Here is a 57671-nt window from a genome sequence, read left to right as displayed (position 1 = left end):
TTCGGGCGCTTCCTCTACAGGCTGTGCTTCTTCGTCGGCGTCGATTTGGTCCATCAACGATGTATCGACCGAAACGACTGGTGCGGTCGCCTCGGGCACAGAACGGCTGGCCGTCTTGAACTTCTCCATCGAAAAGTCGGGACTGACGAGGTGAATGTCGCCCTCGATCCGGACCGACAGACCGTAACGTGCCTCGATCTGAGCGATATGCTCGCGTTTCTGGTTCATCAGGTAATTTGCGATGGTCACGGGGCAGCGGATCAGCACCTCGCGGGACCGGCGGCGTGTGCCCTCCTCCTCGATCTGGCGCAAGATCGACAGGGCCATGTTGTCGTCGGAACGGATAAGGCCGGTTCCGTGACAGGATGGGCATGGCTGCGTCGTCGCCTCGATCATGCCGGGGCGCAGCCTCTGACGGCTCATTTCCATGAGGCCAAAGCCCGAGATTCGCCCGACCTGAATACGTGCCCGATCCGTCTTGAGCCGTTCCTTGACGCGCTTTTCGACGGCGGCATTGTTCTTGCGCTCATCCATGTCGATGAAATCGATCACGATAAGACCCGCAAGATCGCGCAGACGCAGTTGCCGTGCAATTTCGTCGGCGGCTTCGAGGTTCGTCTTGAGCGCCGTTTCCTCGATGGAGCCTTCCTTGGTGGCACGGCCCGAGTTCACGTCGATTGCCACCAGTGCCTCGGTCACGCCGATCACGATGTAACCGCCCGACTTCAATTGTACGGTCGGGTTGAACATCGAGTTCAGGTAGCTTTCCACCTGATAGCGCGCAAAGAGTGGCAGAGCGTCTTCATACCGCTTCACGTTCTTGGCGTGCGACGGCATGATCATCTTCATGAAGTCCTTGGCGATGCGATACCCGGCATCGCCCTCGACCAAAACTTCATCGATCTCGCGGTTGTAAAGGTCACGGATCGAACGTTTGATGAGGTCGCCCTCTTCATAGATTTTCGCCGGCGCGATCGAGCGCAACGTCAATTCCCGGATCTGTTCCCAAAGCCGCTGCAGATACTCGTAGTCACGCTTGATCTCGGATTTCGTTCGCTTGGCTCCCGCAGTCCGAATGATCAACCCCGCGCCCTTTGGCAGGTCGATCTCGGCCGCGATATCCTTGAGTTTCTTACGGTCGGCCGCATTGGTGATCTTGCGTGAGATGCCGCCACCGCGCGCGGTGTTTGGCATGAGCACGCAATAACGGCCAGCCAGCGAAAGGTAAGTGGTAAGAGCTGCACCCTTGTTGCCGCGCTCCTCCTTGACGACCTGAACCAGAAGGACCTGGCGGACCTTGATCACTTCCTGAATCTTGTAACGGCGCGGGCGCGGCTTGCGCGGGGGACGAATATCCTCGCTATCGTCGTCATCCGCGACGGACTCGATACTGTCATCCTTGGCGGCGGCATCCCGGTGATCGTCGTCACCGTTTTCGTCGCCGTCAGCAGCATCCTCGTTGTCAGCGGTAACTTCGCGGGTTGCCGCCTCGTCGCCGTCCGACGGCTCGTTACCGGCCTGACCCTCAGCTTCGGCGCTATCGGCCTCCGCTTCGACAGTGGTCGCATCCTCCGCGCTCGCTTCAGCAGAGTGGTCCTCCGGTTCCTCGACCGGGGTCTCGGCGACGCGTTCCATCGGCGAACTGCCTTCGGGCACCTCAGCTTCGTCGGTTTCATCCTCGGCGAGATCGATGGTTTCCATCCCGCGGATCTCGTCCGATACTTCGCGGGTTTCGACGGCATCCTGTGACTGTGCCTCGGCGGCCTTGGTGCGCGAACGTCCGCGCGAGCGGCGCTTGGGCTTCTCGTCCTCGTCTTCGTCGCGCGCCTTCATCGCCTCGGCATAGGCGCGCTCTTCTTCCATCAGCGCCTCACGGTCGGCAACCGGGATCTGATAGTAGTCCGGATGGATTTCGGAAAAGGCCAAGAACCCGTGTCGGTTCCCGCCGTAGTCCACGAATGCCGCCTGCAGCGAAGGTTCGACGCGGGTTACCTTTGCGAGGTAGATGTTTCCTGCGAGTTGACGCTTGTTCTCGGATTCGAAATCGAACTCTTCGACCTTGTTTCCGTCCACCACCACGACGCGGGTCTCTTCCGCGTGGGTGGCGTCAATGAGCATTTTCTTTGCCATATGTCCTTGTTGCACCGCGCCAAACGCGCGCGGCGCGCCCGACCGGGAGGCCTGGCGCGTCTGGGGAGGTGTCTTGTCAGGGCGATCTCGGACGGCGCACCGCAGGGCGTGGTCGTCATGCCGCCCCCTGCTCTTTCATTCAATCGTCGCGCGCGCGTCATCGCGGTTCTTCTCCGACGGGCCGAGGCATCTGCCTGCGTTACCCGCCCATTTTTTCCTTTCACCCGGGGAGCCGGGCGAAGGCACTCATAGCCCCTTGGGGCACAATCGGTCTGCTTGCCTCTTGCCTTCGTGGCATCCGGCAGGCAGCGAATCTCAGAATAACCGGCCCAGCCACTCTGGGCGGCCGACCGTTCCTACACCTTAAGGGGAGACGTGAGGAAAAGACAATGGCGAAAAATTCGACCGGGCATCAAGGCGCCCGGTCCCCGGATTACAGGTAGTCGGCCCGCTGCAACCCGTATTTTGCCATCTTTTCGTTCAGTGTGCGACGCGGCAGACAAAGCTCGTCCATCACGGCGGCAATCGAGCCCTTGTGCCGTCGCATCGTGTTGTCGATCAGCATCCGTTCAAACGCCTCGACATATTCTTTCAGCGGCTTGCCCTCGGTCGTCACGACCGGTTGCATTTCCTCGTGATCCGACATGAGAAGCGAGGCTATGGTCCCCGACCCACGCCGGGATTGCAGCACCGCGCGCTCAGCCACGTTGATGAGTTGCCGGACATTGCCGGGCCACGGCGCCTGCAACAGTTGCGCCGCTTCTTGCGCGCTCACCTGCGGCGCGTCGCAGCCGTACTCATCAGCGAATTGCTCGGACAGGCGCGTGAACAACGTCAGGATATCCTCACCACGCTGGCGAAGCGGCGGCATCGTGATGCGCAGGGCCGCGAGGCGATAAAAAAGGTCAGGGCGCAAAACGTCTTCGCTCGTTTTGCCTGCTTCCTGGAGGTTCGAGATTGCGACGATACGCGTTTCGGCCGGAGTACCCTGTTCGTTCATCACGTTCAGCAAGCGTGCCTGCAAAGTGTCACTCAGCGACTCGATATCCTCAAGGACCAGCGTTCCTCCACGAGCCTCCTCAATAGCCGGAAGCTGCGCATCCTCCGGCATCATCGGGCCGAAGAGACGCTTGGACAGGGCGTCCTCCTCAAGAGCGGCGCACGAAACCAGAACGAATTTCTTGCCTGCGCGGCTGCCGACCGCATGCAGGGCGTGCGCTACCAGCGTTTTGCCCGTGCCGGTTTCTCCGTCGATCAGGACATGACCGTCAGCCTGTCCAAGATCGAGAATATCCTCTCGGAGCCGCTCCATCACCGGACTGGCGCCGATCAGTTTGTTCATGATCTGGGTGCCGCCGGACAGTTCGCGGCGCAATGCGCGGTTATCCAGGGTGAGCCGCCGATGGTTGCTGGCGCGTTTGGCAAGTTCGGACATCCTGTCGGGATTGAAAGGCTTTTCGAGAAAATCGAAAGCGCCGACGCGCATCGCCTCGACAGCCATCGGCACATCGCCATGCCCTGTGATCATGATCACCGGCAGCGTGCTGTCCGATCCCATCAGCTTTTTCAGGAATTGCATTCCATCCATACCAGGCATGCGGATATCAGAAATCACGATACCGGGGTAATCCGGGCCCAGCACCTTGAGCGCTTCCTCCGCGCTTGAGAATGTCTCGGTGTCGTAACCGGACAGGGCCAGCCATTGGCTGATCGACTGGCGCATGTCCTGCTCGTCGTCAACGATCGCGATCTTCATGGCCTGTGCCATAGCATTTCCTCGTCATTCAGCGGCTCTTACGCCATCTTCTTCAAGTATCGGCAGCTGCATCTCGAAAACGGCGCCGCCATGCTGACCGTTGCGTGCGATCAGACGTCCGCCATGGTCGTTCACGATCCCCGATGAGATCGCAAGCCCCAGACCAACGCCATCTCCGGGTTGCTTGGTCGTGTAGAACGGCTCGAACAGGCTCTCGATATCCTCGATGCCGTGCCCATTGTCACGCACGGTCAGAACGGCGGTCTCCCCAACCGCCAGGATGATCTCGACCTCGGGATCAGCAACAGATTTGGTAGCGTCCAGAGCATTGCGCAAGAGGTTCACCATCACCTGCTCGATCCTCATCCGGTCGCCCATCACACGCACGGACTGGTCAGGAAGGATCTGGGTGATCTTCACATGTCTCTGGCGCAGCTGCGGCTCCATCATCGACAATGATGCCGCAAGCGCATCCCCCATGTTTACAGGGGAAAACGCATCGGCGCCCTTGCGAGCGTAAGACTTCAACTGTCGTGTGATCGCCCCCATCCGCTCGATCAGGTCGTCAATCCGGCCAAAGCTGGCCAGCGCCTCCTCGGGCCGGTTGCGTCTCAGCAAAAGCCGCGCACCGGCGAGATAGGTTTTCATCGCTGCAAGAGGCTGGTTCAGTTCATGACTGACCGCCGCTGACATCTCGCCCAATGCGGCGAGTTTCGAGCTTTGCGCCAGCGTCTGTTCGGCCACTTCCAGCGTTTTCTGAACCCGTTCACGCTCGGCGATTTCCCGCTGCAAGCGCGTGTTCAACGCGCGAAGCTCTGCCGACTCGCGCTGAAACAGCGCCATGCGCAAAGCGGTTTTTCGACTGAGCGCGTAAAAGGCCAGCGAAAGCAGGATGGCAAAGCCCATGATCTCCAGCGCGAGGACGCCGTTCACACGCTCGCGAATCGAAGCATAGGTGGTGAAAGACGTCATCGTCCAACCGCGGAACGGAATGCGTGTCTGCATCCGCATCACCGCCTCGCCCTGCAGATACGCATCCGCAGGCAGCGCCGTCCAATCGGCCGTGGCCCTGATCGCACGCTGGATGGCCCCTTGGGGAGGTTGACGACGCAGCGCTTCCTGTTCGTTCAATCCCCGCCAGCGCGGTTCGGTGGCAAGAACGATGGTTCCGGTGCTGTCCGTCACCATGACCGCATCCGAAATGCCTGCCCAGGCTCTTTCGAACTTCTGAAGCCCGACCTCCACGACGATGACGCCAAGCACCTCGGCGCCCTGCTCCAACCGACGCGCGTAGGTAAAGCTATAGCCGCCGGCCTCGCGCGGAATGACCGAAAACACTGTTGAATTCGATCGCAGCGGCTCGACGAAATAGGCGTCGCTGCGGTGTTGTTCACCAAGCCGGTTCCTGTCGGTTGCGGCAACAACCCGACCGTCCCGGTCCAACAGCATCAATGAGGCTGCACCGATCTCTTCGACGAAGGATATCAACCGCTGGGTCGACATCGTGAAATCGCTCGACTGAAGTGCCGCGATCAGCGTGGGGTCGCGCGCCAGCAATTGCGGAACAATGGAGTTTCGCTGAAGCTCGCTGATCAGGTTTCCGGAATAGAGCGCAAGCCGCAATTCGGCACGGTTGCGCGTGCTTTCCGTGAACCGATTGGTCAGGAAGTTGTTCGATATCCAGATCGTGGCAACGGCCACCAGCAGGAACACGCCAAGCGCAGCCCGGACACGCCAGGTGATCGGGCCGGATCGCGGCCAGGCAAGGGCTGGCTTGCTGCCTTGTGAACGCTTGGAACTCATGTGACCAAGCTACGGGCCGCGCGGCGCGACCTCAAGTCACGCGGTCGCGAAGACCCCACCCAATGCGCGGAAGAGCGCCGTTCCGTCGGTGCCGCCATGGCCTTCGTCCGCCGCCCGTTCGGGGTGCGGCATCATGCCAAGGACGCGACGGTTGTCAGACAGGATCCCCGCTATGTCGGCACGTGACCCGTTCGGATTATCCCCATAGGTAAAGGCGATCCGGTCCTCGCCCTGCAAACGCGAGATCGAATCGTCATCCGCGAAGTAGTTGCCGTCATGATGCGCGATTGGGATCATGATCTCATCCCCCTTGCCGTAGCCCGCGGTAAAGGCGCTATCAGTCGTCCGGACGACCAGCGGCACGGTACGGCAGATGTATTTGAGCCCTGCATTCCGCAACAGCGCGCCGGGCAAGATTCCGGTTTCGGTCAGAACTTGGAAGCCATTGCAAATTCCGATGGCATATCCGCCGCGCTCGGTGTGGGCTTTCACGGCCTGGCAGATCGGCGATTGCGCTGCAATCGCGCCGCAGCGCAGATAATCCCCATAGGAGAACCCGCCCGGAACGCCCACGATGTCCACTCCGTCTGGCAGGGAGGCATCCTTGTGCCAGACCATGTCGACCGAGAAACCCTCGCGTTCGAACGCAACCGCAAGGTCTCGATCACAATTGGAACCCGGAAAAACGATTACTGCGGCACGCATGTGGAAAATCCCTTCTAGCTGGCGAAATCGGTGATGACGGCGACACCCGGCGGTGCCGGACGATCAAAGGCCGCAAGCTCATCGCTGGCTTGCGACAAGGCAATCCTGCGCGTGACCAACGGGGACAAGTCGACATGCCCCCCTTCGATCAAGGAAATGAGTGACGGATAGCGCCAGCTGGGCATTCCGCGCGTTCCCTGCAATGTCAGCTGCCCGGAATAGAGTGCATCCATCGGCAAGGTCATCGCGCTATGTTCACCTGCCGGCATGCCGATCTGTACCATTCGGCCAAGCTTGCGAAGGCTGCGCATGGCGGCAACGGTCGTGACCTCGATCCCGAGCGCCTCTACCGATACATCGGCACCGCCGCCGGTCACCTCGCGAATGGCTTCAACGGCATTCGCGTCTGCAGCGTTGACAACCGCGTCCGCCCCGAGCGTCCTTGCAAAAGCCAGCTTTTCTTCGACGACATCGACCACCACCACCCGCGCACCCAGAGCACGCCCGAGCAAGAGCGTCGAAATTCCGACACCGCCCCCTCCGAACACGGCAAGCCATTCACCGGGCTTCAACTGCGCACGTCCGACCAATGCCTGCCAGGAGGTGGTCACGCGGCATCCAAGTGCGGCAGCGATTTCCGCCGGCATCGTCTCGGGCAGCTGCGTCAGGTTGGTGTCGGCATGCGCCACCGCGATATATTCCGCAAACGCCCCGTCGCAGGTAAAGCCGGGTACAACCTGGTTGTCGCAGGCCGTCTGATGCCCCTCGGCGCAATAGCCGCACCGCCCGCATGCGAGGATGAAAGGCGCGATCACCCGATCGCCCGTCTTCCATCGCGCCACGCCCGCTCCGGTCGCAACAACCTCGCCGCAGAATTCGTGCCCGGGAATCATCGGCAAAACGACGTCCGGATCGGAACCGGTCCAGGCATGCCAGTCCGAACGGCAAACGCCGCAAGCAAGTACCCGCAACACGACACCACCTTCGGGCGGGGTCGGATCGGCAACCTGGCCAATCTCGAGCGGCTCGCGCCAAGCGGTCAGACGGGCTGCGCGCATTTCGTCAGTCCAGGTCGATTTCGTAGCGCTCGATGACCGTGTTGGCCAATAGCTTTTCGCACATTTCGGCGACCTCGGCCTCTGTCGTGCCCTCTGCAAGTTCTAGGTCGATCACCTTGCCTTGCCGAACGCCCTCGACCTTGTCGAAACCCATCGCACCCAACGCGTGGCGGACTGCTTCGCCCTGGGGGTCGAGCACCCCGGTCTTGAGCATCACGTGAACCCTTGCCTTCATGTCGCCTCGTCCTTCAGCCTTGTCCCCGCGATGGGGTGTCAGATCGTTGGTGTTCTCGAAATACGCCCGCGCTCAGTTGATGAGAGTGGGCTTGGCCGCCGGGCTTTTCGGCATGACGCCGAGGCGCCGTGCAACCTCGGAATAGGCGTCCGTCAGGTTGCCGAGGTCACGGCGGAACACGTCCTTGTCCAGCTTGCGGCCGGATTCGATGTCCCACAGACGGCAGCTGTCTGGGCTGATTTCGTCTGCCACGACCAGTCGCTGGAAATCGCCTTCGTAGATCCGGCCGACCTCGATCTTGAAATCGATCAGCCGGATTCCGACGGCAAGCATCACGCCGGACAGAAAATCGTTAACCCGCAAGGCCAGGCTTACGATATCATCCATGTCCTGCTGGCTGGCCCATCCGAACGCCGCGATATGCTCTTCGCTTACCAGCGGATCGCCAAGCGCATCATCCTTATAGCAATACTCGATGACGGGGCGCGGTAGCTGGGTCCCTTCTTCAATGCCCAGTCTCTTGGACATAGAACCAGCCGCAAAATTGCGCACGATGATCTCGAGCGGTACAATCTCGCAGCTCTTTACCAGTTGCTCCCGCATGTTGAGCCTGCGGATGAAATGCGTCGGCACACCGATCTGGTTCAGACCGGACATGAAGAATTCGCTCAGACGGTTGTTCAAAACGCCCTTGCCTTCGATCACGTCCTTCTTCTCGGCATTGAAGGCGGTGGCGTCGTCCTTGAAATACTGGACGATCGTGCCCGGCTCGGGTCCTTCGTACAGGATCTTGGCCTTGCCTTCGTAAATTTTCTTGCGACGCGCCATTGTCGTCCTTTCCGGATCATCAGGGACCATGAGTCCCGCTCATATCGCGCCCTCTTAGTGCAAGCGCCCCATTGCCGCAAGCTGGCCAACTCACCGAACCCGGCCATCCGGGCCGCTTTGCCGCATCATATCCTCTTGCGCCTCGCGTGCGCCGAGGCCATACCGGTTCTAACGACGACATGACAGCAACGAGGTCCCGACATGACCACCTTCGACGATCGCGAAAATGCTTTCGAGGCCAAGTTCGCCCATGATGAGGAGATGCAGTTCAAGGCGCAGGCGCGCTGCAACAAGCTGCTGGGTCTCTGGGCCGCCGGCCTGATGGGCAAATCCGAAGAGGAAGCCAAGGAATACGCCAAAACCGTCGTTCTGGCCGATTTCGAGGAAGCAGGGCACGAAGACGTCGTGCGCAAGGTAGAAGGCGATCTGAACGGACTGGCCGACGCCGACACGATCCGCGCCAAGATGGCCGAGCTACTGCCCCAAGCCAAGGCCCAGATCATGTCCGAGATCGACTGATCACGCAATCCGGCTCATGGTAATCATGAGCGGAACGAATTTGCTTTGACGCCCCGTCCATGTCAGACGGGGCGTCTGACTTTCTGGCCTGCTGCAAGCGGGCCCGACGACGGGATGACAGCCATGACAAACGCCTTTTCCGAACAGCTCGAGAAGCTTGGTGTTCTTCTTGCCGATGGCGCGACAGGAACCAACCTGTTCCAGATGGGCCTGCAATCAGGCGATGCGCCAGAGTTGTGGAACACAGACGCTCCAGAAAAGATCATCGCGCTCTACCAAGGCTCCGTCGACGCGGGCAGCGATCTGTTCCTGACGAACACTTTCGGCGGCACTGCCGCACGGCTCAAGCTCCACGACGCGCAAAACCGCGTGCGCGAACTCAATCTCGTCGGCGCCGAACTCGGCCGCGAGGTCGCGGACAAGACCGCGCGCAAGATCGTTGTCGCAGGCTCCGTCGGTCCGACCGGGGAAATCATGGAACCGGTCGGCGCGCTCAGCCATTCCCTTGCCGTCGAGATGTTCCATGAGCAAGCCGACGGATTGAAGGAGGGGGGTGTCGACGTATTGTGGCTCGAAACCATCTCGGCCCCCGAGGAATTTCGCGCCGCGGCCGAGGCATTCGCGCTGGCTGACATGCCCTGGTGCGGGACCATGAGCTTTGACACCGCAGGCCGGACCATGATGGGCGTGACATCGGCTGATCTTGCACAACTGGTCGAGGATCTTCCCAACCCGCCGCTGGCCTTCGGCGCAAATTGCGGTACCGGCGCCTCGGATATCCTGCGAACCGTTCTGGGCTTTGTCGCACAGGGAACGGAGCGGCCGATCATCTCCAAGGGCAATGCCGGCATTCCCAAATATGTCGACGGCCATATCCATTACGATGGCACGCCCGAATTGATGGGAATCTATGCCCGGATGGCCCGCGATTCAGGCGCAAGCGTCATCGGCGGATGCTGTGGAACAATGCCCGGCCATCTGCGCAAGATGCGTGAAGCGCTCGACACGACCGAGCGCGGCGAACGCCCGACGCTGGACCAGATCACCAACGCGATCGGGCCTTTTACGTCAGCAAGCGACGGAACCGGCGAGGATCAACCAGTGTCGGAGCGGCGCGGCCGTCGGGGCCGACGCAGAGGCTGATCCGCTCGAAAACCCAAGCCGGCGCGCACACCACTGCGCGCGCCTTTCGGGATCAACGGCCTTCGAAAGAGGCCGGGCGCTTTTCGAGAAAGGCCAAAACGCCCTCACGGAAATCCCGCGTCTCGCCGCACTCGCCTTGCAAATGGGCCTCCGTTGACAACTGTTCGGTCAGGGTCTGGTCAAAGCTGCCGCGAATTGCCTTCTTGATGGCGCGAAAGCCCTCGGTCGGCCCTGCCGCAAGGTACGATGCGCGCTTGCGCCAATGCGCCTCGAACTCCGCGTCGTCTACTGCTTCCCAGATCATTCCCCATTCATCGGCCTGACGGGCCGAAATCTTGTCCGCGAACAGGGCCGCCCCCATGGCCTTTGCAAGGCCCATGTTACGCGGCATGAACCACGTGCCACCGGCGTCCGGCAAGAGACCGATCCTGGCAAATGCCTGAAGAAAATAGGCACTTTCGGTGGCGATCACGACATCGGCGCAAAGCGCGAGATTGGCCCCTGCCCCGGCAGCAGGGCCGTTGACCGCGGCGATCGTCGGAACCGGGCAATCATAAATCGCAGCCAGCATCGGCTCGTATTCATCACGCAAAGTTCGTTCGAGGTCGATTTTGCCACCGGCCGCACCGTCACCCAAATCCTGTCCCGTACAGAAAGCAGCACCTGCCCCGGTCAGAACGACAGCACGCGCCTTGTTGGCTGCGTCCTGCATGGCGTGGGTGATTTCTGCCCGCATCCGCCCGGTCAGCGCGTTCATCTTGTCCGGCCTGTTCAGTGTCAGAACCGCCAAACCGTCCTTAAATTCGAGCGTGATCGTATCGTATTCCATTTCGCGCCTCGCTTCGGATGAGTTTGGCGCAGACTGGCCCAAGCCCGGGATCGAAGAAAGAGGGACCGCGCGTCACTCCTCGAGAATGCGCCTCAGGCGGGCCTGTTCTTCGTCACTCAGCGCAGCCTCCTGCGGTGCAACACCTTTGGAGCGCGACCTCAGGAAAGCAAATCCGACTCCGCCAGCCAGCACCAGCATTGCGGGTCCGGCCAGCCAGAGCAACCAGTTCGCCCCGGTCACGGTGGGCCGCAGCAGAACGTATTCGCCATACCGGTCCACCACGAACTCGATCACTTCGTCGTCGCTGTCCCCGGCAACCAGACGTTCACGAACCAGAAGCCGCAGATCCCGTGCCAGTTCGGCATTACTTTCGTCGATACTCTCGTTTCGGCAGACAAGGCAGCGTAACCCCTGGCTGAGGTCGCGGGCGCGCTCTTCCAGCGCCGGGTCTTCGAGCACCTCGTCAGGTTGAACCGCCCAAACCGGTGCAGCCATCAACACCAAGACCAGCAACAGGCGTTTCATTCCGCGGGCACTCCTCCGGTGGGCGCTTTACGTGCGCCGGCCGCGACCCGGAACCGTCTGTCCGACAGGCTGAGCGTACCACCGAGAGCCATCAAGATGCACCCCGCCCAGATCCAGTTCGCAAAGGGCTTTATGTAGGTGCGGATCGTCCAGCCACCGTTATCTTGCCGATCGCCGATAACCACATAGACGTCACGCATGATCCGATAATCGATCGAGGCTTCAGTCGTAGGCATGCGGGCTACGGGATAGTTTCGTTTTTCCGGGGTGAGCACCGCAAGGTCCCGACCGTTTTTCTGCAAGTTCACGATGCCCATCGTTGTCAGGTAATTCGGGCCCTCGCCACGCCGTACGTCTTCGAGTGTAAGAGTGAAACTGCCAACCTCGAACGGTTCGTCGATCTGCGCGACGCGGATGTCTTCGACTTGCCAGGCCGTCAACCCGGCAACGGCAAACATGGTAACGCCAAGTCCGGTATGCGCGACCGCCTTGCCCCAATCGGCACGGGGAAGACGCATCAGACGTGCAAAGCTGCCGCCCCTGCCCGTCCTGCCCCACAGGTCCATCGCCGCGCCTGCCGTTATCCAAGCGCCAAGGAATACGCCCACCGGGCCAAGGGCGCTCCGCCCGGTTTGCATCACCCAAATCAGCAGCGCAGCGGCGACGCATAGAAGGAAAACGTAACGCAGGGACCATGCCACCCGCCCAAGCCGACCGCGTTTCCACGGCAACATCGAGCCCAACGGCAGGGCGAGGCCAAGCGCAACCATGAAAGGCGAAAAGGCCGCGTTGAAGAAGGGAGGACCCACCGAAAGTTTGCGATCAAAGAACATCTCGGCCACGACGGGCCAAAGCGTTCCGACAAAAACCACGAAGCACGAGACGGCTAGCAGGATGTTGTTCAGAACCAGCGCGCTCTCTCGGCTGACCATACCGAACACGCCTTTGGCTTCCATCGCCTGTGCGCGCGCCGCGAACAGGATCAGCGCACCGCCAGTAAAGAAGGCAAGGATCATCAGGATGAAAACGCCCCGCTCCGGGTCGTTGGCAAATGCATGCACGCTGGTCAGCAGGCCTGAGCGTACGATGAACGTTCCGATCAGGGAGAATCCAAAGGCAAGAATCGCCAGCAGGATCGTCCAGCTTTTCAGGGCTTCCCGCTTTTCCACTACGATTGCCGAATGCAGGAGTGCGGCAGCCAGAAGCCAGGGCATGAAGGACGCGTTTTCCACAGGATCCCAGAACCAGAACCCGCCCCAGCCAAGCTCATAATAAGCCCACCATGACCCCAACGCGATCCCGATGGTCAGGAAAACCCATGCTGCAAGCGTCCACGGGCGCACCCAACGGCCCCATGCCGCGTCCACCCGGCCTTCGATGAGGGCTGCCACGGCAAAGGAAAACGCCATGGAGAGCCCCACGTATCCCAAGTAAAGGAACGGCGGGTGAAGCGCGAGGCCGGGATCTTGCAAAAGCGGGTTCAGATCCTGTCCATCAAAAGGCGGGACCGCGAGGCGCAGGAACGGGTTCGACGTAAACAGGATGAAGGCAAAGAAGGCCACCGCGATGGCCGATTGCACCGCCAGAACCCGGGCTTTCAGTGTTGGCGGCAGGTTGCCACCGAACCACGCAGCCATCGCACCGAACAATGTCACGATCAGAACCCAGAGCAGCATGGAGCCTTCGTGATTGCCCCAGGTTCCGCTGATCTTGTAGATCATCGGCTTCGCGGAGTGGCTGTTAAGCACCACCAGCCTAAGTGAGAAATCCGATGTGACGAATGCCCAGACAAGCGCGGCAAAGGAGAACGCCGTGAGCAGGAATTGCGCATTCGCGGCAGGCTCGGCCACGGCCATCCAGCCGGGCCACCGTTTATGCGCGCCAACCAAGGGGACGACCACCTGCACGATGGCGACCATGAATGCAAGAATGAGGGCGAAGTGACCGAGTTCAGTAACCATGCCCAAAGGTATAATTCCGGCGCGCGCCGGGGCCAATGGGTTTCGGCCTCGGCACGCAGTCACAATGTCGCGGGAGGAAACCCGCTCACGCGCGTCTCAGCTTGCGCCAGTCCTCCAGCGCGGCATTTGCCTCGGGTCGGAGTATATCAATCGTGACGTCGGCATCGTCGCCCGCATCAGCAGCCCGAGGCGATCCGTGCGATATGTTTCGCAAGCCGTTTATGTTCCCGATGACATCAGGCGCGCGCGCCAGCGTGGCCGCAAGCTCGCGCTGAAGGTCTTGTGTCTTCGCCTGATGCCGCGCACCGAAGTAGAATGACACGATGACCCCCAGAAGCCACCACAGAGGCTCGGGCACCAGCGCAATACCCTGCATTCGCTCGGCAAACCACAACGGGTCCACCATTGCTGCCCCAAAGAGGGCAAGGGTCCCCAATGCCAGAGCCGGACGCGGAAGGCGGTTGAGCCCATCCATGAACCGATCGAAACCACCCTTGCGGGCCATTGCGAATTCGGACGCAAGCTGCGCCAGCGCCTGTTCCCGCATTCCGGCGGCACGTGCTGCCCCCGCTTCCGCGTTTTCTCGGAACACCTCTGCCGTCTCCTTGACGACGTTCGTCCCGCCGCCGAAGAGCAGGTTGACGGCCTGATGGATCAAACCCATGCCGCAATCCTCCGCTGAAATTCTGCCGCGCTCAGATGATAGCGTGGAGACAGGAACTCCTCGGCCCGCTTGATCCAACCGCCCTTGCCGCCCATTCGGGTGCGCGCGAACTTGCGCGATGCCGGACGCCGGTCGGCGATGCGGAAATAGTAGTTTCTCCGTGCAACGCCATAAGCATCGCGCAGCGCCATTGCATCGGGCACCGCCGCCTTGGCCGTCGCCGAGATTGTGCGCGGGCCGATTACCCCATCGACCGCCATGTCGAACCCCATGGACCGAAGAAGCCTTTGCAGGATTTTCACGGCGTTAGCGCCCGCATTCACGTACATGTCGAAAACCGATGCTTGAAGTGCGGCCGGCAAGGCACCAATGCGGGGGCGCTCAAAGTAGTGTTCGAGGAATATCTCGACCGCCTGTTCGCGCGTCAGCGCACGTACGTCCTGTACCGAAACCATCCCGTCGCCGGTCAGATCAAGGCCCAACCGACGCATGGTGTGGATCGTGACCCCGTACTTGGTGGCCCCGCCCGGATCGTCAGGGTCGTCGACGAAGCCGCCCTCTCGCGCCACGATCTCTTGCGCGATTTGCCGTACTGTCTGCATGAAAGCCTCCGCATAGCGATGCGAAGATTGCTGCGCGAGAAAGCTGAACAGACAGATGACGCTGCGAACCGACATGGCGCAACGCTATTTGCGCCAGTACCCCCCTCAAACCTCAGGTAAGAAGAAGGTCAGCTTTCGCCGGGCTCCTTGTAGACGCCTTGTTCCTTGAGCGCGTCCACGACCTCTTTTGGCATGTAAGTCTCGTCATGTTTCGCAAGTATTTCAGAGGCTTGAAACACACCATTCACGTAACTTCCCGTGCCGACCATACCTTGGTTCTCGGCAAACAGATCAGGCAGCACGCCCGTGTAACTGACGGGAACACTCGCGCCACCATCCGTCACGACGAACTGTACAGTCTCGCCCTGACCGCGGATGATAGACCCTTCCTCGACTAGGCCGCCAATTCGGAACACTTCCGAAGGCTGCGGCGGTTCAGCCATTACCTGGCTGGGCGACCGAAAGAAGTTGATGCCGTCCCGCATCGCGTAGCCGATCAGACCGGTCGAAACGACAAGCGCGACCGAAGCCAGCGCGATGACTTGGATCCGGCGCTTTTTCTTGAGCGACTTCATGGCTACCTCACGGGAATAACGGGGCCATCATCAGGCCCGTGACCTCTTCCTCACCTAACATCAAATTCGCATTCTGCAATGCTTGGCCACTGCTACCTTTTGTCAGATTATCCAGCGCGGCAACCACGATCGCGCGCCCCTCGATCCGATCACCCGTTACACCGATATGGCAAAAGTTCGAACCGCGCACATGATGGGTCGACGGTGTTTGGCCGAATGGAAGCACCTCGACAAAGGTTTCGTCGGCATAGGCCGCAGTCAAGGTATCGTGGATGTCCTGCGCATTGCCGCTCACGTAGGTGGTGGCGAGTATACCACGATTGACCGGTATCAGGTGAGGTGTGAATTGAACCCGGACCGGCCGGCCCGCCAATTTCGAAAACTCCTGGTCGAACTCTCCCAGATGCCGATGCGTGCCGCCAACGGCATAGGCATTCGTTCCTTCTGACAACTCGGCATGCAGCAGGTTTTCCTTTAGCGCGCGCCCTGCTCCCGACACCCCGCACTTCAGGTCGAGGATGATGTCATCCAGACCAATCACTCCTGCCGCAATCAAAGGACGCAATGCATACTGTCCCGTAGCAGCATTGCACCCTGTGCCAGCCACCAACCGCGCTGCGCAAATCTCTTCACGGTAGAACTCGGTCAGGCCGTATACAGCCTCTTCCTGGCACTCCAGCGCGACGTGAGGGTTTCCGTACCACGTCTCATAGGCATCGGGATCCCGCAGCCGAAAATCGGCTGAAAGATCCACGATCTTAAGCGTTTTCGGAAGATCACGGATGATCTCCTGGCTGGTCTTGTGCGGCAAGGCACAAAAACACAGATCAACCGAGCCGAAATCGATCTCGTCGATACGGCACAGGCGCGGCAGGTCCATGTGGCGCAGATGCGGAAACACGTCCGCCATGCTCTGGCCAGCCTTTCGTTCGGCAGCAAGTGCAACGATTTCCATGTTCGGGTGTCCAGCGATCAACCGGACAAGTTCTGCGCCGGTATATCCGCTGGCGCCAAGGATCGCGATCTTGTGGGTCATGCGTGACCTCTCAAAGTAACATCAGAAAGTTGCCGTAAGTCATTGTACAGCAGGGAAAAAAGGCAGCCGGATCAGGCCGATTGAAACCGGATCTCTCGTCGGAGGAACCGCGTTGCGCGATCGCTCACACGGTTGGGATCCCCCGTTGTGAGATACCCGCTTTCACCCTCACCTTCCATACCGGGATGTCGCGAGAGATAATCGGCAAGACTGTCCGCAACAAGCTTGGCCTGGCTGAACACCTTTACATCTGCGCCAAGCGCCTGCTGAAAGCTGTCCTGCATCAGCGGGTAATGGGTGCAGCCCAGAATCGCGGCCTCGGGATGCGGCATCTTGCGTTTCAATGCCTCAACATGGCTGCGCACAAGAGCCTCGGCAAGGATCATGTCACCTTCCTCGATGGCATCGACCACACCGCCACAGCTTTGCGCTTCGACATCGACGCCGATGGCCCGGAAAGCGAGCTCGCGCTGAAATGCGCGGCTCGACACGGTGGCGGGCGTCGCGAACAAAGCGACATGCTTGGTTTCGACCTCCCGTGGCGGCGAATTATCTCCCCATTCCCGCTCGGTCAGCGCCTCGATGAGGGGAACGAACACGCCCAGTACGCGCCGCCCCTCGGGAACGCCGTTTTCCTGGATCCTGCGCAGCGCCGCGGCACTCGCCGTGTTGCACGCCAGGATCACGAGGTTGCAACCGCGCGACCAGAGCTCATGCACTGCCCGGTTCGTCAGCTGGTAGATATCATCGGCATCGCGGACGCCGTATGGAGCGTGCGCGCTATCGGCGAAATACAGGAACTGCACATCGGGAAGACGCTGTCTGGCGGCCTCGAGAACGGTCAAACCGCCCAGGCCGGAATCGAAAATGCCAACTGCCATTTGCCTTTCAGGCGCGGTGCCTGTCCTCGAACTCGTAGCCGTAATCATATGATTTCAGCGGTGTCGGAGACAGCTCATACGTGGCTTTGCGCAGGAAATCCATCATCCGCTTCGAATCCTTGGACAACGGGTCAAGAATGTCGCGGTCAATCGGTTTGCCGATCACGACCTGGACGGGCGCATCGACGCGTTTCTTGAATTCACGGATCAAAAGGCCCATCCGCAAGGTATAATGAAGGTGACTAGCGATATGGAACAACCGGGTGGTATGGCCGCAAAAGAACACGGGGACCACAACGGCGTCTGACTTCGCGACCATCCTTGCGGTGAACCCGCGCCAGCCGGGATCCATCGGATGGGAAAACGGTTTCGCGGCGGTGCTGACGGTCCCGCCGGGGAAAATGCCGATCGCGCCCCCTTCGCTCAGGTAGTTCAGCGCCGTCTTGCGGGTTTCGACATTCAGGCGCTGCGCCTCTTTCGTTTCATCGAACGAGATCGGCAGGATTATCCTGTTCAGGTCCTCCGCCTTGCGGAACACGCGATGAGCAAGAATGCGGAAATCGCCGCGCGTCTGCGCAAGGATGTGCCCCATCATCAAACCGTCCAATATACCGTAAGGATGGTTCGCGATCAGGATGACAGGGCGTTCCTGCGGTATAGACCTCAGCGACCCGCCGACCACTTCAAGCGACAGGCCGTACCGCTCGACCATCACCTCCCAGAAATCACGGCCTGCGGCAACCTCGTCCGCGTAACCGTCCGCCCGTTTTATCAATCGCATCCGTCCGGTGGTGTTTTCCATCAGCCGGATCATGGCCCGCCCGCCCTTGGTGGCGGCCGAATGGGCATAGCTTATGTCCCGAGCGACGTGGTGGCGCGACGGCATTCCTGTTCTCTCCTAGAATCACCCGCCTGAATACGGGCGGATGATACAGTTGCATAGAACATGTGACGACGACGTGACGATTTATTATTCAGCCGCCTTTCGCAGGTCCGGACCGCCTTGGCGGAAGGCTGCCAGCAGTTCCTCGCGGCGCTTCGCAGCTTTCGCTTCGTTTGCAGCCTTCACCGGGCCGAACCCCCGAATGTCGAGTGGCAGTTTTGCAAGGGCGATTGCAACGTCACGCGTTGCGGGCGTGACCTTGGGCAGGATCTCGGCCATGTCGGCCTCGTACTGCTTGATCAGCGCCCGTTCCATACGGCGTTCGGCAGTGTAGCCGAACACATCCAGCGGCGTGCCTCGCAGCCCCTTCAAACCGGCAAGCAGGCGCATCGGTCCGGTCATCCATTCACCGAACTCACGCTTTTTTGGCCGACCGTCCGGCCCTTTGCCGCCCAGCATCGGCGGAGCGAGATGAAAGGTCATCTTCAGATCTCCATCGAATTCGTCCGCAGCCTTGTCACGGCTCTTGAGCAGCAGGCGGGCGACCTCGTACTCGTCCTTGTAGGCAAGCAACTTGTGATAGCCAAGCGCCACCGCCTCTTTGAGCTCACGGTCCTCGACCCCGTCGAGCATCTTGGCATAGCGCTTGGCAAGCCGCTTGCCCTGGTACTCGGTCAGGTGCTTCTCGCGGAACGCGATGCGATCCTCCGGTGTCTTGGGCAGTTCGACCACGGTCGCAGGTTTCAGCAGCTTCTCGACCTCGGCGGGATGCAGCACGGCCCAACGCCCGATCTCAAAGGCACGCAAGTTCTTTTCGACGGCGGCGCCATTAAGTTCGATCGCCTGCACGATGGCATCGTGGCTGATGGGAAGAAGGCCACGCTGCCACGCGCCACCGAACACCATCATGTTCGAAAAGATGGCATCGCCCATGGCGACACGCGCCAGTTCGGACGCATCGAACAGGTCCAGACGGTCTTTCAACCGCGCCTCGAGCGCCAGCGACAGCCGGTCGGTCGGGATCTGGAACTCGGTATTGCGGGTGAAATCGCCGGTAATGATCTCGTGGCTGTTCACCACGGCGCCGGAACTGCCAGAGCGCAGCAACCCGATGGTCTTGGCCCCTGCGCTTACAACCAGATCGCCGCCGATCAGTGCGTCGCATTCCCCGGTGGCGACCCGGATCGCGCTGATATCCTCCGGCTTTTCGGCCAGCCGGCAATGGATATGAACTGCGCCGCCCTTTTGGGCGAGGCCGGCCATTTCCATCATTCCCGCACCCTTGCCGTCAATCTGCGCAGCCTGCGCCAGAACCGCCCCGATGGTCACGACGCCGGTGCCTCCAACACCCGTGATCACCACGTTATGCGTGCCGTCAATCGCCGGCAGTTCGGGCATCGGCAGATGAGGCAGATCGAGGTCGGTGGTCGGCCCCTTGCGGATCTTTGCCCCTTCCAGCGTCACAAAGGACGGGCAGAACCCCTTGAGGCACGAGAAATCCTTGTTGCAGCTGGATTGGTCGATTGCGCGCTTGCGGCCCAGTTCGGTCTCTTTCGGAACGATCGAGACGCAGTTCGACTGCACCCCGCAATCGCCGCACCCCTCGCAGACATCCGTGTTGATGAAGACACGCTTGTCGGGATCGGGAAACGTACCGCGCTTGCGACGGCGACGTTTTTCGGCAGCACATGTCTGGATGTAGACGATGGCCGACACACCCTCGACCTCTCTCATGCGCTCCTGCACGTTCATCAACTCTGCCCGCTCATGCGTCGGCACCCCTTTGGGCATCGCGGCAAAGTTCACGTCTTCCTTTTCGTCGTAGACAACGGCCAGTTCCTTTACGCCCATGGCCTTCAACTCGGCCACGATCTGCTCGGGGCTCAGACCGCCCTCGTTCTCCTGACCGCCCGTCATGGCGACGGCATCGTTGTAAAGGATCTTGTAGGTGATGTTCGTACCCGCGGCGAGTGCCGCGCGGATCGCCTGCACGCCGGAGTGGTTGTACGTCCCGTCGCCGAGGTTCTGGAACACATGCTTGGTTGTCGAAAACGGGGCTTCGCCGATCCAGTTCGCACCCTCTGCACCCATATGGGTAAAGCCGGTCGTCTCGCGATCCATCCACTGAACCATGAAGTGACAGCCGATCCCAGCATAGGCGCGGCTACCTTCGGGAATCTTGGTCCCGGTATTGTGCGGGCACCCAGAGCAGAAATAGGGCAGACGCGCGGCGATCTCGGTGGCGTTGTCGTTGCGACGGGCGTCCTGAATGGCGGCTATGCCCGCCTTGACCCCATCGGTGTCGCGGCCCTCTTCGATCAGGATCTCGCCAAGTTTCTCGGCAATCATGATCGGGTCCAGCGCGCCGCGGGTCGGGAAAAGCTCTTCGCGGTGCATACCGCCCGCGCCGCCCTTGTACCAACCATAGACACGGCGGCCCTGCCGGTCGTCAAAGATGGCTTCCTTGACCTGAACCTCGATCAGCTTGCGCTTTTCCTCGACGATGACGATCAGGTCGAGCCCCTCGGCCCAGTCGTGGAAACCCTGCATGTCCAACGGAAATACCTGGCCGATCTTGTAGGTCGTGATGCCCAGTCGTTCGGCCTCGGCTTCGTCGATGTTCAGCAACGACATAGCATGGACAAGATCCAGCCAGTTCTTGCCGGCCGCGACGAACCCGATCTTGGCACCGGGTTTGCCCCAAACGCGCTTGTCGATTTTGTTGGCACGGCTGAACGCCTCTGCAGCATAACGTTTGTGATCGATGATCCGCGCCTCCTGCGCGGTACGGTCGTCAATCAGGCGGATGTTCAGCCCACCTTCGGGCATATCGAATTTCGGCTCGACCAGTTGCATGCGGTCAGCACTGCCATCCACGACCGATGTCACCTCGATCGTGTCCTTCATCGTCTTGAGGCCAACCCAAAGGCCGGAGAAACGCGAGAGCGCGAAACCATAGATCCCGTAATCAAGGATCTCCTGCACGCCTGCCGGGCTTACGATCGGCAGGTAGGCATCCATCAGCGCCCATTCGGACTGGTGCAATACTGTCGAGCTTTCGCCGGTATGGTCATCCCCCATGGCCATCAGCACCCCACCGTGCCGGGCGGTGCCAGCATTGTTTGCGTGCCGGATGGCGTCGCCCGAACGGTCGACACCCGGTCCCTTGCCATACCAAAGGCCGAATACCCCGTCATACTTGCCGTCGCCGCGCAAACCCGCCTGTTGAGAGCCCCAGAGCGCCGTCGCGGCCAGATCTTCGTTCAATCCGTACTGAAACGTGACATCCGCTGCGCTCAGGTATTTTTGCGCGCGCGTCATCTGAAGGTCCACCGCCCCCAGTGGAGAGCCACGATAGCCGGTTACAAGTCCCGCAGTGTTCAGCCCAGCCGCCTCGTCGCGCGCCTTTTGCATCAGCATCAGCCGGACAAGCGCCTGCGTGCCGTTCAGCAGGACGGGACTCTTCTCAAGGTCGTAACGGTCGGTGAGGGAAATCTTCTGCTTGCTCATCGGACGCCTCCCAACGTCGATTGGCTGCCCAGCTTATGGGCATATTGGGTCACAATTACTGACCTTTATAGAGGTATTTTCGCAGTTCCGCAACGGTATGTCAGTTGATTGTGACAAATCACTCCCATCTGATATAGGACGCGAACCGGATTTCGGAAACTGGATCAATGGACTGGGACAAGCTGAGAATCTTTCACGCCGTGGCCGACGCAGGCAGCCTGACCCATGCCGGGGACAAGCTGAACCTGTCGCAATCTGCCGTCAGCCGCCAAGTGCGCGCGCTCGAGGAATCGCTTAACGCGACGCTGTTTCATCGGCACGCGCGCGGGTTGATCCTGACCGAACAGGGCGAGCTGCTATTCGACGCGACATCCGCGATGTCCAAGCGACTCGACGCTGCTGCCGCGCGTATTCGCGACAGCGAGGAGGAGGTGTTCGGCGAACTGCGTGTTACGACCACATTCGGTTTCGGCACCCTGTGGCTGGCCCCCCGCCTGCCCGCGCTTTATGAGAAATATCCCGAGCTCAAGGTCGACCTGATGCTAGAAGAACGGGTTCTGGACCTGCCGATGCGCGAAGCGGATGTCGCGATCCGAATGAAGGAACCCAGCCAGGCGGACCTCATCCGCAAGCGCCTGATGACGGTCCGAATGGCACTTTATGCTTCATCCGAATACCTTGCGCGCAACGGCACACCGGAGTCGATCGAAGACATCGCAAAACACCGGCTGGTGTGTCAAAACCCGTCAGCGGCGCAGGTTGGCGCGGGCGCAACGCTCGTACAGCACCTTATGACGGCAAACCCATCGTCTCTGCTGACAGTGAACAATTACTTCGGTGTCCTGCAGGGTGTTCTGCACGATCTCGGCATTGGCGTGCTGCCCGATTACGTGACCGAGGATTTCCCGGCCCTTGTCCAGGTTCTGCCCGACATTGTCTCGGCGGACGTGCCCGTCTATCTCGCCTACCCCGAAGAGCTGCGCCATTCACAGCGCATTTCAGCCTTCCGCGACTTCGTTCAGGACGAGATAATTGCTCACCGCAAGACGTTGAGGGATCTCGGGAAATTATAGCTCCTCAATAGCTATGCACTGTTAGCATATCAGCAATGCTGCATATGCGACATTATTTTCCTTGATCGTTCACAGACCGCCGCCTAAATCGGCACTCGAAGGCGATGGCGCATCATTGCTCATCATCTTCATACCTCCCTGTTGGACTATGGCCGAGCTTAGTGCTCGGCCTTTTTTTGTTCTGTGTCCGACACGCCCTGTCGCGCGGGAAAAATCACAACTTTTCAGAGTTGGCATTAGGCACCTGTCGCGACGTCCCCTAAACTTGCCCGGACCTTTTGGGCAATGGACTTCGACCGGGGGCTACAGTGACGTCTTTTCTGAAATTCGTTTGCAGCGTTTTCTTTCTCTTATTCGCAACAAGCCAGGTACTGGCACAGGTTCCAGGCACCACAAGTATGGGCAGTTCGACCGAAGCGGCGGCGCCCGTGGTGCCAGAGGACTTGACCCCGGAAATGGTGGACGATCTGGTTGCCCGCATGTCGGACGACGAGGTACGCGCCCTGCTCCTCGACCGGCTCGACGCGGTTGCAGCCGCACGTGCAGAGGCTCCGGCGCCTGAACAAGGGCTTCTGAGCATCGCTCAGGATACGGTCGGCGCTATTCTTGCCTCGTGGCTGGACGTGCTGCGCAAGGTCCCCAACCTCTTCGGCAACCAAGTGCAATCCTTCGCGAACTTTGCCGACACCTTCGGTTCGACAGGCCTGTTGCAACTCTTCGGCTTCACCCTTCTGGCGCTTGCCATCGGCTTTGCTGCGGAAATGGCCGTGGGACTTTGGACAAGACGCTGGATAAGGGACACGCAAGCCGGTGCAACAGCCGATCTGCGCGGCGCTGTCAGCTTTCTCTTCCGCCGGTTCTGCCGCGAATTGCTTGGGCTGGTGGTCTTCTACTACACCCTCGTCCTTGTTGGCCGCTATCTGCTGACACCGGAACAGATCACCTATGCCTCCCCTTTCGTACTCTACCTGATCTGGCTCCCTCGCCTTGGTGGTGCCATTTCCCGCTTCATCCTGGCACCCGAACGCCCCGATCTGCGCATGGTGAATGTAAGCGACAAATGGGCAACTTATCTGCATCGCAATCAGATCGGGCTGTTCCTTCTGATCGGCTTCACCCTGTTCATCGTGCGCTTCAATGCGTTGAACGGCGTTCCGATGGGTGAAATGCGCCTTGGATTCTGGCTCAACACAGCGATCCATCTCTATATCGCTCTGATTGCTTGGACCGCCCGCGAAGGCCTCAGCGACATGATGCGCGGGACCGATCCGGACCGGACCAACTTCGATGAACGTGTCGCAGATCTGTATCCCTATTTCGCCATCGGGGTTTCGGCTGTCATGTGGCTGATCGTCGAGATCGTGGCGGCCACCGGCAACCGCGATCTATTGTCCGCCGTAGCCGGCGGCGCGCATTTCGTAACCATGTTCTGGTTGCTCATGGCCCCGGCAATCGACACGCTGATCCGCGGCGTCGTCAGGCATACCCAACCGCCGATGATCGGCACCGGGCCCGTCGCCGAGCGTGCTTACAAATCGACCAAGCGCAGTTTCATCCGGATTGGCCGGGTTCTCGCCGGTATCTTCGTCGTGCTTCAGATCGCCGATGTCTGGGATATCGACCTGCGCGCGCTTGCCGGTACCGATCAGAATGAAAGCGCCGCGATTGTCGAGTTCCTGATCATCCTGGCAATCGGCTACATCATCAACGAGGTGGTCTCGCTCTGGATCAACCGGAGGCTCGCCAAGGAACAGACCGCGGGTGCCGAACCCGACGAAGAGGCCGGCGAAGGCGGCGGCGCGGGCGGCTCGCGTCTGGCCACCGTATTGCCATTGCTTCGGGTGACCGCTCAGGTTGCGATCGCGGTTATCTTCGGATTGCTGGCGCTTGGCGCGCTTGGTCTCGACATCACGCCGCTGCTCGCCGGTGCCGGTATCATGGGTCTGGCCATTGGTTTCGGTGCCCAAAAACTGGTCAGTGACATCGTTGGCGGCATCTTCTTCCTGATCGACGACGCCTTTCGCGTAGGCGAGTACGTGGATGTCGGCGGCACAACCGGCACGGTCGAGAAGATTTCAATCCGCTCGATGCAACTGCGCCACCATCGCGGCCCGGTCCACACCATTCCCTACGGCGAAATCGCCAAGCTTACGAACTTCAGCCGCGACTGGGTCATCATGAAGCTGAAGTTCACAGTTCCCTTCGACACCGATCCAAACAAGGTCAAGAAAATCTTCAAGAAGATCGGCGCCGAGATGATGGAGGAACCCGAGCACAAGGATGGTTTCCTGCAGCCGTTCAAAAGCCAGGGCGTCTTCGACTTCGACGATGTCGGTATGATCATCCGCGGCAAGTTCATGGCCAAGCCCGGCAAACAGTTCACCCTGCGCAAAGAGATCTACAACCGGGTCAAGAAAGCCTTTGCCGAGAACGGGATCGACTTTGCCCGCCGCGAGGTGCGTGTCGCCATTCCGGGCCTGGAAGAGGCCGAACATATCTCGGAGGAGCAGAAAGCTGCCATCGGCGCCGCTGCCGGCGAGGTCGTCAACCAGGAAATCGCCAAACGGGAATAATCGTCTGCAAGTCGGGCGGATCGCCCGCCCGATCTGCCGACTTGGATTTCATCGAAGGTCGGGATGATGTTTGGTCAATACCTCTCGAAACGCCTCGCAAGCATCACTTTGCTACTCGGCAGCGTCTTTCTCGCCGCAAGTCCCGCGGCGGCCCAAACGCGCGATGGTATTCTCGACACGTCGGTCAGCCCCGTCTCGCAAACGCAAGAGGCCGACGCCGTCGGCTTTCGAAACGGTTCTCTGGTGGTCGCACCTATCCCGTTCTCAAACCCGACCATTGGCTCGGGTCTGGCTATCGGCTTGGGCTATCTTTTCCAGTTCGACGAAAGCTCCAAACCGTCGGTCATCGGCATCGGTGGCCTACGTTCCGACAATGGCAGCATGGCGGCCGGATTTGCCGCGAACTTCTATTTCAGCGAAAACCGGTGGATCCTCAGGCTGCTTGGCGCCGAGGCGGACGTTCAATACGACCTCTATACGAATCCGGGTGTCCTCCCGATCAGGCAGGACGGTATCCTGGGACGGATCGCCTTGTCCTACGGTGTGACACCAGACCTGTCTTTCGGTGCCAGCGTCCGCTACCTCGACACCAGCATTGCCCCCGCCAGCCCCGGCTTGCCGCCGATCCCGCCTCCTTTCGACCAGTTCCTCGCCGTCGAGGTTGCGAATGTAGGGGTGATCGCAGAATGGGACACGCGCGACGATTCGATCTATCCCACCACCGGGCACCACCTTGGGTTCCAGGCAGCGCATGGCATCGCCTTGTCGGGTCTGGTTCAGGATTACCAGAAGGCCTATGCCAATTTCACGACCTATTTTCGACCATATGAACGCGGCGTGATTGCCGCCCGCGCCTCGCTATGTGCTGCCTCGCAGGAAACGCCGTTTTTCGACCAGTGCGGGCTGGGAACGACGGATGCCTTTCGCGGGTTCTCGGCCACCCAACTGCTGGATTTTCGATCTGCCTCGCTGCAGGTCGAACTGCGCCACAGGTTCACGGAACGGATCGGCGGCGTGGTTTTCGGCGGTATTGGCCAGACCGGATCGGAATTCGATACGCTTGATGCCGGGGGCACGCACAGCGCTTACGGACTTGGCGCCCGCTATCGCGTGTCCAAGCAATTCCCCCTTGATTTCTCGGTCGATGTCAGCCGGAATGACCGGTCCGAAACCAACCTATACATCTACGTGGGCCAGCGTTTTTGAATACTGGACCCCGAATTTTCCCGGGAACTATTCCTGTCAGGCGCCGTTATTCCGGCACAACAGCACAAGGAACAGACCCATGAAACGCATCTTTGCTACCGCGGCTGCTCTTGCCCTTGCCACCACCAGTGCAAGTGCCCTGGTCCTGACCGAGAGCGCAACGCGCGGCGACGCTGACGAAACCTTCCTTGAAGAGAATGTCGAATTCGTCGGCAACCCGGTTTACGACTCGACCGGCATGAAGATCGGCAACGTGACCAAGGTCGATGCGAACGCCGCTGGCGACCGCCGCATCCACGTGATGTTCGACGAAGGCGCTGTCGATGGCGTGGCCGGTTGGATCTTTGCGCTCGACGAGATGTGGGAATCGGGTGGCTCGATCGAACTCACCTGGAGCGCCGACGCCATCAGCACCTACCTGCTGAGCCACGCCGCCGACAAGACCGCGCCTGATTACAACGTGGTCGTCGTCGACTGACCCACCGCGGATAACAATCAGAACAATCGAAAGACAAACCTGCCCGGTCCGCTCGCGGTCCGGGCTTTTTCTTTGCGCGGGCAAAGGCAGCGACGCGCCGCGCGCGCGGGTCTTTCCACCGGCCCGACCTTGCACTAAAGACGTGGCGACCGACGCCGAGAGGGAAGCGCCCGAACATGCAAGAGCCCGCCATCACACCCGACCTGATCGCCGATCACGGGTTGAAACCCGACGAGTACGACCGCATCCTTCAGATCATCGGGCGCGAACCCAGCTTTACCGAACTGGGTATCTTTTCGGCCATGTGGAACGAGCATTGCTCGTACAAGTCCTCCAAGAAATGGCTGCGCACCCTGCCCACGTCCGGCCCCCAGGTCATCTGCGGCCCGGGTGAGAACGCGGGCGTTGTCGATATCGGCGACGGACAGGCCGTGGTCTTCAAGATGGAAAGCCACAATCATCCCTCCTACATCGAGCCCTACCAGGGCGCGGCGACCGGAGTGGGCGGCATCCTGCGCGACGTGTTTACCATGGGCGCGCGCCCCATCGCTTCGATGAACGCGTTGTCATTCGGCGAACCCGACCATCCCAAGACCCGCCAATTGGTCAATGGCGTTGTCGAAGGGATCGGCGGATACGGCAACTGTTTCGGCGTGCCTTGCGTCGGTGGCGAGGTTCGCTTCCACCCTGCCTATAACGGCAATTGCCTCGTGAACGCCTTTGCCGCCGGGCTGGCCGACAGCGACAAGATTTTCTACTCCGCCGCATCCGGCGTGGGCATGCCCGTGGTCTATCTCGGCGCCAAGACCGGGCGCGACGGTGTCGGCGGCGCCACAATGGCAAGCGCCGAATTCGACGACACGATCGAAGAAAAGCGACCCACCGTTCAGGTCGGTGATCCATTCACCGAAAAGCGCCTGATGGAGGCGTGCCTTGAACTGATGCAGACGGGTGCCGTGATCTCGATCCAGGACATGGGCGCGGCCGGCCTGACATGTTCCGCGGTGGAAATGGGCGACAAGGGCGGTCTGGGCATTCGCCTCAACCTCGATCACGTGCCCCAGCGTGAAGAGAATATGACCGCTTACGAGATGATGCTGAGCGAAAGCCAGGAGCGCATGCTCATGGTTTTGCGCCCCGAGAAAGAGGCCGAGGCCAAGGCGGTTTTCGACAAGTGGGACCTTGATTTCGCCATCGTTGGCGAAACGATTGCCGAGGACCGATTTCTCATCATGCAAGGTAACGAGGTCAAGGCCGACCTGCCGCTCTCGCCGCTTTCGGGTCAGGCGCCCGAATACGACCGCCCGTGGGAGCCGACGCCGCAGGCCGAGCCGTTGGCCGACGTGCCCCAGATCGACCCGATCGACGGTTTGCGCGCACTGCTCTGTTCACCCAATTACGCGGCGAAACAATGGGTTTACGAGCAGTACGACACGATGGTGATGGCCGACACGGCCCGCACGCCCGGCATGGGCGCGGGAATCGTGCGGGTTCATGGAACGGACAAACATCTTGCCTTCACGTCGGATGTCACCCCCCGCTATGTGCGCGCGAACCCCGTCGAGGGCGGCAAACAGGCCGTGGCCGAGGCCTATCGCAACTTGACAGCCGTTGGTGCCCTACCCCTTGCCTCGACCGATAACCTGAACTTCGGAAACCCTGAAAAGCCCGAAATCATGGGACAGTTCGTTGGCGCCATCAAGGGTATCGGCGCCGCCTGCGAAGCGCTGAACATGCCAATCGTGTCGGGCAACGTCTCGCTCTACAACGAAACTGACGGTCAGGCGATCCTGCCGACACCGACAATCGGTGCAGTGGGTCTCCTTCAATCAGCCGAAGACATCATCGGATGCGAAGTCCGCGAGGGCCACATGGTCTTGGTGATCGGCGAAACAACCGGCCATCTCGGTCAATCCGCCCTGTTGGCCGAGGTCTTCAACCGCGAGGATGGCGACGCCCCGTCTGTCGACCTCAAGGCCGAGAAACGAAACGGCGATTTCATCCGCGACAATCGCGAACTCATCAAGGCCTGTACCGATATCTCGGACGGCGGATTGATCTTCGCTGCATTCGAGCTGGCCGAGGCCGCGGGAGTCGGCATCGCGCTGGATGATGCCCCGACAGAGATCCTTTTCGGAGAAGACCAAGCCCGCTACCTTGTCGCCTGCAATTTCGACCAGGCCGAGGCGCTGATGATAGCGGCCGGACAAGCCGGCGTGACCGTAACCAGTGTTGGCAGGTTCACCGGGGACCGCGTTCGCGTCGGCAGTTCCGATGCCCCGCTAGCCGATCTCGCTACCCTTTACCGCACGCGATTTGCCGAGGTGGTCGCCTAAGGCCACCCGCGCTCTCTTGCGCGCCGCGACGCCGCGCCGTAAACCTTGAGGCAGTTATCAGGAGACACCCAAATGGCCATGGAAGCCCATGAAATCGAGGCGTTGATCCGGGCAAGCTTTCCGGATGCGAAAATCACCATTACCGACCTCGCGGGCGACGGAAACCACTACGCCGCAGAGGTCATCGACGAAAGTTTCCGCGGTCAGAACCGCGTTCAGCAGCAGCGCGCCGTCTATGCTGCGCTCAAGGGCAAGATGGACGGCCCTGCAGGCGAATTGCACGCGCTTGCGCTGACGACCAAGGCACCCGAGTGATACAGTGAAACAGCCGGCGGCGCGCTTCGTGCCGTCGGTACGTCCGACGCGGCCACGTAGCGTAACAAGCATGCAGCCTTGTAGCGCCCCACCGAAAAACCTACCTTTGCATTGTCTTTCATAACAACAAGGTAGACCATCATGTTGAATGGTCCCGTGCCCGCCTTTCAGGCGCTGGCCGGAATGGAACATCACCCGCTGTTGGCGCTTCTCATGCTGCCATTCCTTCTGATCTTTCTGCGCGCCACCTGGCTCGAGCTGCGGCGTTGGTACCTTTACGGCCCCTCCAGGAACAATCGGGCCATGTTCGACTTCGACGAAAGCGCACCGGGACACCTGTCCAACAGGAAGTGAGCGGTTGCCCTGCCGCACCTGCGGCCTTATGTCATGCGAAACGTCCCGATCGTTTCGACACAAACGCGCAGTGAAGAGGCAATGCCATGACCGACGCAAAAAACCGTATCAGCGAAACCGTCACCTCCAATGACGTGGTGCTCTACATGAAAGGCACAAAGTCGATGCCGCAATGCGGCTTCTCCTCGCGCGTGGCGGGTGTTCTCAACTACATGGGCGTCGACTACCAGGACGTGAACGTGCTGGCCGACGAAGAGATCCGCCAGGGCATCAAGGACTATTCCGACTGGCCCACCATCCCGCAGCTTTACGTCAAGGGCGAATTCGTCGGCGGTTGCGACATCATCACCGAGATGACGCTGTCCGGCGAGCTCGACAAGCTTTTCGAGGAAAACGGCGTCACCTACGACAAGGATGCCGCCGATAAGATCCGCGAAGCCAACGCCTGATACAGGGAAGGCACAGACATCAGACGCAAGGGGGCCAGATCGGCCCCCTCTTTCGTTTCCGCTTCTGACCAGTCACTGCGCGTTGGCGGTGGCTTGCTTCCTGGCCGTATGCGCTTTCTCGGCAAGGTCGCGCGCGATGGCAAAGGCACCCTTGATCTTATCGGCATCGTTCTTCCAGTCGCGCCGCACGACGATCTTGTTGCCCTTGATCTTGGCTAGGCCCTTCTGATCCTGGATGAAAGCCACCAGCCCTTCGGGCGACGCGAACTTGTCGTTGTGGAACTCGATCGTGGCCCCTTTCGGCCCGCCATCCAGCTTGGCAATCCCTGCTCGTTTGCACATGGCCTTGATGCGCACGACCAGCAGCAGGGTATTCACTTCCTTCGGCAACGTGCCGAACCGGTCGATCAACTCGGCCGCAAAGCCCTCCAGCTCGACCTTGGTCGTCAGGCTGCTCAGCCGCCGGTAAAGACCCAGCCGCACGTCGAGATCGGGAACATAGTCCTCGGGTATCAGGACCGGCACGCCAAGATTGATCTGCGGTGCCCATTGGTCGTCCGCATCCGACAAACCCTCCATCTCGCCCGCGCGGATCTTGGCAATCGCCTCCTCCAGCATTGATTGATAAAGTTCGTAACCCACGTCGCGCATCTGGCCGGACTGCTCTTCGCCCAGCAAGTTGCCCGCGCCACGAATGTCCAGGTCCTGACTGGCGAGCGTGAACCCCGCGCCCAACGTATCCAGCGAGCCCAGCACCCGCAGACGCTTCTCTGCCGCGGGCGTCAGGCGGGCGCGCGGTTTCGTCGTCAGATAGGCATAGGCCCGTGTCTTGGATCGTCCGACCCGTCCGCGGATCTGGTATAGCTGACTCAGTCCGAACATGTCAGCGCGGTGCACGATCATCGTGTTCGCCGTAGGAATGTCGAGCCCGGATTCCACGATCGTCGTCGCCAGAAGCACGTCGTACTTGCCATCGTAGAAGGCGTTCATCCGGTCATCCAACTCGCCCGCCGCCATCTGGCCATGCGCGACGACATAAGTCAGTTCCGGCAGTTGCGCCTTGAGGAATTCCTCGATCTCGGGAAGGTCGCTGATACGGGGCACGACGTAAAAGCTCTGGCCACCGCGATAATGCTCCCGCAACAATGCCTCGCGGACCGTTACCGCATCGAACTCGCTCACATAGGTGCGGATCGAGAGGCGATCGACCGGGGGCGTGCCGATGATCGAGAGGTCGCGAACACCCGTCAGCGACAGCTGCAAGGTACGCGGGATAGGCGTTGCTGTCAGCGTCAGCACATGCACGTCGGAGCGCATTTGTTTCAGCCGTTCTTTGTGCGCCACGCCGAAGTGTTGCTCTTCGTCGATCACCAACAGGCCAAGGTTCTGGAACTTCACGGACTTGGCCAGCAGCGCATGAGTACCCACGACGATATCGACCGTCCCCTTCGCCAGCCCTTCACGCGTTTTCTGCGCCTCCTTAGAGGACACGAAACGCGACAGCTGTCGAACCTCCAGCGGAAAGCCCCGGAAACGCTCCTTGAAGCTTGCCGCGTGCTGGCGCGCAAGAAGCGTGGTTGGAGCGATCACCGCCACCTGTACACCCGACATGGCCGCGACAAAGGCCGCGCGCATCGCAACCTCGGTCTTGCCAAAGCCGACATCGCCGCACACGAGGCGGTCCATCGGCTGCCCGCTGGTCATGTCGCCAAGCACATCCTCGATGGCGCGCAACTGATCCTCGGTTTCCTGATAGGGGAACCGGGCGCTGAACTCTTCCCAGGCGTGGGGCGGCGGATCCATGATCGGTGCCTTGCGCAGCGCGCGCTCGGCCGCGATCCGGATCAGGCGGTCGGCCATCTTGCGGATACGCTCCTTCAGCTTGGCCTTCTTCGCCTGCCATGCCCCGCCGCCCAACTTGTCCAGCAGGCCTTCCTCATGCCCGTATTTCGACAAGAGCTCGATATTCTCGACCGGAAGGTAAAGCTTGGCCTCCTCGGCATATTCCAGCAGCAACATCTCATGCGCCGCTCCAAGCGCCTGCACCACTTCCATGCCGCGATACCGTCCGATGCCGTGATCGACATGCACGACCAGGTCGCCGGGCGAGAGCGATTGCACCTCGGTCAGGAAGTTCTCGGCCTTGCGCCGTTTCTTCGGCGCGCGGATCAACCGATCTCCCAGAACATCCTGTTCCGAGATCACTGCCATCTCGGGTGTCTCGAACCCGTGCTCCAGCGCCCAGACCGCAAGGTGCAAACCGCGTTTGCCGATGCGCGTGCCGTCACGCACGGGAATTGCCTCTGCCAGTCCCTCGTCTTCGATCAGGCCGGTCAGACGCTCCCGCGCGCCTTGGGAATACGAGGCGATCAGCACCGGGCCGGCGTCCAGTTTTGCGCGAACATGATCCGCCAAGGCACCAAAAAGGCTCAGGTTTTCCTGTTGACGCTCCGGTGCGAAATTCCGTCCGATCCGTCCACCGGCGTCGATGACGCCCGGCCCGCTGGCCCGTGGCAACGGACTGAACTGCATCACGCGGCGATCGGCAACAGCGGTGTCCCACGCCGTCTCGTCGAGATACAGCAATTCCGGCGGAGCGGGTTTATAGACCGTGTCCATCCGGTTGCGATCCTTCAACGCCAGGCGGCGCGTCTCGTATTGGTCGGCGATCCCTTCCCACCGCGCGATGCGCGCGGGCGTCACCTGGTCGTCCACCGTCACTGTCGCGCCCGGGATGTAGTCGAACAAGGTTTCGAGCCGCTCGTGAAAGAACGGCAGCCAATGCTCAACCCCGGCATGCTTCCGGCCTGCGCTTACCGCCTCGTAAAGCGGATCGTCGGTTCCCGCGGCACCGAATTCGATGCGGTAATTCTGTCGGAACCGCGTGATCGCAGCGTCGTCCAGAATCACCTCGCTGACAAGCGCAAGTTCGACCACGTCCAGTTTCTCGGTCGTCCGCTGCGTAGCCGGATCGAAGCGCCGCGCACCGTCAAGAACGTCTCCGAACAGGTCCAGCCGCACCGGACCGCTTTCGCCCGGCGGATAGATATCGATGATCCCGCCCCGGATCGCATAATCCCCCGGCTCCATCACCGTGGGCGCCTGCGAAAACCCCATGCGAACAAGGAAATTCCGTAATGCCTCCTCGTCGACACGGCCCCCGACACGCGCGGTAAAGGCCGCCTCGCGCAGAACGTCCCGTGCTGGCACCCGCTGGGTCGCCGCGTTCAGCGTCGTCAACAGAACGAACCGTTCGGGCATCTGGTGCACAAGCGCGGCCAGCGTCGCCATTCGCGCTGCCGAGATGTCGGCGTTGGGCGAGACGCGGTCATAAGGCAGGCAGTCCCACCCCGGAAAGACAAAGACCGGCATATCCGGCGCAAAGAAGGTCAACGCCGAGCGCATCGCATCAAGCCGTTTATCGTCCCGCGCAACATGCAGGACACTCCCACCCGTCCGGGCGACTTCCTTGAGGATCAGCTGCGCGTCGAACCCTTCGGGCGCGCCCCCCACCTGGATGTGGTTCGCTGCACTCATCTCATACTCCTTGCGCGCTTCAGCCCAGAACGCCGATCGACAGGTTCTGATACATGCCCCACAGCGACGTGACAAAGATCGAGACCATCCCGATCGCCTGGGTATAAGTCCGACACCGCGACAGATGTTTCATCAAATCCGGCGATCCGGTGCCTTCGGCCCAGATCTTGCGCGCGGTGCGCAGGTTCAAAAGACCGACAAAGGACAATGGAAACCCGATCAGGAACAGCGCCTGCGCGAATTCGACTCCGTAAAGAAATCCAAGCGTTGCAAGCACCGACAGACAGAAACAAACGATACCAAGCAGCCAGATGCCCGATACATCCGCGATGTAAAGGATACGGTTCACATTGATCCGGGTCAGGTCGCGAAGATCGGTCTCAAGCTGCCCGCCAGCGCGCCGGGCCCGCGTAACCATGTCGTAAGGCACGCCCAGCACCCAGTGACTCGCCGAGGACCACGTGACGGCAAGGGCGATCCAGAACCACAGGTTCGAGAATGACCGCATGTCGATCACCTCGAAGAGGTTTCCGTACCATTCCATCTTTGCCCGATCCCCAAAATCGCTGTTCCGGCGGTTCTAGCGCGCAGGATCGAAAATGCCCAGAGGGCGAGTGTGCGCCAGTCACTCCGAAACCCCTCTGACCGGGTCCCTCACGGCCTTCAGGCTCAGCGGCCTGCCGCGTCACCCGCGCGTGACGCGGAGGCGCCCGCTTCTCTAGAACTGGACTGGACAAGGGGGCTGGCCGGGTGCATCCCTGAGGGCATTCTGACAGGAGAGCCCGATGCGACCGAGCCAAGCCGCCTTCCCCGCCACACGTTTCCGCCGCGTACGCCAGTCGGACGCCTTGCGCAGGCTGGTACGCGAGAACGAGTTGAGCGTGAATGACCTGATCTGGCCGGTTTTCGTCCGGGACGGCGAAGGGCAGGAAGAGCCGGTTCCCTCGATGCCCGGCGTGATGCGCCGCTCCGTCGACCTGATCGCCAAGGCCGCGACCGAGGCTCAGGCGCTTGGCATTCCCGCCATCTGCCTCTTTCCCTACACCGACCCATCGCTCAAGACCGAAGACTGCGCAGAGGCCTGGAACCCCGACAACCTCTCGAACCGGGCGATCCGGGCGATCAAGCAGGCCGCGCCCGATATCGCCGTCATGACAGACGTCGCGCTCGACCCCTACAACATCAACGGGCATGACGGCTTCGTCGTCGATGGCGAGATCGTCAACGATGAAACGGTCGAAGCACTGGTCAAGATGACGCTGGCGCAGGCCGATGCAGGCGCAGATATCATCGGCCCGTCTGACATGATGGATGGCCGTATCGGCGCGATGCGCGCGGCGTTGGAAAAGGCAGGGCACAGCCGGGTTACGATCATGAGCTATGCGGCAAAATATGCCAGCGCCTTCTACGGTCCGTTTCGTGACGCTGTCGGAGCGTCGGGCGCGCTCAAGGGCGACAAGAAAACCTACCAGATGGACCCCGGAAACAGCGACGAGGCACTGCGCCTCATCGAACGCGACCTGACCGAGGGTGCCGACATGGTCATGATCAAGCCGGGCATGCCCTATCTCGATATCTGCCGCAGGGTGAAGGATACGTTCGGCGCGCCGACCTATGCCTACCAGGTCTCCGGTGAATACGCGATGGTTCAGGCGGCGGCGCAGAATGGCTGGATCGATGGTGAAAAGGTCATGCTGGAAAGCCTCATGGCATTTCGCAGGGCCGGTTGCGACGGGGTATTGACCTATTTCGCACCGACCGTTGCCCGCATCCTTCAAGGCTGAAGCAGAAAATTCGCCAAAGCGGGCAGAATCCCGCCGAACACGGCCTGCTTGGCGCGTGACACCGCGGGGCCATCGGCGTACTATCACGCAAAGACCGGGATAACCCGGCTTTCAGGCAAAAAATCGAGAGACAGAGATGAGCAGTTCCCATTCTTCCCGGCTGACCCGCCGAGGCCTCGTTCTTGGCATGGCCAGCCTGACGCTGACCGCCGCGTGCGGAAACGGTGTCGGCAACAACAACGCCACCATGATCGACGCGCGCGTCAACGCCACGCTCAACGAGATGTACACCTCCTATCCCAACACCATCCAGATTGCCGAACGGGCATCGGGCATGCTGGTCATGCCACTGGTGACAGAGGCGGGCTTCGTGCTGGGCGGCGCGTATGGACGTGGTGCGCTGCGCATCAACGGCGCGACGGTCGATTACTACTCGGCGGTCAAGGGCAGCGCGGGCTTTCAGGCCGGGGCGCAGCAATATGCGCATGTGCTGTTCTTCATGACGGATGCCGCTCTCGAGGAATTCCGCCGCAGCAGCGGCTGGGCCGCGGGCGCCGACCTCGAATACGTGGTCAAGGAACAGGGCGACTCGATCGCCGCGGACTCCAACACCCTGCGCTCGCCGATCCTTGCGGCGGTCTTCGGCCAGGCGGGCCTGCGTGTCGGTGCGACGCTCGAAGGGACGAAATACACCCGGATCATTCCCTGATCCGTCGAACGTCCAATGCGCCGAATGGTAAATTGAAAACCTCATGCGCCGCGTCCCCTCCGGGCGCGGCGCCAGTCTTTCGGCAAGGCAATCGGCCTTTTCCCTGCGCGCTGCATCCTCTAGTCTTGCCGCGCATCCCAACCCAAAGATAAAGACGACGCGCTGATGACATTGCTCTTTCGCTGGCTGCTGCGGCTGACCGCCGGGCTGATCCTGTTGACCGTCGCGGCGCTGATACTGGTCTGGTTTCTGGCCAGCCAGTCACTCCCCGATTACAGCCAGACCGTGCGGACCGAGGGCATCTCGGCCCCGGTCGAAATCGTGCGCGACAATGCCAATGTCCCGCATGTTCTTGGCGCAACGGATACCGATGTCTTCTTTGGCCTCGGTTATGCCCATGCGCAGGACCGTCTGTGGCAGATGACGATGCTGCGCCGCACCGTGCAGGGCCGTCTGTCCGAGGTGTTCGGCCCGCGCACGGTCGAGGTAGACAAGCTTTTGCGGCGGTTCGACTTCTACCGTCTCGCGCAGCGATCGGTCGAGGTGCAGGATGATTACACCCGCGCCGCGCTGACCGCCTATGCCGCCGGCGTGAACGCGCGGCTGACCGAGATCAACGAAGAGGCATTGGGACGCGGCGCGCCCGAGATGTTCCTGTTCAACGTGCCCATGGCCCCGTGGCAACCCGCCGACAGCATCGCCATCATCAAGCTGATGGCGGTCCAACTTTCCGGTCATCTGGAGTCCGAGGTGTTGCGGGCGCGCGTGTCGCTGATGCTGGATGACGAAACCCGTCTCTCTGACATCCTGCCCGACGATCCCGGCAGCGCTATCGCCGCCCTGCCCGAATACGCGTCGTTTTTTCCTGACCTGCCGCGCTATGCAAGCACCGGGGAACGCCAGGATCACCCCTTGTCGCCCTTCCCCAAGCGCGGGCTTGCGGGTGCGTCCAACGCATGGACGGCCGCCCCCACGCGGTCGGCCAGTGGCGGGACACTTCTCGCCAACGATCCGCATCTGGGCTTTACCGCGCCTGCAATCTGGTACCTCGCCCGGCTCGAACTGGAAACCGGTGGCGTGATCGGCGCGACCATTCCCGGCGTTCCGGCGATCATGTCGGGACGCAGCGAGCAACTCGGCTGGGGTCTGACATCGGCCTATCTCGACGATCAGGACGTTTATGTCGAAAAGCTGAACCCGGACAACCCCGAGGAATACCTGACGCCGGATGGTTACAAGCGGTTCGAAACGCGCCCCTCGATCATACAGATCAAGGATGCGCAACCCATCACCCTGACCCTGCGCTGGACCGAGAATGGCCCTGTTCTTCCCGGTACCCATTACGACCTTGCCGGAATCACTCCCCCGGGCCACGTCGCGTCGCTGGCTTGGACCGCATTGAGCGCCGAGGATACCTCGATCTCCGCCTCCATGGCGCTGATGCGGTCGGGCAATGTTCAGGAGGCCATCCGCGAGGCGGAACGCTTCATCGCGCCCGCCCAGAACCTGTCACTTGCCGACCGTGAAACCATCGGCATGAAAATGATCGGCGCAGTCCCTGCCCGCAGCCCGCAACATGCCACCAAGGGTCGCTTGCCCACCGCCGGATGGAGGCCTGAGAATCGCTGGTCCGGACGCGCGCCCTATGCCGCAAATCCACAATTCGTCGCTCCGCGCGGCGGGATACTCGGCAACACCAACAACAAGATCGTCGATCGCCCATTTCCGAACCATGTTTCCTACGAATGGGGCGACACGCAGCGCGTGAACCGCTGGCGGCGCCTGATGCAATCGCGCGAGGTCCATACCCGCGACAGCTTCATCGAGGCTCAGCTGGACCCAGTGAGTTTCACCGCGCGCTCGCTGCTCCCGCTGATCGGCGCCGACCTGTGGTTCACCGGCGAAGCCGCACCCGAGGGCACCCCCGAACGCCGCAGGCAGATCGCGCTGACCCTTCTGGCCGAGTGGAACGGCGAGATGAACGAACACCTGCCCGAGCCGCTTATCTATGCTGCATGGCTGCGCGCCCTGCAGAAACGCCTGATCACGGACGAGCTGGGTCCCTTGGCGGCGGAGTTCAAACATGTCGAGCCGCTCTTCATCGAACGTGTCTACAAGAACATCGATGGCGCGGCCGCCTGGTGCGACGTGCGGCAGAGCGCGCCGGTCGAAACCTGTACCGAGATGGCCCGCCTCGCACTGGACGACGCCCTTGTCTGGATTGGCGAGACCTACGGTACAACGCTGGAATCGTTGCGCTGGGGCGATGCGCATGAGGCGACGCACGACCACCCCGTTCTGGGCGAGGTTCCGGTGCTGCGCTATTTCGTCAACATCCGGCAGTCTACCAGTGGCGGCGACAATACCCTCCTGCGCGGTCGGACCTCGGGCGATGATCCCGACCCGTTCCAGAACGTACATGGCGCAGGCTATCGCGGCGTTTACGATTTTGCCGATCCCGACAGTTCCGTTTTCGTTATCTCCACGGGACAGTCCGGCCATTTCCTGTCACGGCATTACGACGACTTGGCTCAGCTCTGGCGCCGGGGCGAATACATCCCGATGTCACTGGATATCGAATTGGCCCGCGCGGCATCCGTCGGTGTCACGCAGCTTGTACCGCGCTGACCGATGGAAGGTTACGCCTCTGCCCTGATTGCGCTCGGCCTGCTTTTTGCGGCGGGTCTTGGCGCGGATGCGCTGGGGCGACGTACCCGCCTGCCGCGCGTTACCCTGCTGCTGGCCTGCGGATTGATCGCCGGGGGCCCTGGCCTCGACCTGATCCCCGCCACGCTCAAGGAAATCTACCCCGTGGTGACGGTCATCGCGTTGACCATGGTGGCGTTCCTTCTGGGCGGAGAGCTGTCGATCCGAACGCTAAGGCAGCATGGCCGTGCCATCGTCGTCATCTCGCTCGCAGTCGTGATGGTAACGCTGCTGGTCGTCGGGCTGGGCCTTGCCGCGCTCGGCGTGCCCGTCGCGGCCGCTGTCATGATCGCCGCCATCGCAACGGCAACGGATCCGGCGGCGACATATGATGTCATCCGCCAAACGGGCAGCCGGGGCAGTTTCACCAGAACCCTTAAAGGGATCGTCGCCATTGACGACGCGTGGGGTGTCATGGTGTTCGCCCTCATGGTGGTTACGGCACAGGCCCTGACGGGAGCCGGTTCGGGCATCGAGGTTTTGGCCGAAGCACTGGCAGAGATCGCTTTGTCGCTGCTCCTTGGACTTGCCATCGGTCTGCCCGGCGCATTGCTGACCGGCCGCCTGTCGAGCGGCGAACCCCTGCGGATCGAGGCTTTGGGCCTTGTCTTTCTGACTGCGGGCCTGTCGCTCTGGTTCGATCTCAGCTACCTGATTGCCGGTATGACCGCAGGCGCGGTGATCGTGAACTTTGCCCGCCACCACACCCGGGCCTTTCGCGAGATCGAGCATCTCGAATGGCCCTTCATGATCATCTTCTTCATCCTCGCCGGTGCAACGCTCGAGGCGCAGATGCTCTGGACCGTTGGCCCGGTGCTTGTCGGGTACATCGTTTTCCGGCTTTTGGGGCGACTTCTGGGTGGATGGCTTGGCGCAACGCTCGCCGGGGTGCCGCAGGCCGAACGGGTCTGGTACGGCCCCGCGCTCCTTCCGCAGGCAGGCGTGGCCATTGGTATGGCCCTTATCGCCGGAGAGGTGTTTCCCGACCACGCCGCCATGATCACCGCGCTGTCGATCGGTGCCACGGTCGTCTTCGAACTGGCCGGCCCGCTCGTGACCGAGCGCGCGCTGCGCGGTGTTCAGAGCGCCTCGAACTGAGCCTGCTGTTTCGCGGTCCACAAAACGGTGATCTCGAACCCGTCCTCGGTCTGGCGTTCGTCCTGCACCACGTCCTGTGCAAACAGCCACGCGCGTTTGCGCCCGTCGGCAAAGCCCAGCGACAACTGCGCCTCGTGCCGGACACCCTGCAACTGATCGGAAATCGCCTCCAGCAACCCGTCCAGCCCCTCGCCGGTTACGGCAGAAATCGCGATGATCCCCGGATCGCGCTCGGCCCTTGAAACCATGGCCGTCCGTTCCTCGTCGGGCAGCAGGTCGATCTTGTTCCAGATTTCGAGCATCGGGCGGTCTTCGGTCACGCCCAGCGATGTCAGGATGGCCTCGACATCCGCGGCCTGCGCCTGCGACTCGTCGTGGCTGATGTCGCGCACATGCACGATCAGATCCGCGCCCAGCACCTCCTCCAGCGTGGCCCGGAACGAGGCGACCAGCTCGGTCGGCAGGTTCGAGATGAAGCCCACCGTGTCCGACAGGATCACCTCGGGACCGTCTTCCAGCTTGACCCGTCGCATGGTCGGATCGAGCGTCGCGAACAGCATGTCCTTGGCCATGACCTCCGCCCCGGTCAGACGGTTGAACAGGGTGGACTTGCCCGCGTTGGTATAGCCCACCAGCGCCACGATCGGGAACGGGACCTTGGCTCGCGCGGCCCGGTGCAACTCCCGCGTCTTGACGACCTTGGCCAGTTGCCGGCGCAGGCGCACGAGCTGCTCGTCGATGGCGCGACGGTCGGCCTCGATCTGGGTTTCGCCCGGACCGCCGACAAATCCCAACCCGCCACGCTGACGCTCAAGGTGGGTCCAGGCCCGGACCAGCCGCGTCCGCTGGTAGGACAGCGCAGCCATCTCGACCTGCAGCACACCCTCTCGCGTGCGCGCGCGATCCGAAAAGATCTCGAGGATCAGCCCGGTCCGGTCGAGGATCTTGACCTTCCATTCCTTTTCAAGATTGCGCTGCTGGACAGGCGTCACCGGCCCGTCGATCAGCACCAGCTCGACCTCGGCCGCCTTGAACCGTTCGCCAAGCTCCTCGATCTTGCCACTTCCGAACAACAGCCCCGGCTGTGCGCGTGGCAGGCGCACGATCTCGGATCCGACTACGTCAAGATCGGGCAAGGCAGCAGCCAACGCCACCGCCTCTTCCAGCGCCGGCACCGGCGGACGACGGTCGTCATCCGACTTGATTTCGGGATGCAGCACCCAGGCCCGGGTGCGTGCAGGATCATGCTCCATCAAGAGGCGTCTTCGCCCTCGTAGAGGTTGATCGGCTGGGCCGGCATGATCGTCGAAATCGCGTGTTTGTAGACCAGCTGCGACTGTCCGTCACGGCGCAGAAGCACGCAGAAATTGTCGAACCAGGTGATGACGCCCTGAAGTTTCACGCCGTTGATGAGGAAGATCGTCACCGGAACCTTGGTCTTGCGAACGTGATTGAGGAATGCGTCCTGAAGATTCTGTCTGTCCGAAGCCATTTTTAACTTTACTCGCCTTTGTTCTTGCCACGCGCTGCGGCCAACGCGCCCCTTGTCGCCGGAGTATGGAGAGCGATTCCCGGAAATTCCAGACGAAAAAACAGTTTTTGCACCGGGCGCTTGTCGGTCGGCCGCCTGTCGTGGCTTCAGCGCCGCCACAAGGCGGGCGTCAGCAGCGCAATGATGGCCAGCGTCTCGAGTCGTCCGATCACCATCGCTGCGCACAGGACAAGCTTGGCCGGTGCCCCCAGTTCCACCAGCCGGATGGGCACATCGCTTGCCACTTCGATCAAAGGTCCCGTCGTGGTCAGGGCGGCGATGGACAGGATCAGCGCCTGCTCGAACCCGGCCCCGAGACCGGCAAGGATCAGGCTTATCCCGGCGAACGAGATCGCGAAGAGCATGAAGAACACCCAGGCGATGAATGCCCCGTCCCTCTGGATGCGCCGGTTGCCCGCGCCTTCTCCGCTGACGGAATTCGGATGGATCAGCCGGTCCATCTCGCGCAACCCGTTGAGATAGAGCGCGAAGACCCGCAGCAGCTTGACGCCGCCCGCCGTCGTCGCCACCCCGCCGCCGATCATCGCAAGACCCAGCAGGATCAGCCCCGGTGTCCCGAGGCCCGACCAGGCCCGCGCCTGTTGCCAGTCCGCGCTTTCAAAGCCCGTGGTGCTGAGGAAGGACATGACGGTAAAGACACTTCCCCAAAGCGCATGCAAGCCCGCCGCAAGATCGGCCGAGGCATCGACGTCATAGGCCCCGACCCAGTGGCGCAGGAACAGCAGCAGCGGAACGCCGAAGACGATCATCAGGCCAATGCGGAATTCGGGGTCCTTGTCCAGCCGTGCGTAACCGCGATTCACCGTGTCCGACGAAAAGGTCAGCCGCGACAAGGCAAAGAACATGAAGAGGAACAGGATCGCTTCGCCGGTTATTCCGGCCGTTGAGCCTTCGACGCCGCCCACCGGCGAGATACCCGAGGTCGCCATGACCGACATCGCGTGACATATCGCGGTCAGGCCGCGCTCTCCCGAGATCAGCAAGAGCACGCAGATGATCGCGGTCAACATCCCGTAGATCGGCGCCAAGGCGCGCGTCACGCGCAGCAGCCGGCCCCGCGGGTCGACCTTTTCGTTCTGGATTGCGGCAAAGACCGCGCGACCTGGCTCGCCTCTTGCTGTCACCTCGAACCCGCCCAGAGACAGTGGCGCCAGGATCGCCGAGGCCGCGATCCACATCATCAGCCCGCCCATCCAGCCCACCATGGCCCGCCACAGGTGCACGGGGCCGCTCAACCGGCCCGGATCTGCGAACAGATCCGCCCCGGTCGTGGTGATCGCGCTTACCATGTCGAAATAGGCGTTCAGGTAACTTGTCGTGCGCACGGCCTCGAACAGCGGAAGCGCAAGGAAAACGGGCAGTATCCCGAAGCTCGCCAAAAGCGCTGCCAACTGCCCCAACGCTCCCCATTTCGGCACTCGACCCGAACTTGACAGGGTTACCAGCGTGACCACGAACAGGCCGAGGATCCCTGAATAGAAAAAGGCCTGCGCCGTCGGGTGATCGTTAAGGAAATGCGCATGCACCGCGGGCACCCACATGGCCAGCGAAAACACGGCCCAGATCAACAGGAACAGCGGCGTCCGGCGCAGCGGGCCGATGGAATGTCGCCCGCGACGCGCCATCAGAAGAAGTCGATCGAAACCTGCATGAGGCGCTCGACCTCGGGCACGTCGTCGGCCATGGCAAAGATCGCCACGACATCTCCCTCCTCGATCCGCAGGCCGCCAGTCGGGCGCATCACCTCGTCACCCTTGCGTACCGCGCCGACAAGGACGCCCTCGGGGAAATCGATATCGCGCAGACGCTGCCCGGCCATGGGCGAGGTCGACAGGACCTCCGCCTCGATCACCTCGGCCTCGGCATCGCCAATCGAATAGACCTGCCGCACCCGGCCATGCCGGATATGCCGCAGGATCGAACTGACGGTCGTGGCTCGCGGGTTGATATAGGCATCGATGCCCAGCGGCTCCATCATCGGTACCAGCGTGGGATCGTTGATCAGCGCGATCGCCAACGGGCAGCCCTCGGATTTCGAGCGCACAGCGGCCAGCAGGTTCGTCTTGTCGTCATCGGTCACGGCCAGCATCGCATCGGCCCGCGCAATTCCCGCCTCGGCAAGAAGAGAGGCGTCCAGCCCGTCGCCATGCAGCACGATGGTCCTCTCCAGCGCCTCGGCAGCGCGTTCGGCGCTGCGCCGGTCCCGCTCGATGATCTTCGAGCGCACACGCCCTTCCCGCTCTTCGAGGGACCGCGCGACCGCCAGCCCGACATTACCGCCGCCGACGATGACCACACGCTCCTGCTTCTTCTGGACCTTGCCGAATACCTCCATCGTCCGATCCACGTCCTCGACATGCGAAAAGACATAACACTGGTCGCCGACGAAAAGCTGGTCGCCCGGCTCGGGCGCGAACAGCGTGCCCTCGCGGCGGACCCCGACCACGATCGACCGCAGGGTCGAGAACAGGTCGGTCAGCTGCCGCAGGGGCGTGTTCACGATGGGGCAATCCTCGTCCACCATGACACCCAGCAATTGCGCCCGGTCGTCCATGAACAGCTCTGTGTCGAACGCGGCCGGGACCGCAAGGCGCCGCATCGCCGCCTCGGCCACCTCGCGTTCGGGGCTTATGACCACGTCGATGGGCAGATGATCGCGCCGGTACAGATCTGAATAGATGGCGTTCAGATAAGACCTCGACCGCAGCCGTGCGATCTTGCGCTGAACCGAAAAGACCGAGTGGGCCACCTGGCAGGTGACCATGTTCACCTCGTCCGAATGGGTCGCGGCGATCACCATGTCGGCATCACGTGCCCCGGCCCGGTCCAGCACGTCGGGATAGCTCGCGAAACCCGCGATTCCCTGCACGTCCAGCGTTTCGGTCGCGCGGCGTACCAGGTCGGGGTTGCTGTCGACGACGGTGACGTCGTTGAGCTCTCCCGACAGGTGGCGCGCAATCTGCCAGCCGACCTGCCCGGCGCCGCATATGATCACCTTCATGCCTCGGCCCCTTTTGTCTCAGGGATTTTGCATGACAGAAGCCCCGCAGAGGGTCAATTCAATTGTCAGGGCCCTCAGCCTGCGGCAAGATAACCTCATGAAAGCAAAACTGTTCCTCTCGCTCGGCCTTCTTGCGCTCGGTGCCTGCGCGCCGATGTCGATCTACTACCGCGAAGGGGTCTCCGTGAGCCGGTTGCAGACCGAAACCACCGATTGCCAGGTCCGCGCCCTGCGCGACGCCCCCGTGGCGAACGAGGTCCGGCAGGGTCCGCCGATCTACTACCCGGGACGCACGGTATGCAATTCCGCCGGTCAGTGCTGGCAGCAACCCGGCTGGTGGGTGCCCGGCAATGTCTACACGGTCGATGCCAACCAGGGACTGCGCAACCGGGTCGAAACGCAATGCATGGCGGAAAAGGGCTATGCCCCGGTCAGCTTGCCGCAATGTTCTCAAGCGGTTCGCGACCAGGTCGCGCTCAGCCGCAATGCCAAGATGCCCGCACTTGGGGAAAGCTCCTGTATCGTTCGGTTCCAGGACGGCTCGGTGCAGGTCGTGACGCCGCAGCGCGCCGGTTGATCCGGCACCCCGCGCGGGCCGCCTACTCGGCGGCCTCCGCGGGATCGTCGACATGGGCCACGCGCGCCCCGGCCTTGTTCGAGGTCACGACACCCAGCGATTTCAACTTGCGATGCAGGGCCGACCGTTCCATCCCGACAAAGCTGGCGGTGCGGCTGATATTGCCACCGAACCGGTTGATCTGCGTCAGCAGGTATTCCCGTTCAAAAGCCTCGCGCGCCTCGCGCAGCGGCAGGGTGGCCAGCGCACCCGACAGGACCACGCGGCCCTCGTCATCGCTGCCCGGCCCCTCGCTGGGCAACTCGCGTGCCTCGATCGGGCCGTTGCCTTCGCCCAGGATCAGCACGCGCTCGATCAGGTTCTTGAGTTGCCGCACATTGCCCGGCCAGACCATCGTCTGCATCAGCGCAACCGCATCCTCGGACAGACGGCGCAGCGGCAAGCCCTGGCTCTGGTTGAACGCCTCGATGAAATGCTCGGCCAGAACCGGGATGTCTTCGCGCCGCTCTTCAAGGCTCGGAACCGAGATCGGCACAACGTTGAGACGATGATACAGCTCCTGGCGGAACCGTTCGGCGCGGATCTCGGCATCGAGGTCCTTGTTGGTCGAAGAGATCACCCGCAGGTCGACCCGCACCTTGTCGGTGCCACCGACGCGCTGGAACTGCTGGTCGACCAGAACGCGCAGGATCTTGGACTGTGTTCCAAGCGGCATGTCGGCCACTTCGTCGAAATAGATCACCCCGCCATGGGCCTCTTCTAGCAGGCCGGGCTCGATCCCGCGCTCCTTGCTTTCGCGACCGAACAGGACCTCTTCCATCCGCTCCGGCTCGACATTCGCGCAGTTGACGGTCACGAAAGGAGCGTTGGCACGGTTCGAATGAGCGTGGATGTAACGCGCGGCAATCTCCTTGCCCGACCCTGCCGGACCGCGCAACATCACGCGGCCGTTTGACTTGGTCACCTTTTCCAGCTGGCCCAGCATGGCCCGGAACGCTGCCGACTGCCCGATCATGTCGGCATTTGTCACTTCGCGACGCTTCAGCGCGCTGTTCTCGCGGCGCAGGCGGCTTGCCTCCATCGCGCGGCGGATCACCACCATCAACTGGTCGATGTTGAAGGGTTTCTCGATGAAGTCGTACGCGCCCTGCTTGATCGCCGCCACGGCGATCTCGATATTGCCGTGGCCCGAGATGATGACCACGGGGATATCGGGGTTGTCGCGCTTGACGGTTTTCAGGATGTCGATCCCGTCCATCCTGCTGTCCTTCAGCCAGATATCAAGGATCAACAGCCCCGGCGGCTCGGCATTGATCGCGGCCATGCAGTCGTCGGAATTGCCTGCAAGGCGCGTGGTATAGCCTTCGTCTTCAAGGATGTCCGAAACCAGTTCCCGGATGTCCCGCTCGTCGTCCACGATGAGGATGTCGCTCATAATCAACCTGCCTTCAATTTTGTCCTGTTCACCTGTCTCGATGGCGCGGCCACCGCAGGGGCGCCCCCCCCGGGAAGCCGGATCACGGCCATCGCGCCGAAATGGTCTTGCCCATCGAAGACCGGTGCATCCTCCAGCGTGAGGGTGCCACCATGCTCTTCGATGATCTTCTTGACGATGGGCAGGCCAAGGCCCGTCCCCTCGTCCCGCGTCGTCACGTAGGGCTCGAACAGACGTGCCCGGTCCTCGGGCAGGCCAATACCGTTGTCGGCGATGGTCAGCACCACCTGTTCGCCAACGGGTTCAAGCCGCACCCGGATCTCGGGAACCAGTCCCTCGGGCGCTTCTTTGCGGCGCAGCGACTCGATCGCCTCGCCTGCATTCTTGATCAGGTTCGTCAGTGCCTGATGCAGCATCGTCGCATCGACATCGGCCAGCAGCGGCCCGTCGGGCAGGTCGTCGCGAATGATCACGTCGGGCTGCCCCGCGCGCTGCAGCTCGACCGCCTCGCGCACAAGCGCGGTCAGGTCCTCTTCGGATTTCTCGGGTTCGGGCATCCGCGCGAATTTCGAGAACTCGTCGACGATGCGCCGCAAATCATTGGTCTGCCGAACGATCACGCTGGTCATCGCGTCAAGCTTCTCGGCATCCTCCCCGTCAAGCTGGCGCGAGAACTTGCGCTTGATCCGTTCCGCGCTCAGCTGGATCGGGGTCAGCGGGTTCTTGATTTCATGCGCGATGCGCCGCGCCACGTCGCCCCAGGCCGCCATGCGCTGCGCGCTTACCAGGTCGGTCACGTCGTCGAACGCGATCACGAACCCTTCCAGCGTGCCGTCGGCATTGCGCCGGGTCGACATGCGCACCAGCAGGTTCTCCATCTGGCCCTTGCGACTGACCTTGACCTCGCCCTGCACCGTTTCGGTGCCACCTGCCCGCAAAGTCTCGAACAGCGGCAGGAACTCGGGCACCGCGACGCCAAGCGCCAGGCTCTGCTCTTCACCGGTCCAGTCCAGCAACCGCTCGGCCGACCGGTTGACGAAGGTCACCCGCCCGTCACCGTCGAGGCCAACCACCCCGGACGTAACCGAACTCAGAACAGAATCGAACAACCGCCGCCGGCTCTCGATCTGGCGCGTGTTTTCGAGCAATGCATCGCGCTGCCCCTTCAGCTGCCGGGTCATCTGGTTGAAATATCGGCCCAGCATGGCGATCTCGTCATCGCCGGTTTCCTCGACCACCTGCACACCCAAGTCGCCCGCGCCAACCCTCTGGGCCGCCGTGGTCAGCCGCCCAACGGGCCGCGACAGGCGCTCGGCAAACCACAGGCCCAGCCACACGGCCGCAAGGATCAGGATCAATGCAAAGCCGAGATACAAAAGCCCGAACTCGAACAGAACGCGCCCCCGCTCGCTTTCCAGCTGCTGGTAAAGCAGCACCGTCTCCTTGGTGTCGTCGAGCAGGTTGAGGATTTCGCCATCCACGTCGCGGCTGACATACAGGAACCGGTCCAGGTAGGATTGCAGCGGCACGATGGCCCTGAACTCGTTGTTGTTCCAATCCTGAACAATGTGGAAGCCTTCCTCTTCGGCCAATTCGATATCCGATGCATCGGGTTTCTCGAAATCGAACAGGTAGGACCGGTCGCCGCGCGCGCGGATCTCTCCAGACCCGTCGATCACGTAAGCTTCGCGCAGGCCGCGCTGGATCTGCGCCTGTCCCTGCGCCAGCACATCGCGCAGTTCGGCATCCGAAATGAAGAAATTGATCGACCGCGCCTGGTCGAGATAGCGACCAAGTGCCAGTGCATCCTGCCGCAGGTCCTGCCGATGCTCCAGTTCATAGGCCTCCGCCGCCGACAGCGAAGAGCCCACCACCTGCCGCACCCGGTCCGAAAACCACCCCTCGAGCCCGATATTGATGGTCAGCCCGGCAAAGATCGCGACCGTCACAGCCGGGCCAAGCGCAAGGAAGGTGAACGCACCGATCAGCCTCAGGTGCAGGCGGGAACCCGCCGATTTTGCCCGGCGCGCTGCGATGAGGCGCCCGACCTGGCCCAATACCAGCGCCGCAAGGACGAGGATATAGACCAGGTCGGCCAACAGGATGAGTCGCAGCACCGTGGCCGACGCGCCCAGGTCGAAGGGGCCGAAGACGAGGTAAGTCGCCAGCGTCAGGACCGGACCCAGAAGAACGAGACCCAAGGTCCCGAAATTCCGCGCCTTTCGGCTCCTCCGCCACTGGCTCAGGGTAGGGATCGGCCCCTTCTGTGACCGCGTTGCCACTGCTGCCCTCATTCTGATGTGTCGCTTTTGCGACGTACCGCCATATTTCGTGGTCGTTTCCGGGTTGTCCCCTTAGTGCCACGATTTGTGTGACGATATTACATCAGTTTGCGGCGCCGTGTCACCTGAATATCGAGATCGGTGATCTTTTTTCTCAGCGTATTGCGATTGATGCCGAGCAGATCGGCACATTTGGCCTGATTTCCGCCCGTTGCATCCAGCGCAATTTCGATCAACGGCGCCTCGACCTCGCGCAGGATCCGCTGGTACAGGCCCGGCGGCGGAAGCATGTTGCCATGCAGGTCGAAATAACGCCGCAAGTGCCGCTCTACCGAGGCCGAAAGCTTCTCGGTGTCGCCACGCCCCAGCACCGGCTCCATCTCCGGCTGGCTGCCAAGGACCATCTCCACCTCGGTCCGCGTTATCTCATCCGACCGGCTGGTCAGGCTCAACCGCCGCACCGCATGTTCCAGCTGCCGCACGTTGCCGGGCCACGAATAGACTCGGAACAACTCTTCGGCCGACTTCGACAGCCAGCGCTTCGGCGCGCCGTCACGCTCTGCCTTGGCCAGGAAATGCGCGGTCAGCAGCGGGATGTCATCGACCCGCTCCCGCAGGCTGGGCACGTGGATCGGCGCACCGCACAAACGGTAATACAGGTCCTGCCGCACCCGACCCTTCTCCATCGCGCCGGCCAGATCGCTCTGGCTGGTCGCCATGAAGCGGGGCACGTGATCGCCCGGCGCATCCATCATCCGCACGATACGGGCCTGGATCTCGTCCTCGATATCGCCGACCTCGTCGATCAGCAGCGTGCCGCCCTTGACGCGCGCCATGACGCGCGCGGGTCCTTCCAGCTCCTGCAGGTCGGCGCTGGTCACCGTCACGAACGGCAAGGTGCGCCGGTCCGAGAAATCGTGGATCGCACGCGCGATCAGGGACTTTCCGGTGCCGCTTTCGCCCGAGATCATCACCGGAAGATCGGTATTCATCACCTTCGCGACCAAACGGTAAAGCGCCTGCATCGCGGGTGTCCGGCCGACCAGAGGCAGGTCCTCGGGCCGGTCGTCATCGCTTTCGATGCGCGGCTCGGACGGCGCACGGCGTTTCTGGTCCAGCGCCTTGGCCGTACGCTTCATCAGGTCCGGCAGGTCGAAAGGCTTGGGCAAATAGTCATAGGCCTCGGCCTCGGCGGCCTGGATCGCGGTCATGATGGTGTTTTGCGCGGAAATCACGATCACCGGCAGCCCGGGACGGTCCTGCGCGATCTTGGGCAGCATTTCGAGCCCGTTGCCATCCGGCATGACCACGTCCGAGATCACCACGTCGCCCTTGCCCTCCCCGACCCAGCGCATCAGCGTCGTCAGGGACGAGGTCGCATGCACCTTGCACCCTGCCCGCGTCAACGCCTGCGTCAGAACGGTGCGGATCGTGCGGTCGTCATCGGCAACCAGAACGGTTCCGTCCATTACTTGCTCTCCTTGTGATCCATGTCATAGCCCTTGGGCACCCGCGGCAGCGACAGGCGGAACACCGTCCGCCCCGGCACCGACGAAACCGAGATCCATCCGTCGTGATCGGACAGGATCTTGCTCACCAGCGCCAGCCCCAGCCCCGTGCCATTCTCGCGCCCGGAAACGAACGGGTCGAACACGTCGCCGATCATGCCTTCCGGAATACCGGGACCATCGTCGATGATCTCGACCTGCAAAGGCAGCGAATGCCCAGTGCCATCGCTGCGCCGCAGACGGAACGAATGTTCGAAAAACGTGTGCAGACGGATCGTTCCCCCTTTGGGATCAGCCGCTTCCGAGGCATTCTTGATCAGGTTCAGAACCACCTGCAACAACTGGTCCGGGTCGCCGAATGCGAGCGGAAGCGAGGGGTCGTAATCCTCGATGATCTTCATGTGCGCGCCAAAACCCAGAAGCGCGGAACGCCGCGCCCGGTCCAGAACGTCATGGATGTTCACCGGCTTTCGATCCGGCGGCGACAGGTTCCCGAACTGCTCAACCTGCTCCAGAAGCTTGACGATCCGCCGACCCTCGGCGACGATAAGGTCAGTCAGTTCAAGGTCTTCCGGTGCGAGATTCATGCTCAGCAATTGTGCCGCGCCGGTGATCCCCGCCAGAGGGTTCTTGATCTCGTGGGCCAGCATCTCGGCCATGCCGATGGCCGATTGCGCGGCCGATTTCACGCTGTGGCTCTGGGTCATCCGCCCGGCCAGCTCGCGTGGGGCGACCAGCATGATCATGTTGCCCGGATGACCGATCAGCGGCGCGATCTGCAAGGCGCATTGCAACGGGGCCCGGCTGCCGGACCCGACATCGACATCGTTGACGAAGAGAGGCGTGCCGTTGGTGCGGGCGCGCTCGAACGCCTCCTCGATCGGCGCGTTCGCCGCGATCTGGTCCCAGACGGGATGGCCGATGACCGACTTGCGGGATGCGTTCAGAAACCCCTCACCGGCCGAGTTCACATCCGCAATGCGATCCTCGGCATCGATGATGAAGGCCGGAACAGGCAGCGAAGACCAGATGGCGTCATCGAAACTCATGCCGCGGCCTCCTCTGGGGTAAGCAGCGCGTCGACAAGCAGGCGCTGCACCTCTTCGGGATCGCGCGAGGTCAGGACCGCGCGCCGCAGCGCAGGCCCTGTCCCCGCCACGTCCATGTACCAGCCAAGATGCTTGCGCGCGACGCGCAGTCCCAGATCGCGGCCATAAAAACCCAGCATCGCCTCGTAATGATCCTGCACCATCCGCACCAGGTCGCGCCCCTCGGGCACATGCGGCGCAGGCGTGCCGTAAAGAGCATGGGCAATCTCGGCCAGCCGCCAGGGGCGGCCCTGCGCGCCACGTCCGATCATCACGCCGTCCGCGCCCGACTGTTCCAGCGCCGTGCGCGCGGTGGTGGCATCCACGATGTCGCCATTGGCGACCACCGGCACGCCCACCGCCTCTTTCACCCTGCGGATCGCCCGCCAATCCGCGCGCCCCTTGTAGAACTGGCACCGCGTGCGCCCGTGGATCGTCACCATGCGCACGCCTGCACCTTCGGCCCGCCGCGCCACGTCCGGCGCGTTGAGAAGGGTATCGTCCCAACCCAGACGGGTCTTGAGCGTCACCGGAACGTCCACCGCCTCGACCACCGCCTCGATCAGCCTCAGCGCATGATCCGGCGTCTTCAATAGCGCCGAGCCGGAATAGCCGTTCGTCACCTTCTTGGCGGGACATCCCATGTTGATGTCGATGATCCGCGCGCCCCGGTCGGCCACCTGCCGCGCGGCCTCGGCCATCCAATGCGCCTCGCGCCCGGCAAGCTGCACGGCGGTGTTCTCGACATCCGCGCTCAACTCGGCCTTTTCGCGCACGCCGGGCTTTGCCTGCACCATCTCCTGGCTGGCGACCATCTCGCTCACGACCAGACCCGCGCCGAAACGCGCGACCAGATCGCGAAAAGGCCGGTCGGTGATTCCGGCCATCGGGGCCAGGACGACAGGAGGTAACAAAGCGGTGTCGGCGAGACGTAGGGTCACGTTGCCCAATCCTTGTGCAGTTTCCATTTGACTAGCGAAAACGCCGCATTTGCACAATCGACGCCGCCTTTTCAAGCCCCTCGCACAAGGCACATGCCTAAAAATTAGGCGCACCCTACGGCTGATTGCCTCGCCGTTCCGTCCACTCTAAACAGGAGCACGAAAGGACGACCCGAGGATGACAAGCGCCGCCATCATACTCGCCGCCGGACGCGGACAGCGCGCAGGCGGCGACCTGCCGAAACAATGGCGCCCCCTCGCCGGTCGCCGCGTCGCGGATTGGACGCTCGCCCGTTTTCGCGCCTCGGGCCTGGACCGGATCGTGCTGGTCCTGTCTCCTGACGATACCGAGGCCTGGCACGAGTTCGAGGCGACCGACCTGATCCTTGCGCCCGGCGGTGCCGACCGCGCAGCCTCCGTTCGCAGCGGGCTTGCCGCTCTGGCCGAGACGCCACCGGACAAGGTGCTGATCCACGACATCGCGCGGCCCTGCGTGACGCAGCGGGTCATCGCGGATGTTCTCGCCGCGCTTGACGCACATGCCGCCGCAGCGCCCGGCCTGCCGGTGACCGATGCGCTCTGGCGCGGCGAAGCTGCACAGGTCACAGGCACGCAGGACCGCACCGGGCTTTACGCCGCTCAGACGCCGCAGGGATTTCGCTATGCGGCCATCTCGGCGGCCCACGATGCACATCACGGGCCGGCCGCCGACGATGTCGAGGTCGCGCGCGCCGCAGGGCTTGACGTCGCCATCGTTCCGGGCGACCCCGACAATATCAAGATCACCCGGCCCGAGGACTTCGCCCGGGCCGAGCGGCTTCTGGGGGGCGCGATGGATGTAAGACTGGGCAATGGCTATGACGTGCACCGCTTCTGCGATGGCGATCACGTGATCCTCTGCGGCATCTCGATCCCGCATGACCACGCGCTCGATGGCCATTCCGACGCGGATGTGGGGATGCATGCCGTGACCGATGCCATCTACGGCGCGCTGGCCGAGGGCGATATCGGCCGCCACTTCCCGCCGTCGGACCCGCAGTGGAAAGGGGCGGCAAGCGAGATCTTTCTGGCGCATGCCGCGAAACGCGCCCGCGACATGGGCTTTTCGATCTCGAACATCGACTGCACGCTGGTCTGTGAACGCCCCAAGATCGGCCCCCACGCGCCCGCCATGCAAAAGGAGCTTGCGCGCATCTGCGATATCGAGCCGTCCCGTGTCTCGGTCAAGGCCACCACCTCGGAACGGCTGGGCTTCACCGGCCGTGGCGAAGGGATCGCGGCCATCGCCACAGCCGCGCTGGTGCGCACATGAAGCCCGCAACCCTGATCGGCACCGTGGGCGGTATCGGTTACCTGCGCCCCGCTCCCGGCACGTGGGGCTCGGCCGCCGCCCTTCCCATCGCCTGGGCGCTGCACGCGCTTGGCGGGTTCCTGCTGCTGGCGGCCTGCACGGTCCTGGCCATCGTCGCTGGCGTCTGGGCTGCCGAGGCCATGCGCCGCGACGGCAGTGCGCACGACCCGTCCGAATTCGTCCTCGACGAGGTCGCAGGCCAGTTCATCGCGCTCTGGGCGCTGTCATACCCTGCCTGGGCACATGGGATAGAGATCACGTCGCTCTGGCCCGGCTGGATCGCGGCCTTCGTCCTGTTCCGCCTGTTCGACATCTGGAAGCCCGGACCCGTCGGCTGGGCCGACCGGCAAAAAGGCTCCTTCGGCGTGGTCATGGACGACGTGATCGCCGGCATCATGGCAGCGCTCGGCGTCGCCCTTCTCGCCGGTCTCTGGCACGGGGTGCTGGGCCTGTGACCGTCGCGGCCCTCCTCGACCGCGCAAAGGCGCTCAAGGTGATGATGGCCACGGCCGAAAGCTGCACGGGCGGCATGGTGTCGGCCGCTCTCACCGACATCCCCGGCTCCTCCGCCGTGGTCGAGCGTGGTTTCGTCACCTATACCAACGACGCCAAGGCCGAGATGCTGGGCGTCTCGTCCGCAACGCTCGCGGCACATGGCGCCGTCTCCGAAGAGGTCGCGCGAGAGATGTCGGACGGCGCTCTGGCGCGTTCGCACGCGCAGCTTGCCGTGTCGATCACCGGCATCGCAGGCCCTGGTGGTTCCGAGTTCAAGCCCGAAGGGCGCGTCTGTTTCGGCCTGTCCGTCACCGGTGCCGAGACGCGCAGCGAAACCGTCGAGTTCGGTGCGTTGGGCCGTGACGCAGTCCGCCGCGCCGCACGCGACCACGCGCTGGCGCTTCTGGACAAGGGTCTCGACCAGATCGCCGAGCAGACCCAAAGCTGAAAGGTTCCGCAGCGTCCTCTTGCCAGAAAACCGTTGCCTCTGCGCGAAGCCTTCGGTTAGACCCGTCACCCGAAACGATGGAGCCCGCCGTTCAAGCGCGCCCAAGTGACGACCGGCCGAGCCCACCTCGGCTGGTCAGATCCCTCCGGGGATCTCTGGCGGGTCTCTTGGGGACCCGCTTTTTCTTTGCCCGCACTGCCCTGCGCCTCACCCACCAAGATAACGTGCAAGGTCCGAGGCCGCACCGCCGCGCTGCAACAGCTCCCAGATGCCATCTACCCGCGCCTTGCCGATCAGGCCGACGGCCTTGCCGCGCACCCGCTCCTCGCGCGCGGACAGAGTCATCGGACCGCGCAGATCGTGGCGCGCAACGCGCTCCTGCCCGTCCCGGCGCAGCAATGTCACCACCGCCTCGGTCTCGGACAGGGTGTCATCGGCCTCCACCGTGACCCTCTCGCGCAGCGCCTGCAGACGCGGCTCGGCACAGACCTTGTCGCTGAACGCGTCCAGCCGCGCCGTGTCATATCCCAGCGCCCGCATCGCCAGCACGGTCCGGAACGAGAACTTGGCGCCCAGCCCCGTCATGGGCGAGGGCTGGTTGCACACGCTCATCCAGCGCGGATGGCTGCGGACCGTGATGTGTTCGACCTCCGGCTCGGCGATGTCCAATTCGCGTGCCGCCTCCAGCGCCGCGTGAAGCCCGTGACAGCAGGCGTGGAACTTGTGACTGACCTGCTCGAACAGCCACTCTTGTCCCAGACCCTCCAGCGCCGCTTGCATGTCATCGGCGCCGTGATGTGTTGCGCCGAACCCGAAATCTCCCTCCATGGCCAAAACTTCGGCCTCGAACCCCAGCCGGACAAGCTGCACCGCCTCGATACCGTTCGCCGCGGCGGTGCCCGCGTTATAAGGTTTGCCCATCGTGCCGAACTGCGCCTTGAGGCCGGCCGCACGGGTGGCGGTTAGCCCCATCGCCTGCGCCATCTGCGCGGAGGTCAGACCGGCCAACCGCCCCGCAGCCGCAGCGGCGCCGAAGGCGCCTGCCGTGGCGGTCTGGTGAAACCCGACCTGGTAATGCCCGCGCCCCAACCACAGGCCCACCCGCACCGAAAGCTCCATGCCGACCAGCGCGGCCTCCAGCATCTCGACCAGCGCCTGGCCATTCGCTTCGGCCCAGGACAGCGCGGCGGGAAAGACGGCGACGGACGGATGGCCGATATGGGCGAAATGCGTGTCGTCGTAATCGAGGGCATGCGAAACCGTGCCATTGACCAGCGCCGCGCCGCGCACCGGGGCTGCACCACCACCGAAAAGCGTCGCCGCCTCAGCCCCGCCCTCGTCAAGGATCATGGACCGCGTGATGCGCGAGACAGGCTCGTCCGCGCCCGCGCAGCCGACGGCAACCCAGTCGAGCGCCGAGAGCGCGGCCACCACCCGCGCGTCGGGTGTCGTGGTCACGGGGCCGGTTGCAAAACCGGCAAGGGCATTTGTCAGGCTGGTCATGGGGCGCATCCTAACCCCGGCGCGCGGACGGTAAACCCCGGATATCCGCGCCTAGCCGTAAAGCTGTGCCGCACGCCGCTCGAAGGCCCGAACGATACGCTGCATCGCCTCGTTGAACACGACGCCGATCAACCCCTGCAACACCGCGTTGCGAAATTCGAAATCGACAAAGAACGACACGTCGCAGCCACCATCGGGATTGTCGGCAAAAGCCCAGTTGGACTTCATGTAGCGAAACGGCCCGTCGAGATACTCGGTGTCGATCTTCTTCTGCTCCGGATCCAGCACCACGCGGCTGCCGAACTTCTCGCGGAACACCTTGAACGAGATCACCAGATCCGCCTCCATGACCTCTACCGGCCCCTCGGGCCGGCGCGACCGGATGCGCGCCGCCGCACACCACGGAAGGAATTCGGGATACCGGCCGACATCGGCAACCAGGTCGTACATCTGCTGGGCTGTGTAAGGCAGGTGACGGGTTTCCGAATGTGTCGGCATGAATCCAGTGCTTTGCGGCGTGACAATGACGCGTGATTTCGTATGTTGCGCGCGAAAGTTCAAGGGGGCCGGAATGACTGACCGCGCGTATGTGATTGACCAGATGATCTCGGCCAAGGCCATCGCGGCCCGGATCGAGGCGTTGTGCCGCGAGATCAAGACCGAATTCGCCGATACCGACAAGCTGGTCGTCGTCGGCCTTCTGCGCGGCTCCTTCGTCTTCATCGCCGATCTCGTGCGCGAACTGGACCTGCCGATCGAGGTGGATTTCCTCGAAGCCTCCTCCTATGGCAACGCGATGGAATCGAGCCGCGAAGTGCGCATTCTCAAGGACCTGCGCGGTGCGATCGAAGGCCGCGACGTGCTGGTGGTCGAGGATATCGTCGATACCGGCCACACGCTCAGCCATGTCACCAAGCTGCTGCAAAGCCGCAACCCCGGCCGCCTTAGATCCATCGCGCTGCTCGACAAACCATCGCGCCGCGAGGTCGATTTCCGCGCCGACTGGACCGGGTTCGAGATCCCCGACGAGTTCGTCGTGGGCTACGGCATCGATTACGCGCAGCGCAACCGCAACCTGCCCTTCATCGGCAAGGTACGTTTCACCGAATGATCTCACCTGTGCGCGGGGCTCCCGCCCGTCCGGTGCGCATCGCAGATGCGCGTGGCCGGTTGGGCCTAGGGTGCGCCCTGTCGTGCGCGCGACAGGGCGCCGTGACCGGGCTCACGCC

Annotated in this window: 49 protein-coding genes (1 of these 49 running past the window's edge); 19 read left to right on the top strand and 30 right to left on the bottom strand. The window is 62.2% G+C overall.

Going from position 1 to position 57671, the window contains the following annotated elements; all coding sequences use genetic code 11:
* The 7 genes from ACFORG_RS21590 to purC all read right to left on the bottom strand — a co-directional run.
* A protein-coding gene (locus tag ACFORG_RS21590; protein WP_386737660.1) for an Rne/Rng family ribonuclease crosses the window boundary here: on the bottom strand, nucleotides 1-2130 show its 5' portion. Its footprint begins 765 nt before the window's first position; the window shows 2130 of its 2895 coding nt (coding positions 1-2130); it begins with the start codon at nucleotides 2128-2130; the stop codon falls past the left edge of the window.
* A 433-nt stretch (nucleotides 2131-2563) separates the two neighbouring features.
* The gene (locus ACFORG_RS21585) at nucleotides 2564-3898 is read right to left on the bottom strand and encodes a sigma-54-dependent transcriptional regulator (RefSeq protein WP_386737659.1); all 1335 of its coding nucleotides are present in this window, start codon (nucleotides 3896-3898) and stop codon (nucleotides 2564-2566) included.
* Nucleotides 3899-3910: 12 nt separating this feature from the next.
* Nucleotides 3911-5689, bottom strand: coding sequence for a sensor histidine kinase (locus ACFORG_RS21580; RefSeq protein WP_386737658.1), 1779 nt, complete (start codon nucleotides 5687-5689; stop codon nucleotides 3911-3913).
* 36 nt (nucleotides 5690-5725) lie between these two features.
* On the bottom strand, nucleotides 5726-6394 hold the full coding sequence (gene purQ / locus ACFORG_RS21575) for a phosphoribosylformylglycinamidine synthase subunit PurQ (RefSeq protein ID WP_386737657.1): 669 nt from the start codon (nucleotides 6392-6394) through the stop codon (nucleotides 5726-5728).
* 14 nt (nucleotides 6395-6408) lie between these two features.
* Nucleotides 6409-7452, bottom strand: a complete 1044-nt coding sequence (locus tag ACFORG_RS21570) for a zinc-dependent alcohol dehydrogenase family protein (protein ID WP_386737656.1) — start codon at nucleotides 7450-7452, stop codon at nucleotides 6409-6411.
* A 4-nt stretch (nucleotides 7453-7456) separates the two neighbouring features.
* Nucleotides 7457-7687, bottom strand: a complete 231-nt coding sequence (gene purS, locus ACFORG_RS21565) for a phosphoribosylformylglycinamidine synthase subunit PurS (protein ID WP_386737655.1) — start codon at nucleotides 7685-7687, stop codon at nucleotides 7457-7459.
* 72 nt (nucleotides 7688-7759) lie between these two features.
* Entirely contained in the window at nucleotides 7760-8515 is a 756-nt protein-coding gene (purC, locus tag ACFORG_RS21560; RefSeq protein WP_386737654.1) for a phosphoribosylaminoimidazolesuccinocarboxamide synthase, read from the bottom strand.
* A gap of 201 nt (nucleotides 8516-8716) precedes the next feature.
* On the opposite strand from purC, the gene ACFORG_RS21555 reads away from it, so the two are divergent.
* Both ACFORG_RS21555 and bmt read left to right on the top strand, forming a co-directional pair.
* A complete protein-coding gene (locus ACFORG_RS21555) occupies nucleotides 8717-9034 on the top strand; it encodes a DUF1476 domain-containing protein (RefSeq protein WP_386737653.1) in 318 nt (105 codons plus the stop codon).
* A gap of 123 nt (nucleotides 9035-9157) precedes the next feature.
* Nucleotides 9158-10177: a betaine--homocysteine S-methyltransferase gene (gene bmt, locus ACFORG_RS21550; protein ID WP_386737651.1), complete on the top strand. Its 1020-nt coding sequence runs from the start codon at nucleotides 9158-9160 to the stop codon at nucleotides 10175-10177.
* A gap of 52 nt (nucleotides 10178-10229) precedes the next feature.
* Here bmt and ACFORG_RS21545 read toward each other — a convergent pair whose 3' ends face one another.
* From ACFORG_RS21545 to ACFORG_RS21500, 10 genes are all read right to left on the bottom strand, one after another.
* Nucleotides 10230-11006: an enoyl-CoA hydratase-related protein gene (locus ACFORG_RS21545; RefSeq protein ID WP_386737649.1), complete on the bottom strand. Its 777-nt coding sequence runs from the start codon at nucleotides 11004-11006 to the stop codon at nucleotides 10230-10232.
* 72 nt (nucleotides 11007-11078) lie between these two features.
* Entirely contained in the window at nucleotides 11079-11531 is a 453-nt protein-coding gene (locus ACFORG_RS21540; protein ID WP_386737648.1) for a cytochrome c-type biogenesis protein, read from the bottom strand.
* On the bottom strand, nucleotides 11528-13492 hold the full coding sequence (locus ACFORG_RS21535; protein ID WP_386737647.1) for a heme lyase CcmF/NrfE family subunit: 1965 nt from the start codon (nucleotides 13490-13492) through the stop codon (nucleotides 11528-11530). Before ACFORG_RS21535 ends, ACFORG_RS21540 begins: the two co-directional genes overlap by 4 nt.
* 85 nt (nucleotides 13493-13577) lie before the next feature.
* Nucleotides 13578-14156, bottom strand: coding sequence for a holin family protein (locus tag ACFORG_RS21530; RefSeq protein ID WP_386737646.1), 579 nt, complete (start codon nucleotides 14154-14156; stop codon nucleotides 13578-13580).
* Nucleotides 14147-14758, bottom strand: coding sequence for a holin-associated N-acetylmuramidase (locus ACFORG_RS21525; protein WP_386737645.1), 612 nt, complete (start codon nucleotides 14756-14758; stop codon nucleotides 14147-14149). Before ACFORG_RS21525 ends, ACFORG_RS21530 begins: the two co-directional genes overlap by 10 nt.
* Before the next feature lie 128 nt (nucleotides 14759-14886).
* A complete protein-coding gene (ccmE, locus tag ACFORG_RS21520) occupies nucleotides 14887-15333 on the bottom strand; it encodes a cytochrome c maturation protein CcmE (RefSeq protein ID WP_386737644.1) in 447 nt (148 codons plus the stop codon).
* Between the two features lie 7 nt (nucleotides 15334-15340).
* Nucleotides 15341-16369 carry an N-acetyl-gamma-glutamyl-phosphate reductase gene (gene argC / locus ACFORG_RS21515; protein ID WP_386737643.1) on the bottom strand — a complete coding sequence of 343 codons (1029 nt, stop codon included), beginning with the start codon at nucleotides 16367-16369 and terminating at the stop codon, nucleotides 15341-15343.
* A gap of 71 nt (nucleotides 16370-16440) precedes the next feature.
* A complete protein-coding gene (locus ACFORG_RS21510) occupies nucleotides 16441-17250 on the bottom strand; it encodes a glutamate racemase (protein WP_386737642.1) in 810 nt (269 codons plus the stop codon).
* A gap of 7 nt (nucleotides 17251-17257) precedes the next feature.
* On the bottom strand, nucleotides 17258-18136 hold the full coding sequence (locus ACFORG_RS21505) for a lysophospholipid acyltransferase family protein (protein WP_386737641.1): 879 nt from the start codon (nucleotides 18134-18136) through the stop codon (nucleotides 17258-17260).
* 84 nt (nucleotides 18137-18220) lie between these two features.
* A complete protein-coding gene (locus ACFORG_RS21500; RefSeq protein WP_386737640.1) occupies nucleotides 18221-21643 on the bottom strand; it encodes an indolepyruvate ferredoxin oxidoreductase family protein in 3423 nt (1140 codons plus the stop codon).
* Nucleotides 21644-21810: 167 nt separating this feature from the next.
* Here ACFORG_RS21500 and ACFORG_RS21495 point away from each other — a divergent pair, with 167 nt between their 5' ends.
* From ACFORG_RS21495 to grxD, 8 genes are all read left to right on the top strand, one after another.
* Nucleotides 21811-22716, top strand: a complete 906-nt coding sequence (locus tag ACFORG_RS21495) for a LysR family transcriptional regulator (RefSeq protein WP_386737639.1) — start codon at nucleotides 21811-21813, stop codon at nucleotides 22714-22716.
* 398 nt (nucleotides 22717-23114) lie between these two features.
* Complete coding sequence (locus tag ACFORG_RS21490; RefSeq protein ID WP_386737638.1) at nucleotides 23115-25289, top strand: mechanosensitive ion channel family protein; 2175 nt, start codon at nucleotides 23115-23117, stop codon at nucleotides 25287-25289.
* Nucleotides 25290-25355: 66 nt separating this feature from the next.
* A complete protein-coding gene (locus ACFORG_RS21485; RefSeq protein ID WP_386737637.1) occupies nucleotides 25356-26495 on the top strand; it encodes a BamA/TamA family outer membrane protein in 1140 nt (379 codons plus the stop codon).
* A gap of 79 nt (nucleotides 26496-26574) precedes the next feature.
* Complete coding sequence (locus ACFORG_RS21480; protein WP_386737636.1) at nucleotides 26575-26973, top strand: hypothetical protein; 399 nt, start codon at nucleotides 26575-26577, stop codon at nucleotides 26971-26973.
* A 176-nt stretch (nucleotides 26974-27149) separates the two neighbouring features.
* Nucleotides 27150-29309 carry a phosphoribosylformylglycinamidine synthase subunit PurL gene (gene purL, locus ACFORG_RS21475; protein WP_386737635.1) on the top strand — a complete coding sequence of 720 codons (2160 nt, stop codon included), beginning with the start codon at nucleotides 27150-27152 and terminating at the stop codon, nucleotides 29307-29309.
* Nucleotides 29310-29381: 72 nt separating this feature from the next.
* Complete coding sequence (locus tag ACFORG_RS21470) at nucleotides 29382-29624, top strand: BolA/IbaG family iron-sulfur metabolism protein (RefSeq protein ID WP_386737633.1); 243 nt, start codon at nucleotides 29382-29384, stop codon at nucleotides 29622-29624.
* 141 nt (nucleotides 29625-29765) lie between these two features.
* Entirely contained in the window at nucleotides 29766-29978 is a 213-nt protein-coding gene (locus tag ACFORG_RS21465) for a hypothetical protein (protein WP_386737632.1), read from the top strand.
* Between the two features lie 86 nt (nucleotides 29979-30064).
* Nucleotides 30065-30427 (top strand): Grx4 family monothiol glutaredoxin, encoded by a 363-nt coding sequence (grxD, locus tag ACFORG_RS21460; protein WP_386737631.1) that lies wholly within the window; start codon nucleotides 30065-30067, stop codon nucleotides 30425-30427.
* 72 nt (nucleotides 30428-30499) lie between these two features.
* On the opposite strand, the gene mfd is transcribed toward grxD, so the two are convergent.
* A complete protein-coding gene (mfd, locus tag ACFORG_RS21455) occupies nucleotides 30500-33964 on the bottom strand; it encodes a transcription-repair coupling factor (protein WP_386737630.1) in 3465 nt (1154 codons plus the stop codon).
* Between the two features lie 19 nt (nucleotides 33965-33983).
* Nucleotides 33984-34508, bottom strand: a complete 525-nt coding sequence (locus ACFORG_RS21450) for a component of SufBCD complex (RefSeq protein ID WP_386737629.1) — start codon at nucleotides 34506-34508, stop codon at nucleotides 33984-33986.
* Nucleotides 34509-34749: 241 nt separating this feature from the next.
* Between ACFORG_RS21450 and hemB the strand changes: the two genes are divergently transcribed.
* From hemB to ACFORG_RS21430, 4 genes are all read left to right on the top strand, one after another.
* Nucleotides 34750-35748 carry a porphobilinogen synthase gene (gene hemB / locus ACFORG_RS21445; protein ID WP_386737628.1) on the top strand — a complete coding sequence of 333 codons (999 nt, stop codon included), beginning with the start codon at nucleotides 34750-34752 and terminating at the stop codon, nucleotides 35746-35748.
* Between the two features lie 136 nt (nucleotides 35749-35884).
* Entirely contained in the window at nucleotides 35885-36457 is a 573-nt protein-coding gene (locus tag ACFORG_RS21440; RefSeq protein WP_386737627.1) for a lipid-binding SYLF domain-containing protein, read from the top strand.
* Nucleotides 36458-36622: 165 nt separating this feature from the next.
* On the top strand, nucleotides 36623-39085 hold the full coding sequence (locus ACFORG_RS21435) for a penicillin acylase family protein (protein WP_386737626.1): 2463 nt from the start codon (nucleotides 36623-36625) through the stop codon (nucleotides 39083-39085).
* Nucleotides 39086-39088: 3 nt separating this feature from the next.
* Entirely contained in the window at nucleotides 39089-40261 is a 1173-nt protein-coding gene (locus tag ACFORG_RS21430; protein WP_386737625.1) for a cation:proton antiporter, read from the top strand.
* Here ACFORG_RS21430 and hflX read toward each other — a convergent pair.
* From hflX to trkA, 4 genes are all read right to left on the bottom strand, one after another.
* A complete protein-coding gene (gene hflX / locus ACFORG_RS21425; protein ID WP_386737624.1) occupies nucleotides 40243-41514 on the bottom strand; it encodes a GTPase HflX in 1272 nt (423 codons plus the stop codon). The genes ACFORG_RS21430 and hflX overlap by 19 nt on opposite strands.
* Nucleotides 41514-41753, bottom strand: a complete 240-nt coding sequence (gene hfq, locus ACFORG_RS21420; protein WP_088648030.1) for an RNA chaperone Hfq — start codon at nucleotides 41751-41753, stop codon at nucleotides 41514-41516. Before hfq ends, hflX begins: the two co-directional genes overlap by 1 nt.
* A 146-nt stretch (nucleotides 41754-41899) precedes the next feature.
* Nucleotides 41900-43438, bottom strand: coding sequence for a TrkH family potassium uptake protein (locus tag ACFORG_RS21415; RefSeq protein ID WP_386737623.1), 1539 nt, complete (start codon nucleotides 43436-43438; stop codon nucleotides 41900-41902).
* Nucleotides 43438-44814 carry a Trk system potassium transporter TrkA gene (gene trkA / locus ACFORG_RS21410; RefSeq protein WP_386737622.1) on the bottom strand — a complete coding sequence of 459 codons (1377 nt, stop codon included), beginning with the start codon at nucleotides 44812-44814 and terminating at the stop codon, nucleotides 43438-43440. The genes ACFORG_RS21415 and trkA overlap by 1 nt, the downstream gene beginning before the upstream one ends.
* Before the next feature lie 97 nt (nucleotides 44815-44911).
* On the opposite strand from trkA, the gene ACFORG_RS21405 reads away from it, so the two are divergent.
* Nucleotides 44912-45391 (top strand): hypothetical protein, encoded by a 480-nt coding sequence (locus tag ACFORG_RS21405; RefSeq protein WP_386737621.1) that lies wholly within the window; start codon nucleotides 44912-44914, stop codon nucleotides 45389-45391.
* A gap of 22 nt (nucleotides 45392-45413) precedes the next feature.
* Here ACFORG_RS21405 and ntrX read toward each other — a convergent pair whose 3' ends face one another.
* The 5 genes from ntrX to dusB form a co-directional block, all read right to left on the bottom strand.
* Entirely contained in the window at nucleotides 45414-46826 is a 1413-nt protein-coding gene (ntrX, locus tag ACFORG_RS21400; RefSeq protein ID WP_386737620.1) for a nitrogen assimilation response regulator NtrX, read from the bottom strand.
* Between the two features lie 2 nt (nucleotides 46827-46828).
* Nucleotides 46829-49120, bottom strand: a complete 2292-nt coding sequence (locus tag ACFORG_RS21395) for a sensor histidine kinase NtrY-like (protein WP_386737618.1) — start codon at nucleotides 49118-49120, stop codon at nucleotides 46829-46831.
* An 86-nt stretch (nucleotides 49121-49206) separates the two neighbouring features.
* Nucleotides 49207-50577 carry a response regulator gene (locus ACFORG_RS21390; protein WP_386737617.1) on the bottom strand — a complete coding sequence of 457 codons (1371 nt, stop codon included), beginning with the start codon at nucleotides 50575-50577 and terminating at the stop codon, nucleotides 49207-49209.
* Complete coding sequence (locus ACFORG_RS21385; RefSeq protein ID WP_386737616.1) at nucleotides 50577-51665, bottom strand: two-component system sensor histidine kinase NtrB; 1089 nt, start codon at nucleotides 51663-51665, stop codon at nucleotides 50577-50579. The genes ACFORG_RS21390 and ACFORG_RS21385 overlap by 1 nt, the downstream gene beginning before the upstream one ends.
* Nucleotides 51662-52672, bottom strand: coding sequence for a tRNA dihydrouridine synthase DusB (dusB, locus tag ACFORG_RS21380; RefSeq protein ID WP_386737615.1), 1011 nt, complete (start codon nucleotides 52670-52672; stop codon nucleotides 51662-51664). Before dusB ends, ACFORG_RS21385 begins: the two co-directional genes overlap by 4 nt.
* 151 nt (nucleotides 52673-52823) lie before the next feature.
* On the opposite strand from dusB, the gene ACFORG_RS21375 reads away from it, so the two are divergent.
* Genes ACFORG_RS21375 through ACFORG_RS21365 form a run of 3 tightly spaced genes read left to right on the top strand, consistent with a single transcriptional unit; the run spans nucleotide 52824 to nucleotide 54939 of the window.
* Nucleotides 52824-53957: a bifunctional 2-C-methyl-D-erythritol 4-phosphate cytidylyltransferase/2-C-methyl-D-erythritol 2,4-cyclodiphosphate synthase gene (locus ACFORG_RS21375; RefSeq protein WP_386737614.1), complete on the top strand. Its 1134-nt coding sequence runs from the start codon at nucleotides 52824-52826 to the stop codon at nucleotides 53955-53957.
* The gene (locus tag ACFORG_RS21370; RefSeq protein ID WP_386737613.1) at nucleotides 53954-54451 is read left to right on the top strand and encodes a phosphatidylglycerophosphatase A family protein; all 498 of its coding nucleotides are present in this window, start codon (nucleotides 53954-53956) and stop codon (nucleotides 54449-54451) included. The genes ACFORG_RS21375 and ACFORG_RS21370 overlap by 4 nt, the downstream gene beginning before the upstream one ends.
* Entirely contained in the window at nucleotides 54448-54939 is a 492-nt protein-coding gene (locus tag ACFORG_RS21365; RefSeq protein WP_386737612.1) for a CinA family protein, read from the top strand. The genes ACFORG_RS21370 and ACFORG_RS21365 overlap by 4 nt, the downstream gene beginning before the upstream one ends.
* Nucleotides 54940-55146: 207 nt before the next feature.
* On the opposite strand, the gene ACFORG_RS21360 is transcribed toward ACFORG_RS21365, so the two are convergent.
* Both ACFORG_RS21360 and ACFORG_RS21355 read right to left on the bottom strand, forming a co-directional pair.
* Nucleotides 55147-56442, bottom strand: coding sequence for an MmgE/PrpD family protein (locus ACFORG_RS21360; protein ID WP_386737611.1), 1296 nt, complete (start codon nucleotides 56440-56442; stop codon nucleotides 55147-55149).
* Nucleotides 56443-56493: 51 nt separating this feature from the next.
* Nucleotides 56494-56940 carry a type II toxin-antitoxin system RatA family toxin gene (locus ACFORG_RS21355; protein WP_386737610.1) on the bottom strand — a complete coding sequence of 149 codons (447 nt, stop codon included), beginning with the start codon at nucleotides 56938-56940 and terminating at the stop codon, nucleotides 56494-56496.
* A 73-nt stretch (nucleotides 56941-57013) separates the two neighbouring features.
* Between ACFORG_RS21355 and hpt the strand changes: the two genes are divergently transcribed.
* Nucleotides 57014-57553 carry a hypoxanthine phosphoribosyltransferase gene (gene hpt, locus ACFORG_RS21350; protein ID WP_386737608.1) on the top strand — a complete coding sequence of 180 codons (540 nt, stop codon included), beginning with the start codon at nucleotides 57014-57016 and terminating at the stop codon, nucleotides 57551-57553.
* The last annotated feature ends 118 nt before the right edge of the window (nucleotides 57554-57671 follow it).

Source organism: Lutimaribacter marinistellae, assembly GCF_042648365.1.
In the GTDB taxonomy this organism is placed as follows: domain Bacteria; phylum Pseudomonadota; class Alphaproteobacteria; order Rhodobacterales; family Rhodobacteraceae; genus Lutimaribacter_A; species Lutimaribacter_A marinistellae.
This window is presented reverse-complemented; position numbering and strand designations above follow the sequence as displayed.

Coding starts and splice junctions, on each gene's coding strand:
- ACFORG_RS21585 (WP_386737659.1), bottom strand. CDS start 3,898: ATGGCACAGGCCATGAAGATCGCGATCGTTGACGACGAGCAGGACATG.
- ACFORG_RS21580 (WP_386737658.1), bottom strand. CDS start 5,689: ATGAGTTCCAAGCGTTCACAAGGCAGCAAGCCAGCCCTTGCCTGGCCG.
- purQ (WP_386737657.1), bottom strand. CDS start 6,394: ATGCGTGCCGCAGTAATCGTTTTTCCGGGTTCCAATTGTGATCGAGAC.
- ACFORG_RS21570 (WP_386737656.1), bottom strand. CDS start 7,452: ATGCGCGCAGCCCGTCTGACCGCTTGGCGCGAGCCGCTCGAGATTGGC.
- purS (WP_386737655.1), bottom strand. CDS start 7,687: ATGAAGGCAAGGGTTCACGTGATGCTCAAGACCGGGGTGCTCGACCCC.
- purC (WP_386737654.1), bottom strand. CDS start 8,515: ATGGCGCGTCGCAAGAAAATTTACGAAGGCAAGGCCAAGATCCTGTAC.
- ACFORG_RS21555 (WP_386737653.1), top strand. CDS start 8,717: ATGACCACCTTCGACGATCGCGAAAATGCTTTCGAGGCCAAGTTCGCC.
- bmt (WP_386737651.1), top strand. CDS start 9,158: ATGACAAACGCCTTTTCCGAACAGCTCGAGAAGCTTGGTGTTCTTCTT.
- ACFORG_RS21545 (WP_386737649.1), bottom strand. CDS start 11,006: ATGGAATACGATACGATCACGCTCGAATTTAAGGACGGTTTGGCGGTT.
- ACFORG_RS21540 (WP_386737648.1), bottom strand. CDS start 11,531: ATGAAACGCCTGTTGCTGGTCTTGGTGTTGATGGCTGCACCGGTTTGG.
- ACFORG_RS21535 (WP_386737647.1), bottom strand. CDS start 13,492: ATGGTTACTGAACTCGGTCACTTCGCCCTCATTCTTGCATTCATGGTC.
- ACFORG_RS21530 (WP_386737646.1), bottom strand. CDS start 14,156: ATGGGTTTGATCCATCAGGCCGTCAACCTGCTCTTCGGCGGCGGGACG.
- ACFORG_RS21525 (WP_386737645.1), bottom strand. CDS start 14,758: ATGCAGACAGTACGGCAAATCGCGCAAGAGATCGTGGCGCGAGAGGGC.
- ccmE (WP_386737644.1), bottom strand. CDS start 15,333: ATGAAGTCGCTCAAGAAAAAGCGCCGGATCCAAGTCATCGCGCTGGCT.
- argC (WP_386737643.1), bottom strand. CDS start 16,369: ATGACCCACAAGATCGCGATCCTTGGCGCCAGCGGATATACCGGCGCA.
- ACFORG_RS21510 (WP_386737642.1), bottom strand. CDS start 17,250: ATGGCAGTTGGCATTTTCGATTCCGGCCTGGGCGGTTTGACCGTTCTC.
- ACFORG_RS21505 (WP_386737641.1), bottom strand. CDS start 18,136: ATGCCGTCGCGCCACCACGTCGCTCGGGACATAAGCTATGCCCATTCG.
- ACFORG_RS21500 (WP_386737640.1), bottom strand. CDS start 21,643: ATGAGCAAGCAGAAGATTTCCCTCACCGACCGTTACGACCTTGAGAAG.
- ACFORG_RS21495 (WP_386737639.1), top strand. CDS start 21,811: ATGGACTGGGACAAGCTGAGAATCTTTCACGCCGTGGCCGACGCAGGC.
- ACFORG_RS21490 (WP_386737638.1), top strand. CDS start 23,115: ATGGGCAGTTCGACCGAAGCGGCGGCGCCCGTGGTGCCAGAGGACTTG.
- ACFORG_RS21485 (WP_386737637.1), top strand. CDS start 25,356: ATGTTTGGTCAATACCTCTCGAAACGCCTCGCAAGCATCACTTTGCTA.
- ACFORG_RS21480 (WP_386737636.1), top strand. CDS start 26,575: ATGAAACGCATCTTTGCTACCGCGGCTGCTCTTGCCCTTGCCACCACC.
- purL (WP_386737635.1), top strand. CDS start 27,150: ATGCAAGAGCCCGCCATCACACCCGACCTGATCGCCGATCACGGGTTG.
- ACFORG_RS21470 (WP_386737633.1), top strand. CDS start 29,382: ATGGCCATGGAAGCCCATGAAATCGAGGCGTTGATCCGGGCAAGCTTT.
- ACFORG_RS21465 (WP_386737632.1), top strand. CDS start 29,766: ATGTTGAATGGTCCCGTGCCCGCCTTTCAGGCGCTGGCCGGAATGGAA.
- grxD (WP_386737631.1), top strand. CDS start 30,065: ATGACCGACGCAAAAAACCGTATCAGCGAAACCGTCACCTCCAATGAC.
- mfd (WP_386737630.1), bottom strand. CDS start 33,964: ATGAGTGCAGCGAACCACATCCAGGTGGGGGGCGCGCCCGAAGGGTTC.
- ACFORG_RS21450 (WP_386737629.1), bottom strand. CDS start 34,508: ATGGAATGGTACGGAAACCTCTTCGAGGTGATCGACATGCGGTCATTC.
- hemB (WP_386737628.1), top strand. CDS start 34,750: ATGCGACCGAGCCAAGCCGCCTTCCCCGCCACACGTTTCCGCCGCGTA.
- ACFORG_RS21440 (WP_386737627.1), top strand. CDS start 35,885: ATGAGCAGTTCCCATTCTTCCCGGCTGACCCGCCGAGGCCTCGTTCTT.
- ACFORG_RS21435 (WP_386737626.1), top strand. CDS start 36,623: ATGACATTGCTCTTTCGCTGGCTGCTGCGGCTGACCGCCGGGCTGATC.
- ACFORG_RS21430 (WP_386737625.1), top strand. CDS start 39,089: ATGGAAGGTTACGCCTCTGCCCTGATTGCGCTCGGCCTGCTTTTTGCG.
- hflX (WP_386737624.1), bottom strand. CDS start 41,514: ATGGAGCATGATCCTGCACGCACCCGGGCCTGGGTGCTGCATCCCGAA.
- hfq (WP_088648030.1), bottom strand. CDS start 41,753: ATGGCTTCGGACAGACAGAATCTTCAGGACGCATTCCTCAATCACGTT.
- ACFORG_RS21415 (WP_386737623.1), bottom strand. CDS start 43,438: ATGGCGCGTCGCGGGCGACATTCCATCGGCCCGCTGCGCCGGACGCCG.
- trkA (WP_386737622.1), bottom strand. CDS start 44,814: ATGAAGGTGATCATATGCGGCGCCGGGCAGGTCGGCTGGCAGATTGCG.
- ACFORG_RS21405 (WP_386737621.1), top strand. CDS start 44,912: ATGAAAGCAAAACTGTTCCTCTCGCTCGGCCTTCTTGCGCTCGGTGCC.
- ntrX (WP_386737620.1), bottom strand. CDS start 46,826: ATGAGCGACATCCTCATCGTGGACGACGAGCGGGACATCCGGGAACTG.
- ACFORG_RS21395 (WP_386737618.1), bottom strand. CDS start 49,120: ATGAGGGCAGCAGTGGCAACGCGGTCACAGAAGGGGCCGATCCCTACC.
- ACFORG_RS21390 (WP_386737617.1), bottom strand. CDS start 50,577: ATGGACGGAACCGTTCTGGTTGCCGATGACGACCGCACGATCCGCACC.
- ACFORG_RS21385 (WP_386737616.1), bottom strand. CDS start 51,665: ATGAGTTTCGATGACGCCATCTGGTCTTCGCTGCCTGTTCCGGCCTTC.
- dusB (WP_386737615.1), bottom strand. CDS start 52,672: ATGGAAACTGCACAAGGATTGGGCAACGTGACCCTACGTCTCGCCGAC.
- ACFORG_RS21375 (WP_386737614.1), top strand. CDS start 52,824: ATGACAAGCGCCGCCATCATACTCGCCGCCGGACGCGGACAGCGCGCA.
- ACFORG_RS21370 (WP_386737613.1), top strand. CDS start 53,954: ATGAAGCCCGCAACCCTGATCGGCACCGTGGGCGGTATCGGTTACCTG.
- ACFORG_RS21360 (WP_386737611.1), bottom strand. CDS start 56,442: ATGACCAGCCTGACAAATGCCCTTGCCGGTTTTGCAACCGGCCCCGTG.
- ACFORG_RS21355 (WP_386737610.1), bottom strand. CDS start 56,940: ATGCCGACACATTCGGAAACCCGTCACCTGCCTTACACAGCCCAGCAG.
- hpt (WP_386737608.1), top strand. CDS start 57,014: ATGACTGACCGCGCGTATGTGATTGACCAGATGATCTCGGCCAAGGCC.